At 66.4% G+C, this 55,886-nt stretch carries 57 protein-coding genes and 1 pseudogene (1 of these 58 running past the window's edge); 22 read left to right on the top strand and 36 right to left on the bottom strand.

Annotation, left to right across the window (positions count from 1 at the left end; genetic code table 11):
- The 12 genes from JZ791_RS15355 to JZ791_RS15300 all read right to left on the bottom strand — a co-directional run.
- Window positions 1-386, bottom strand: partial view of a class I adenylate-forming enzyme family protein gene (locus JZ791_RS15355; RefSeq protein ID WP_216895344.1) — the 5' end (the start) only. Its footprint begins 1,285 nt before the window's first position; 386 of the gene's 1,671 nt are visible here — the first part of the coding sequence; it begins with the start codon at window positions 384-386; its stop codon lies beyond the left edge, outside the window.
- A 53-nt stretch (window positions 387-439) separates the two neighbouring features.
- On the bottom strand, window positions 440-748 hold the full coding sequence (locus JZ791_RS15350; RefSeq protein WP_308162938.1) for an SDR family oxidoreductase: 309 nt from the start codon (window positions 746-748) through the stop codon (window positions 440-442).
- 75 nt (window positions 749-823) lie between these two features.
- On the bottom strand, window positions 824-1,966 hold the full coding sequence (locus JZ791_RS15345) for a hypothetical protein (protein WP_216895340.1): 1,143 nt from the start codon (window positions 1,964-1,966) through the stop codon (window positions 824-826).
- A gap of 357 nt (window positions 1,967-2,323) precedes the next feature.
- A complete protein-coding gene (locus JZ791_RS15340) occupies window positions 2,324-3,802 on the bottom strand; it encodes an aldehyde dehydrogenase (protein WP_216895338.1) in 1,479 nt (492 codons plus the stop codon).
- Window positions 3,803-3,944: 142 nt separating this feature from the next.
- A complete protein-coding gene (locus tag JZ791_RS15335) occupies window positions 3,945-4,931 on the bottom strand; it encodes a glycine betaine ABC transporter substrate-binding protein (RefSeq protein ID WP_216895336.1) in 987 nt (328 codons plus the stop codon).
- A complete protein-coding gene (locus JZ791_RS15330) occupies window positions 4,928-5,665 on the bottom strand; it encodes an ABC transporter permease (protein WP_216895334.1) in 738 nt (245 codons plus the stop codon). Before JZ791_RS15330 ends, JZ791_RS15335 begins: the two co-directional genes overlap by 4 nt.
- Window positions 5,662-6,933 (bottom strand): ATP-binding cassette domain-containing protein, encoded by a 1,272-nt coding sequence (locus tag JZ791_RS15325; RefSeq protein WP_216895332.1) that lies wholly within the window; start codon window positions 6,931-6,933, stop codon window positions 5,662-5,664. The genes JZ791_RS15330 and JZ791_RS15325 overlap by 4 nt, the downstream gene beginning before the upstream one ends.
- The gene (locus JZ791_RS15320) at window positions 6,930-7,577 is read right to left on the bottom strand and encodes an ABC transporter permease (RefSeq protein WP_216895330.1); all 648 of its coding nucleotides are present in this window, start codon (window positions 7,575-7,577) and stop codon (window positions 6,930-6,932) included. Before JZ791_RS15320 ends, JZ791_RS15325 begins: the two co-directional genes overlap by 4 nt.
- 387 nt (window positions 7,578-7,964) lie before the next feature.
- A complete protein-coding gene (locus tag JZ791_RS15315) occupies window positions 7,965-9,200 on the bottom strand; it encodes an RNA polymerase sigma factor (RefSeq protein WP_216895328.1) in 1,236 nt (411 codons plus the stop codon).
- Entirely contained in the window at window positions 9,201-9,560 is a 360-nt protein-coding gene (locus tag JZ791_RS15310) for a YciI family protein (protein ID WP_438804523.1), read from the bottom strand.
- A gap of 136 nt (window positions 9,561-9,696) precedes the next feature.
- On the bottom strand, window positions 9,697-10,542 hold the full coding sequence (locus JZ791_RS15305) for an SMP-30/gluconolactonase/LRE family protein (protein WP_216895326.1): 846 nt from the start codon (window positions 10,540-10,542) through the stop codon (window positions 9,697-9,699).
- Window positions 10,543-10,623: 81 nt separating this feature from the next.
- Window positions 10,624-11,259, bottom strand: coding sequence for a TetR/AcrR family transcriptional regulator (locus JZ791_RS15300; protein ID WP_216895324.1), 636 nt, complete (start codon window positions 11,257-11,259; stop codon window positions 10,624-10,626).
- A 109-nt stretch (window positions 11,260-11,368) separates the two neighbouring features.
- Here JZ791_RS15300 and JZ791_RS15295 point away from each other — a divergent pair, with 109 nt between their 5' ends.
- Window positions 11,369-12,589 (top strand): cytochrome P450, encoded by a 1,221-nt coding sequence (locus tag JZ791_RS15295; RefSeq protein WP_216895322.1) that lies wholly within the window; start codon window positions 11,369-11,371, stop codon window positions 12,587-12,589.
- A 19-nt stretch (window positions 12,590-12,608) separates the two neighbouring features.
- Window positions 12,609-12,800 (top strand): ferredoxin, encoded by a 192-nt coding sequence (locus JZ791_RS15290; RefSeq protein ID WP_216895320.1) that lies wholly within the window; start codon window positions 12,609-12,611, stop codon window positions 12,798-12,800.
- A 186-nt stretch (window positions 12,801-12,986) separates the two neighbouring features.
- On the opposite strand, the gene JZ791_RS15285 is transcribed toward JZ791_RS15290, so the two are convergent.
- Both JZ791_RS15285 and JZ791_RS15280 read right to left on the bottom strand, forming a co-directional pair.
- On the bottom strand, window positions 12,987-14,294 hold the full coding sequence (locus JZ791_RS15285) for a carotenoid oxygenase family protein (RefSeq protein ID WP_216895384.1): 1,308 nt from the start codon (window positions 14,292-14,294) through the stop codon (window positions 12,987-12,989).
- Window positions 14,295-14,337: 43 nt separating this feature from the next.
- Window positions 14,338-14,901 carry a DUF3159 domain-containing protein gene (locus JZ791_RS15280; RefSeq protein WP_216895318.1) on the bottom strand — a complete coding sequence of 188 codons (564 nt, stop codon included), beginning with the start codon at window positions 14,899-14,901 and terminating at the stop codon, window positions 14,338-14,340.
- 125 nt (window positions 14,902-15,026) lie between these two features.
- Here JZ791_RS15280 and JZ791_RS15275 point away from each other — a divergent pair, with 125 nt between their 5' ends.
- Window positions 15,027-15,560, top strand: coding sequence for a PadR family transcriptional regulator (locus JZ791_RS15275; RefSeq protein ID WP_216895316.1), 534 nt, complete (start codon window positions 15,027-15,029; stop codon window positions 15,558-15,560).
- 6 nt (window positions 15,561-15,566) lie between these two features.
- Here JZ791_RS15275 and JZ791_RS15270 read toward each other — a convergent pair whose 3' ends face one another.
- The 3 genes from JZ791_RS15270 to JZ791_RS15260 all read right to left on the bottom strand — a co-directional run bounded on the left by JZ791_RS15270 (window position 15,567) and on the right by JZ791_RS15260 (window position 19,105).
- Complete coding sequence (locus JZ791_RS15270; protein ID WP_216895314.1) at window positions 15,567-17,102, bottom strand: acyl-CoA synthetase; 1,536 nt, start codon at window positions 17,100-17,102, stop codon at window positions 15,567-15,569.
- Window positions 17,103-17,180: 78 nt separating this feature from the next.
- Window positions 17,181-18,299: a DUF5938 domain-containing protein gene (locus JZ791_RS15265; RefSeq protein WP_216895312.1), complete on the bottom strand. Its 1,119-nt coding sequence runs from the start codon at window positions 18,297-18,299 to the stop codon at window positions 17,181-17,183.
- Window positions 18,300-18,301: 2 nt separating this feature from the next.
- Window positions 18,302-19,105, bottom strand: a complete 804-nt coding sequence (locus JZ791_RS15260; RefSeq protein ID WP_216895310.1) for an SDR family NAD(P)-dependent oxidoreductase — start codon at window positions 19,103-19,105, stop codon at window positions 18,302-18,304.
- A 259-nt stretch (window positions 19,106-19,364) separates the two neighbouring features.
- On the opposite strand from JZ791_RS15260, the gene JZ791_RS15255 reads away from it, so the two are divergent.
- Together JZ791_RS15255 and JZ791_RS15250 are read left to right on the top strand one after the other, a co-directional pair.
- Window positions 19,365-20,018: a TetR family transcriptional regulator gene (locus JZ791_RS15255; RefSeq protein WP_438804524.1), complete on the top strand. Its 654-nt coding sequence runs from the start codon at window positions 19,365-19,367 to the stop codon at window positions 20,016-20,018.
- Window positions 20,019-20,159: 141 nt separating this feature from the next.
- Window positions 20,160-21,623 (top strand): AAA family ATPase, encoded by a 1,464-nt coding sequence (locus JZ791_RS15250; RefSeq protein WP_216895308.1) that lies wholly within the window; start codon window positions 20,160-20,162, stop codon window positions 21,621-21,623.
- A 19-nt stretch (window positions 21,624-21,642) separates the two neighbouring features.
- Here JZ791_RS15250 and JZ791_RS15245 read toward each other — a convergent pair whose 3' ends face one another.
- The 5 genes from JZ791_RS15245 to JZ791_RS46495 form a co-directional block, all read right to left on the bottom strand.
- Window positions 21,643-22,317, bottom strand: a complete 675-nt coding sequence (locus tag JZ791_RS15245) for a response regulator (protein WP_308162937.1) — start codon at window positions 22,315-22,317, stop codon at window positions 21,643-21,645.
- Window positions 22,314-23,627, bottom strand: coding sequence for a sensor histidine kinase (locus JZ791_RS15240; protein ID WP_254205760.1), 1,314 nt, complete (start codon window positions 23,625-23,627; stop codon window positions 22,314-22,316). The genes JZ791_RS15245 and JZ791_RS15240 overlap by 4 nt, the downstream gene beginning before the upstream one ends.
- 97 nt (window positions 23,628-23,724) lie before the next feature.
- Window positions 23,725-24,570 carry an ABC-2 transporter permease family protein gene (locus JZ791_RS15235; RefSeq protein WP_216895306.1) on the bottom strand — a complete coding sequence of 282 codons (846 nt, stop codon included), beginning with the start codon at window positions 24,568-24,570 and terminating at the stop codon, window positions 23,725-23,727.
- Complete coding sequence (locus tag JZ791_RS15230; protein WP_216895305.1) at window positions 24,567-25,502, bottom strand: ABC transporter ATP-binding protein; 936 nt, start codon at window positions 25,500-25,502, stop codon at window positions 24,567-24,569. Before JZ791_RS15230 ends, JZ791_RS15235 begins: the two co-directional genes overlap by 4 nt.
- Window positions 25,503-25,796: 294 nt before the next feature.
- On the bottom strand, window positions 25,797-26,945 hold the full coding sequence (locus JZ791_RS46495; protein WP_216895303.1) for a TetR/AcrR family transcriptional regulator: 1,149 nt from the start codon (window positions 26,943-26,945) through the stop codon (window positions 25,797-25,799).
- Window positions 26,946-27,233: 288 nt separating this feature from the next.
- On the opposite strand from JZ791_RS46495, the gene JZ791_RS15220 reads away from it, so the two are divergent.
- The 5 genes from JZ791_RS15220 (at window position 27,234) to JZ791_RS15200 (ending at window position 32,610) form a co-directional block, all read left to right on the top strand.
- Entirely contained in the window at window positions 27,234-28,190 is a 957-nt protein-coding gene (locus JZ791_RS15220; RefSeq protein WP_216895301.1) for a PDR/VanB family oxidoreductase, read from the top strand.
- Window positions 28,191-28,240: 50 nt separating this feature from the next.
- Window positions 28,241-29,458 (top strand): Rieske 2Fe-2S domain-containing protein, encoded by a 1,218-nt coding sequence (locus tag JZ791_RS15215; RefSeq protein ID WP_216895299.1) that lies wholly within the window; start codon window positions 28,241-28,243, stop codon window positions 29,456-29,458.
- Window positions 29,459-30,083: 625 nt separating this feature from the next.
- Window positions 30,084-30,815: an alpha/beta fold hydrolase gene (locus JZ791_RS15210; protein WP_254205753.1), complete on the top strand. Its 732-nt coding sequence runs from the start codon at window positions 30,084-30,086 to the stop codon at window positions 30,813-30,815.
- 9 nt (window positions 30,816-30,824) lie between these two features.
- Window positions 30,825-31,949 (top strand): AAA family ATPase, encoded by a 1,125-nt coding sequence (locus JZ791_RS15205; RefSeq protein WP_216895295.1) that lies wholly within the window; start codon window positions 30,825-30,827, stop codon window positions 31,947-31,949.
- A complete protein-coding gene (locus JZ791_RS15200) occupies window positions 31,942-32,610 on the top strand; it encodes a DUF4276 family protein (protein WP_216895293.1) in 669 nt (222 codons plus the stop codon). Before JZ791_RS15205 ends, JZ791_RS15200 begins: the two co-directional genes overlap by 8 nt.
- A 46-nt stretch (window positions 32,611-32,656) precedes the next feature.
- On the opposite strand, the gene JZ791_RS15195 is transcribed toward JZ791_RS15200, so the two are convergent.
- Window positions 32,657-33,052: a YybH family protein gene (locus JZ791_RS15195; RefSeq protein WP_216895291.1), complete on the bottom strand. Its 396-nt coding sequence runs from the start codon at window positions 33,050-33,052 to the stop codon at window positions 32,657-32,659.
- A 124-nt stretch (window positions 33,053-33,176) separates the two neighbouring features.
- Here JZ791_RS15195 and JZ791_RS15190 point away from each other — a divergent pair, with 124 nt between their 5' ends.
- Window positions 33,177-33,383 (top strand): hypothetical protein, encoded by a 207-nt coding sequence (locus tag JZ791_RS15190; protein WP_216895289.1) that lies wholly within the window; start codon window positions 33,177-33,179, stop codon window positions 33,381-33,383.
- 81 nt (window positions 33,384-33,464) lie between these two features.
- On the opposite strand, the gene JZ791_RS15185 is transcribed toward JZ791_RS15190, so the two are convergent.
- Complete coding sequence (locus JZ791_RS15185) at window positions 33,465-33,872, bottom strand: hypothetical protein (protein ID WP_216895287.1); 408 nt, start codon at window positions 33,870-33,872, stop codon at window positions 33,465-33,467.
- 473 nt (window positions 33,873-34,345) lie between these two features.
- Here JZ791_RS15185 and JZ791_RS15180 point away from each other — a divergent pair, with 473 nt between their 5' ends.
- Together JZ791_RS15180 and JZ791_RS15175 are read left to right on the top strand one after the other, a co-directional pair.
- Window positions 34,346-35,851, top strand: a complete 1,506-nt coding sequence (locus tag JZ791_RS15180) for an SDR family oxidoreductase (RefSeq protein ID WP_254205752.1) — start codon at window positions 34,346-34,348, stop codon at window positions 35,849-35,851.
- Window positions 35,852-35,888: 37 nt separating this feature from the next.
- Window positions 35,889-36,197: a nuclear transport factor 2 family protein gene (locus tag JZ791_RS15175; protein WP_308162936.1), complete on the top strand. Its 309-nt coding sequence runs from the start codon at window positions 35,889-35,891 to the stop codon at window positions 36,195-36,197.
- Window positions 36,198-36,230: 33 nt separating this feature from the next.
- Here the strand turns inward: JZ791_RS15175 and JZ791_RS15170 are convergent, their stop codons facing one another.
- From JZ791_RS15170 to JZ791_RS15160, 3 genes are all read right to left on the bottom strand, one after another.
- The gene (locus JZ791_RS15170; RefSeq protein WP_216895286.1) at window positions 36,231-37,010 is read right to left on the bottom strand and encodes a maleate cis-trans isomerase family protein; all 780 of its coding nucleotides are present in this window, start codon (window positions 37,008-37,010) and stop codon (window positions 36,231-36,233) included.
- A gap of 156 nt (window positions 37,011-37,166) precedes the next feature.
- Window positions 37,167-38,267 carry a fatty acid desaturase family protein gene (locus JZ791_RS15165; RefSeq protein ID WP_254205756.1) on the bottom strand — a complete coding sequence of 367 codons (1,101 nt, stop codon included), beginning with the start codon at window positions 38,265-38,267 and terminating at the stop codon, window positions 37,167-37,169.
- Between the two features lie 451 nt (window positions 38,268-38,718).
- Window positions 38,719-39,657 (bottom strand): helix-turn-helix transcriptional regulator, encoded by a 939-nt coding sequence (locus JZ791_RS15160; protein WP_216895284.1) that lies wholly within the window; start codon window positions 39,655-39,657, stop codon window positions 38,719-38,721.
- Window positions 39,658-39,858: 201 nt separating this feature from the next.
- Between JZ791_RS15160 and JZ791_RS15155 the strand changes: the two genes are divergently transcribed.
- Window positions 39,859-40,689: an SDR family NAD(P)-dependent oxidoreductase gene (locus tag JZ791_RS15155; RefSeq protein WP_216895283.1), complete on the top strand. Its 831-nt coding sequence runs from the start codon at window positions 39,859-39,861 to the stop codon at window positions 40,687-40,689.
- Window positions 40,690-40,694: 5 nt separating this feature from the next.
- Here the strand turns inward: JZ791_RS15155 and JZ791_RS15150 are convergent, their stop codons facing one another.
- The gene (locus JZ791_RS15150) at window positions 40,695-41,633 is read right to left on the bottom strand and encodes a hypothetical protein (protein WP_216895282.1); all 939 of its coding nucleotides are present in this window, start codon (window positions 41,631-41,633) and stop codon (window positions 40,695-40,697) included.
- Between the two features lie 372 nt (window positions 41,634-42,005).
- Here JZ791_RS15150 and JZ791_RS15145 point away from each other — a divergent pair, with 372 nt between their 5' ends.
- The 7 genes and pseudogenes from JZ791_RS15145 to JZ791_RS15120 all read left to right on the top strand — a co-directional run bounded on the left by JZ791_RS15145 (window position 42,006) and on the right by JZ791_RS15120 (window position 47,147).
- On the top strand, window positions 42,006-43,634 hold the full coding sequence (locus tag JZ791_RS15145) for a purine-cytosine permease family protein (RefSeq protein ID WP_254205751.1): 1,629 nt from the start codon (window positions 42,006-42,008) through the stop codon (window positions 43,632-43,634).
- A complete protein-coding gene (locus JZ791_RS15140; protein WP_216895280.1) occupies window positions 43,634-44,251 on the top strand; it encodes a cysteine hydrolase family protein in 618 nt (205 codons plus the stop codon). The genes JZ791_RS15145 and JZ791_RS15140 overlap by 1 nt, the downstream gene beginning before the upstream one ends.
- A 74-nt stretch (window positions 44,252-44,325) precedes the next feature.
- Window positions 44,326-45,066 carry a GntR family transcriptional regulator gene (locus tag JZ791_RS15135; RefSeq protein WP_254205750.1) on the top strand — a complete coding sequence of 247 codons (741 nt, stop codon included), beginning with the start codon at window positions 44,326-44,328 and terminating at the stop codon, window positions 45,064-45,066.
- Window positions 45,063-46,484 (top strand): amidase, encoded by a 1,422-nt coding sequence (locus tag JZ791_RS15130; protein WP_216895278.1) that lies wholly within the window; start codon window positions 45,063-45,065, stop codon window positions 46,482-46,484. Before JZ791_RS15135 ends, JZ791_RS15130 begins: the two co-directional genes overlap by 4 nt.
- Window positions 46,481-46,675 (top strand): hypothetical protein, encoded by a 195-nt coding sequence (locus JZ791_RS15125; RefSeq protein WP_216895276.1) that lies wholly within the window; start codon window positions 46,481-46,483, stop codon window positions 46,673-46,675. The genes JZ791_RS15130 and JZ791_RS15125 overlap by 4 nt, the downstream gene beginning before the upstream one ends.
- Before the next feature lie 52 nt (window positions 46,676-46,727).
- Window positions 46,728-46,790, top strand: a pseudogene (locus JZ791_RS46810) (TetR family transcriptional regulator); the annotation flags it as partial.
- Window positions 46,791-47,147, top strand: coding sequence for a hypothetical protein (locus JZ791_RS15120; protein WP_254205749.1), 357 nt, complete (start codon window positions 46,791-46,793; stop codon window positions 47,145-47,147).
- Between the two features lie 9 nt (window positions 47,148-47,156).
- Here the strand turns inward: JZ791_RS15120 and JZ791_RS15115 are convergent, their stop codons facing one another.
- Together JZ791_RS15115 and JZ791_RS15110 are read right to left on the bottom strand one after the other, a co-directional pair.
- The gene (locus tag JZ791_RS15115) at window positions 47,157-49,121 is read right to left on the bottom strand and encodes a hypothetical protein (protein ID WP_308162935.1); all 1,965 of its coding nucleotides are present in this window, start codon (window positions 49,119-49,121) and stop codon (window positions 47,157-47,159) included.
- A gap of 68 nt (window positions 49,122-49,189) precedes the next feature.
- Window positions 49,190-50,230: an ATP-grasp domain-containing protein gene (locus tag JZ791_RS15110; protein WP_254205748.1), complete on the bottom strand. Its 1,041-nt coding sequence runs from the start codon at window positions 50,228-50,230 to the stop codon at window positions 49,190-49,192.
- A gap of 594 nt (window positions 50,231-50,824) precedes the next feature.
- Here JZ791_RS15110 and JZ791_RS15105 point away from each other — a divergent pair.
- Complete coding sequence (locus JZ791_RS15105) at window positions 50,825-51,313, top strand: GNAT family N-acetyltransferase (protein WP_216895270.1); 489 nt, start codon at window positions 50,825-50,827, stop codon at window positions 51,311-51,313.
- Here JZ791_RS15105 and JZ791_RS15100 read toward each other — a convergent pair.
- From JZ791_RS15100 to JZ791_RS15075, 6 genes are all read right to left on the bottom strand, one after another.
- Complete coding sequence (locus JZ791_RS15100; RefSeq protein WP_216895268.1) at window positions 51,265-52,305, bottom strand: LysR family transcriptional regulator; 1,041 nt, start codon at window positions 52,303-52,305, stop codon at window positions 51,265-51,267. The genes JZ791_RS15105 and JZ791_RS15100 overlap by 49 nt on opposite strands.
- 107 nt (window positions 52,306-52,412) lie before the next feature.
- The gene (locus tag JZ791_RS15095; RefSeq protein WP_216895265.1) at window positions 52,413-53,051 is read right to left on the bottom strand and encodes an HD domain-containing protein; all 639 of its coding nucleotides are present in this window, start codon (window positions 53,049-53,051) and stop codon (window positions 52,413-52,415) included.
- 115 nt (window positions 53,052-53,166) lie between these two features.
- The gene (locus tag JZ791_RS15090; RefSeq protein ID WP_254205747.1) at window positions 53,167-53,901 is read right to left on the bottom strand and encodes a class II glutamine amidotransferase; all 735 of its coding nucleotides are present in this window, start codon (window positions 53,899-53,901) and stop codon (window positions 53,167-53,169) included.
- 55 nt (window positions 53,902-53,956) lie between these two features.
- Entirely contained in the window at window positions 53,957-54,808 is an 852-nt protein-coding gene (locus tag JZ791_RS15085; protein ID WP_216895261.1) for an amino acid ABC transporter permease, read from the bottom strand.
- A complete protein-coding gene (locus tag JZ791_RS15080; RefSeq protein ID WP_216895259.1) occupies window positions 54,805-55,434 on the bottom strand; it encodes an amino acid ABC transporter permease in 630 nt (209 codons plus the stop codon). The genes JZ791_RS15085 and JZ791_RS15080 overlap by 4 nt, the downstream gene beginning before the upstream one ends.
- Window positions 55,435-55,583: 149 nt before the next feature.
- The coding region (locus JZ791_RS15075; RefSeq protein WP_216895257.1) for a type 2 periplasmic-binding domain-containing protein at window positions 55,584-55,886 on the bottom strand (303 nt) is incomplete at its 5' end.

Genomic DNA, 55,886 nt, shown 5'->3' with positions numbered 1-55,886 from the left:
GCGAACCGCACGCCGACGTGCTCGATCACCCAGGCCAGCACATCCGGGGCGAGATTCGGGTTGACCGGCACGGCGATGAGCCCCGCCTTGGCGATCCCGAACAGCAGCACAACGGCTTCGATCGAGTTCTCGCAGTACAGCAGCACACGGTCCCCGCGCTCGAGTCCCTCGGCCCGCAGGGCGTGGGCGACCCGGTTGGCGGCCGCATCGGCGTCGCGGTAGCTGAGTCGCTCGAATTCCGGGCTCGCGAAGGCCCCGGCCCAGCCGACCAACGCGGTCCGATCCGGCTCGCTCCAGGTCAATCGCTCCATGATGTCGCCCACGACCATGCGGTTGAACCGCTGGTCGGCCCGGCGGCCATGCAGTGTCGTGACGTCGAAGACCATCGGGGCTCCTCCTCGGTGCAACTCACGAGCGCGCTGTCGCACTTATGAGACGATCATTCGTAATGATAATACTGTTGGACCAAATAAGACGGCAGGGTTTTGCCGCACATTCCGGCCGACGCGGCATCAGCGACCTTGTCGGAAGGGAGCCCGAGCCGTCCGCGTGGACTGTGCTGGCTCGCCGCGGCAATGGATTCCGGGGTCTCCGCGCTGCGGTAGAAATCATCGTCGACGGGCCCGGGTGCGACGGCGTTGACTGTTATGCCACGGTCGCCGAGTTCCTTCGCGGCGGCGATCACCATCCGCTCGACAGCGGCCTTCGATCCGGAGTACAGGCCGTAGGTGCCGGTCATGATCGACACCAGGGTCGTGGCCACCTCAGCCGATCCTGAACGCCGGCCTCCTGCGGGTCCGTCCCGCTCGCCCGCGGGCAAGGCTCAGGTGGCGCGGGTAAAGGCGTGGAACAGGGACTCGGTGTGTTGTGTGTGGTTGTCGAACGCGCTGACTGTTTCATCTGTGTGTGCTGACAGCATCTGCACTGCACTGGTCCGGTCGTCGCAACCCTGTTGGGCTTTGGGCAGGGCATCGGCCAGTACGAGCAGCGCGTTGATGGTCGATTCGGATCCGGTGCCGGCGGTTGCCAGCAGCCGCTGCGCCTCGAGCAGTTGGTCGTGCCCGCGGCGGTCCAGATTCTGTGCCGCTTGCATCCCGTCGGCCCAGGCGGACAGGCTGGGAGCGCCGCCAGGAGTGTCGCCGGCGGGATCGGCGGCGTGATAGGTGAGTGCCTGCACCACGTGGCTGACGTTCGGGGTCGGCCACACGGTCCAATGCGCGGGCAGGTTCTGCTGTCCGGCCGTCATCAGGTTCATGAATCGGTCCACGATGTTCCGGCCCGCCGTGGAATCCGCGGTGGCTCGCTCTCGCAGCGACGCGGGCGGGCTCGGGAGCACGGCGGGCGCCAGCGCCTGTGTGATCCCGAGGGCGAGAACCGTTCGCGCGGACAGCGGATGCTGGAGTGCGCTGTCGATCAGGTCCGCGGCCTCGTGGAGCTTCGCGGTTCTGTCTTGCAGCGGATCCTCGGCCGGCGACGTCGACACGACCCGGGAGTCAGGGTTTTTCGTGATGCCGGGTCGCATCGCGCTCGAAGGATGACTGTCCTGCGCGGCCTCATTCTGCGACAAGGCCTGCGTGCTCGCCGACCGGGGCGGGGCGCTCACGGCCTTGGAATGCTCCAGAGGCGCGGGTTCCGTCTGCACGTCCTGCGCGCTCGGCACACCCGGTCGCGGCGGCGCGGTGGTCACGCCCGGCTGCGGTGACATCGTGGTCACGACAGGCTGTGATGACGTGGTGGTCACCCCGGGCTGCGATGAGACGGTAGTTACGCCGGGCTGTGATGACACGGTGGTGACGCCGGGCTGCGGCGACACGCTGATTGCGCCGGGCTGGTAGGGAATGGGCGACACCTCCGGCCGATCCGGCGCGCTGGACACCCCTGGCTGCTGCGCTCCACTACCGATCAGGCCTTCGCCCTGATATACCCGGACGAGCCCATCCGGCAACGGATCCCAGCTCTTCGTCATCCGGCGCCCTCACCTCCTCTCCGCCCCGGAGATCAGTGAGCCGAGACGCAACCGTCGCTGGCTGAATGATCCAACGAGCCGCAGCGTGTTCAGTATCGGCACTTCCCGGTGTGGGAAACAGTGAGAGCGGGTATGCAGCTAGGTCGCTCCGGACGGAACGACAGGGCGGGCTATCCCGGAAAGCCGGCAATGCCGCATCGATATGTGGCATCCCAGGGAACGGCCACATACATGCGATGCCGGCGGGCGGTTTTCGCGTTCAGGCCGATGGTTTCGTGGCGGGAGGGGGCGAGGGCGGAAGGAGCGAACGTTGGCGTGGCTCGCCGGGTGGGTTCCGGTCGAGCTGCCAATCGCCACTCACCGGATGACGAACGGATTGCCTACGGGTGCATCGGTGTTGATCCAGACGGTCTTGGTTTCGAGGTAGTCGTTGATGGCCTCCATGCCGTTCTCACGACCCAGCCCGGAGTCCTTGTAGCCGCCGAAGGGCGCCATGTAGCTGACCGCGCGGTAGGTGTTGACCCAGACTGTGCCGGAGCGGATTCGGTCGGCCATACGGAAGGCGCGGGGGAGGTTCTGGGTCCAGACGCCGGCGGCCAGGCCGAAGCGGATGTCGTTGGCCAGGGTGATGGCCTCGGCTTCGTCGCGGAAGGGGATGACCACCAGGACCGGCCCGAAGACCTCCTCCTGGGCGATGCGCATGGAGTTCTCGACGCCGGTGAAGATGGTGGGTTCGACGAACCAGCCTGTGCCGCATTCGGGGCGGGTCGCGGCGGCGCCACCCAGGGCCGCGGTCGCGCCCTCTTTGGTGGCGATCTCGATGTAGTCCAGGACCTTTCGGTATTGCGGTGGCGTGGTGACCGGGCCCACCTGGGTGTGCGCGTCCATCGGGTCGCCCATGCGGGCCGAGCGGGCCAGATCCACCACGCGGGAGACGAATTCGTCGTGGATCTCCTGCTGGACCAGCAAACGGGAACCGGCCAGGCAGGTTTGGCCGGTGGCGGCGAAGATGCCGGAGACCACGCCGTTGACCGCGGCGTCCAGGTCGGCGTCGGCGAAGACGATATTCGGTGACTTACCGCCCAATTCGAGGCCGACGTGTTTGAGTTCGCGCGCGGCGGCGGCGCCGATGGCCCGGCCGGTGCCGTCGGATCCGGTGAAGCCGATGCGGCGGACCAGGGGATGGCTCACCAGCGCGGCGCCGACGGGATCGCCGAATCCGGTGACCACGTTGAAGACTCCGTCGGGCAGCCCGGCGGCGTGGAACAGCCGCGCCAATTCGATCGTCGAGGCGCAGGTGTACTCCGAGGGCTTCGCCACCACCGTGCATCCGGCGGCCAGCGCGGGGGCCAGCTTCCAGATCAGCAGCATCAGCGGCGAATTCCACGGGGTGATGATCCCGACGACGCCGATCGGCTCCTTGCGGGTGTAGGAGAAATAGCCCTTCTTGTCCAGCGGCAGCACCGCCCCCTGGATCTTGTCGGCCAGCCCGCCGTAGTAGTAGAACCACTGCGGCAGATAGCTCACCTGCGCGTGCATCTCGGCGAACAGCTTGCCGTTGTCGCGGACCTCGAGTTCGGCGAGTTCTGTTGCGTGCTCGGCCACTACGTCCCCGAGGCGGCGCAGCAGCGCACCGCGCTCGGCGGCGGTGAATTCCGCCCACGGACCGGTCGTCCCGGCGCGATCCGCGGCCCGCACGGCCAGATCCACGTCATCCGCGTCACCCCGGGCGACCTCGGCCCACGGCTGACCCAGATAAGGGTTGTCGGTCGGGAACCAGGCGTCCGCGTGCGGCGCGTGATCGGACCCATCGATGAACATCGGATAGCGCTGCATAACACCCGTCTCCCACAACACGTTCCGATCGCGGAACGGCACTCTCAACCGATACTGCCCCGGTACGTCGCGCTGGAGAAGGGAAATAGCGAACTGTCATGGCCCCATACCCGCCGCGCATACTCGCGCGGGGGAGGGGCGACTACTCGATCAGCTTCTGGCTCTTCAACCAGTCGTACGCGACGTCGGAGGGATCCTGTCCATCGATGTCGACCCGGCCGTTGAGATCCTGCATCAGATCGTTGGTCAGCCGCCCGGAAATCGTGGCGATCAGCGGCCGCAACTGCGGATAGCGGTCGAGGATCGCACCGCGCACGACCGCCGTGCCGCTGTAGGGCAGGAAGAACTTCTTGTCGTCGTCCAGCACGACCAGGTGCAGATTCTTCACCCGCCCATCGGTCGTGTAGATCATGCCGAAATTGCAGGGCGAACTCTTGGCCGTCGCGGTGTAGACGACACCGGCGTCCATCCGCGTGACGTTCGCGGCCGGGACCCCGTTCGGATCGTTGTAGAGGATACCGTATTTCTTCAGCATCGGCAGGAAACCGTCGGAGCGGCTGAAGAATTCGTCGTCGACGCAGAAGGTCCGATCGCGCACCGGCAGTGCGGCCACGTCGGACAGGGACTTGACCTTCAGGCGTTCGGCGGTCGGTGTCGACGCGCCGAAGGCGTACGTGTCGTTGAAGTTGGCCGGTGGCAACCAGATCAGGTTGTGGTCGCGCTTCTCGACGTCGTGGACGCGCTGCCAGAGCACCTGCGGGTCCGAGATCGTCTCGGTCTCGTTGTGGTAGTCGACCCACCCGGTGCCGGTGTACTCCCAGAGAATGTCGGCGTCGCCGTTGAGCTGTGCCTGCCGGGACGATGCCGAGCCCGGGGCCCCGGTCAGGTCCGTGACGTCGGCGCCCGCGGCCGCCAGATAGGTCGCGGTGATCTTGCCCAGCAGCACACCCTCGGTGAAGCTCTTCGAGGTGACGGTCAGCTTCGCACCGGCCAGCGGGCGCGCACCGCCCGGCAGCTTCGCGCTGTGGAAGGTCCCGGACGAGCTCACCAGCCCGCATCCGGTGATCGTCGATAGCGTCACGGCGAATGCCGCCAGCAGCGTAATCAATGGCGCACGTGAGGATCTCATGCGACACCTCGCGGGGTGGCGGCCAGTTCCACGAGTCGGCCGAGCCAGTCGATGATCAACGCCAGCAGTCCGACCAGGATCGCCCCGGAGATGAGCAGCCTGGGCAGGAACAGCGTCACGCCCGTCGTGATCAGCGTGCCGAGGCTGGTCGCGCCGATGAACGTGCTCAGCGTCGCGGTGCCGACGAGAATGACCAGCGCCGTGCGCACACCGTTCAGGATGACCGGCACCGCGAGCGGCAGCTCGACCTGGAACAGCGTCCGCGCCGCCGAGAAGCCGATACCGCGCGAGGCCTCGATGGTCCGCTGATCTACTTGCCGCAGCCCGATGATCGTGTTCTGCAAGATCGGCAGGATCGCGTAGACGACCAGACCGGTTATCGCCGTGCGGAATCCGGTGCCCAGCCAGAAGGTGAACAGGACGAGCAGACCGACCGCGGGTGCGGCCTGACCGACGTTGGCGATGTTGACCGCGATGGGTTCGAACCGCTTCAACGACGGCCGGGTCAGCGCGATGCCCAACGGAATCGCGATCACCACCACGATCAGCGTGGCCACCACGGTCAGCTTGATGTGCTGCAGGATGGTGTTCTGCAGGGTGGCCCAGCCCAGCGACGCTTGTTCGGTCGTGGTCAGCGTCACCGACCCGTACCAGGCGAAGTATCCGACACCGACGACCAGGATGATGAGCGGTTCGAACCAGACATCGATCGGCATGCGGCGCAGGCGATTCATGACTGCCCGACCGATTCGGCCTCGTCCTCGGCCGCGACGACCGGCGTCGGCGCCGGGTCGCTTCCGTCGACATATGTCTCGTAGGAGGACTCCTCGTCCGCGGAGCGCACGTCGGCGAGCTTGGCCTGGATGGTCTCGGTCACCGAGCCGATGCTCAGCGAGCCGACGACCGCGCCCCGGCCGTCGGTGATGAGCGCGGCGCCCTGGCTGGCCGCGAGCATGGCATCGAGTGCGTCGTTCAGGGTCGAGGATCGCGCCACGACCGGCAGCCGCCGGTCGAGATAGTCGGAGACCTCGGGTTTCGAGGCCACCTCGGTCAGCGTGGGCCACGAGCGCGGGCGCCCGGCCGCGTCGACCACCACGACCCACGACTGCCCGGCGGCCTTCGCGCGTTCGATCACCGCCTGCGAGGATTCGCCGATCTTCGCGGTGATCACCTCGTCGTAGGCGACATCCCGCACCCGCTGCACGGTCAGATACGCGAGCTTCGCACCCGACCCGATGAACTCCTCCACGAACGGCGTGGCCGGATCGGTCAGGATCTCCTCCGGGCGCGCGTACTGCTCGATATGGCCGCCCTCGGACAGGATCAGCACCTTGTCGCCGAGCTTGGTGGCCTCCTCGAAGTCGTGCGTGACGACCACGATGGTCTTGCCGAGTTCGTGCTGAATCGCGATCAGGCTGTCCTGCAAGCGAACCCGGGTGATCGGGTCGACCGCGCCGAACGGCTCGTCCATGAGCAGCACCGGCGGATCCGCCGCGAGCGCGCGCGCGACGCCGACCCGCTGCTGCTGACCTCCGGACATGTCCTTGGGTAGCCGGTCGGCGAAGGTGCCCGGGTCCAGGCCGACCAGATCGAGCAGGTATTCGGTGCGCTCGGCGATCCGCTTCTTGTCCCAGCCGAGTACGCGCGGGATGGCGCCGACGTTCCGGGCGACCGTCCAGTGCGGGAACAGGCCACCGGACTGGATGACATATCCGATCGACTGCCGCAGCTTGTCGGGATTCTCCCGGGTGACGTCGCGCCCGCCGATGAGTATGCGCCCCTCGGTGGGCTCGATCAGCCGGTTGATCATCTTGAGCGTGGTCGTCTTGCCGCACCCGGAGGGTCCGACGAACGCCACGATATGGCCCGCCTCGATCTCCAGGTCGAGGCTCTCGACCGCCGGTTTGTCCTGGCCCCGATAGCGTTTCACCACCGAATCCAGGGTGATGGATACGCCGGTCACGTTGCGCTCCGGCACTCCGGTCACGTCGGCAGCGGTCATGAGGAGAGTCCCTTCGCGATCGTGAGGCGTCCGAGCAGGACGAGCAGTCCGTCGAGCACCAGCGCGATGATGACGATGAGGATGGTGCCGGTCAGGGCCATTTCCAGGGCGTTCGCGCCGCCGAGCCGGGACAGGCCGTTGAATATCAGCGAGCCGAGGCCGGGGCCGAGAACGTAGGCGACGATGGCGGCGACGCCCACGATCATCTGCGTGGACACCCTGATCCCGGTGAGGATCACCGGCCAGGCGATCGGGAATTCGACGGTCAGCAGAATGCGCAGCCGGGAAAAGCCGATGCCCTTGGCGGATTCGACGACCGAGCCCGGTACCGACCGCAGGCCCACGATCGCGTTGCCGATCACCGGCAGCGCCGCGAAGAAGGCCAGCATGATGAACGAGGGCACCACGCCGAGCCCGAACGGCACCAGCAGCAGCGCCAGCAAAGCGAGCGACGGAATCGTCAACGCGACCCGGCTCGATGTCAGCGAGAGCGCGGACACCAGCGGGAACCGATACACGGCCATCGCGATCAGAATGCCGATGACCGTCCCGACCAGGACCGTCTGAAAGGCCAGGGACGCATGCTGATACGTGAGATACGCCAGCGTGCCCTCCCGTCCCCGGACGTAGTTCCACAAATTCACGGGACTCCCATAGTCAGCCGGTATGTTTCTGTGTCGCCGGACACGCGAGCCGTCACAGAGTAAACGATGTCGTGCCTGCGATTCCGGAGGGCGCGCGGCATACCGGCCGCAGGGCCGGGCGGTCGCTTCCGCCGCTACCTGCGCTCGGCCGGGTCCGCGGCCGGCATTCCTGGAATTTCGCTCACGATGAGTCCAATCTACGACGCGGGCTCATCCATCCACGGACTCGCCGATGCCGCCTTTCTGAACGGGGAGTGGGGTTATCTACTGCTGGTGAACGAGGGCGGCTCGGGCACTCGGCCGGGTCCAACGGTGTGGGCGATCCAGACCGGTGCGGGGACGGTGCGGCGATCCATACCGGGACGGGCAGTCAGGTGTCCTGGGTGATCAGCCGTGGCCGGCGAGCGCGTCACGGCGGTGGGAGAGGTATTCGCGTTCGGCCGTGTTGCTGGTGTGTGCGAGTGCGGCGTCGAAAGCCGCTGTGGCATCGGCAGTGCGCCCGAGCCGGGCGAGTAGTTCGCCCCGGATGGCGTGGTGCAGGTGGTAATTCGGCAGGGCGAGATCGTCCACCAGGGCGAGAGCGGTTGCCGGACCATCGATCTCGGCGATCGCGACCGCGCGGTTCAGCGCGACGACGGGGCTGGGCGCGATCGTCAGCAGGTGGTCGTAGAGCTGGACGATCTGGCGCCAGTCGGTGTCGGCGGGCGCGCGGGCGTCGGCGTGCACGGCGTTGATCGCCGCTTGGATCTGATACGGGCCTGGTCTGTTGCGCCGCAGGCATTTTCGTACCAGTTGCTGTCCCTCGTCGCGCAGCGCCGGATCCCAGAGGCGGCGATCCTGCTGCGTCAGCGGCACCAGGGCCCCGGCGGCGTCCGTGCGGGCCGGGCGGCGGGACTCGGACAGGAGCATCAACGCCAGTAGCCCGTCGGCCTCCGGCTCGTCGGGCATGAGCTCGACCAGGATCCGGCCCAGCCGGATGGCCTCGGTGCACAGGTCCGCGCGGACCAGATGCGCGCCCGCCGTGGCGGTATGACCTTCGGTGAAGATCAGGTAGATCACGGCCAGGACCGCACGCAGGCGAGCCGGTAGTTCGGCGTCGTCCGGCACCCGATACGGAATGCGCGCGTCGCGGATCTTGCTCTTGGCGCGCGAGAGTCGTTGTGCCATGGTCGATTCCGAGGCCAGGAACGCGTGCGCGATCTCGGCGGTCGTCAGCCCGCCGAGCAACCGGAGGGTCAGCGCCACCTGGGCGTTCGCGGACAGTGTGGGATGGCAGCAGGTGAAGATCAGCCGCAGGCGGTCGTCGCGCACCGCGCTCACCTCGATCGGTTCGTCCTGCGCGTGCAGCATCGCCGCCTGCGCGTATTTGTCCGGGCGCGCCGCCTCGCGCCGCAACCGGTCGATGGCGCGGTTGCGGGCGGTGGTGATGATCCAGCCGGGCGGGCTGGGCGGCACACCGTCCACGGTCCAGCGCTGTATCGCCGCGGTGAAGGCGTCCTGGACCGCGTCCTCGGCGATGTCGATATCGCCGAAGACGCGGATCAGGCTGGCGACAGCCCGGCCATAGTGTTCGGCGAACACCGCGTCGATCGCCGGAACATCGCATCCTGCACGGGAATTCATCTATTCGTCCACGGTGGGCCTGACCTCGACCGGCAGGCCGCGCAGGATGGTGGCCAACCTGGAACCCCAGCGCAGCGCCTCATCGAGATCTTGGGCGCGAATCAGAGTGAACCCGGCGATGTATTCCTTGCTCTCGACGTACGGGCCGTCGGTGATCAGCACGCCGTCCCCCTTGGCCTGCGCGACTGTGGCGGAACTGGGCGCATGCAGCCCGGCCGAGAACACCCACGCACCGGCCGCGCGCATGTCGTCGTTGAGGGTCGCTATCTCGTCCATGATCTCGGCGAGATTGTCCGGCGGTTCACCGGCCTCGGGCTGGTAGATATTGAGCAGGTAATGCTTCATCGTGCCCTCCTGCATGCTCACTCCTCTGCTGCGGCCCGCCTGTCGCCGGCCTCCTACCCCCTAGACGAACGCGCGAGCTCACATTCGACACCGTGCCCGAAACTACCCGAGACGAATGCCGATTCAGGGACGTTCCGCGAGGTGAGGCGAGTCAGGGCCGCCCGGCGCGCGCGACGGCGACCTCGGTCGTCAGCATCTGCCCGGTGTGCAGCCCGAACAGCTCACCCATCCGCTCCACCCCCTGCCACCGAGCGACGGCGAGGAACAGTGTCGTACCGTGCGGACCGCCGAGCATGCAGGCGAAACATGCGGCAGGCAGCTCGAACCGGTCGAGGACCTCGCCACCCTCACGCACCCGCAGCACCACCGGGCCGTCCTCGACCACCGCCGATGCCCAGATCGCACCCTCGGCGTCCATGGTGATGCCGTCGCCGCCGACATTCGCCCACACCCTCCGATTGGTCAATCCGCCGTCGGGCTCGATGTCGAACGCCGTGAGACGGCTCGCCCAGCTCTCGGCAACGACCAGCGTGGAGTTGTCCGGCGTGACGACCATGCCGTTGGGGAACCAGATGTCCTCGGCGACCCGCCGTGCCGCTCCGTCGGGTGTGACCAGCTCGATCGCGCCCGGCCGGAAATCCTCTTGGCCGAAGGCGAATTCGACACTGTTGAGATAGATGTTGCCGCGACCGTCCACGACGATCTCGTTGATCCCACTGGCTACCCCGCTCAGATCCGCGTGCGTGACCAGCGATCCGTCCGCCTCCATCCACAGCAACCGGTCGTCGCCGGTGACCAGCAGCCGCCCGTCGGGTAGCCAGTCGAGAGAGAATCCGGCGGATTTGGGGCCTCGCGCGATCACCTCGACGTTCCCGTCCGGTTCGGCGGCGACGATTTCTTGTGCGACACCCCAGTTGGCGAACCAGAGCCGATCGTCGTGCCACCGCGGTGACTCGGGCACGACCAGGTCGCTGATCAGCGTGTTCAGTTCGTTCATGACTACTCCTCGGATTCGGGCACGGCCTGCGTTCGCTAACTGAACGAACGGCGGCGTGGCGAATCGACAAGGAGGCGCGAATCACTCCGAGCCGCGCGCGGTGGCCGGGCGCAGGACCAGCGGCAGGTACACGTCGTCGACGATCTCGATGATGACCTCGTCGTCGATGGGTATGCCGTACAGCAGGAACTGGTTGCGCAGCAGGTCGGTCGCGACCGTGGCCCGGCGGGAGCCCAGGATGGTCGGGTCGACCTCGCCGCGTTCGACGGCCCGCCGCAGAATCTCCTCGATCGATCCGGGCCCGCTCGTGTGCACCCGCTCCCGGATGAGCCGGCCGAATTCGGGATCGCGCGTCATCTCCGAGAGCAGGCCGCGCAGGATGCCACCGAATGGCGTCGCCATGTTCGCCGCCATCTGGCGCAGCACGGCGATCATGTCCGTGCGGAGCGAGCCGGTATCGAGAAGATCGACATCGGGGATACCGCGAAATTTGCAGGCGTCGATGACGAGCTCGGCGCGACCGGACCATCGGCGGTAGAGCACGGCCTTGCTGGTGTGCGCCCGCAGCGCGACCCGTTCCATGGTCAGGGCGGCATAGCCCACGTCGGCGAGTTCGTCCAGCGTCGCGGTCAGGATGGCGTGCTCCAGCTCCTCGCCACGTCGGCGCGGACTCTTGCGATGGTCGACCGTCGCACCGGCGGATTGCTCGGCGTTCACTGCCAGCGAGTCTCCTGACGTGTCATCTAGAGAACGTTGCGTTCCCTACGGGCGGCATTTAACCTGAAATTAGAGTACCGATAGTATCTTATGATCTTGAGGGGACCGCATGACCGAGACTGTTTCGTCGCTTCAGACCGAGAACGCTCCCGCATTTCCCAGCGATCGCACCTGTCCCTATCACCTACCCGAGCAGTACTCCCAGCTTCGCGACGCGCAAGGCGCCTTGCACAAGGTGGCCCTGTTCGACGGCCGCCCGGCCTGGGTGGTCACCAAGCACGAGACGGCCCGCGCGCTGCTGGCCGATCCTCGCCTGTCGTCCGACCGGACCCACCCCGACTTTCCGGCCACGTCGCCGCGCTTCACCGCCACCCGGCAGCGGCGCCCGGCCTTCATCTCCCTCGACCCGCCGGAGCACGGTCCCAAGCGGCGGATGCTGATCAGCGAATTCACGGTGAAGCGCGTGAAAGGTATGCGCGGCGATATCGAGCAGATCGTGCACGGTTTCATCGACGACATGCTCGCCGCCGGTCCACCCGCCGATCTGGTCAGCCAGTTCGCGCTGCCCGTCCCGTCCTTGGTGATCTGCCGGCTGCTCGGTGTGCCGTACGAGGATCACGATTTCTTCCAGGACGCGAGCCGGCGTCTGGTTCAGTCGACGACCGCGGCCGGCACGCTGGCCGCGCGCGACGACCTCAATGCCTACCTGGACGGGCTGATCACCGCGGTAGAGGCGAAACCGCGGGCCGGCCTGCTGTCGACCCTGGTCGCCGAGCAATTGGCGAATGGTGAGATCGACCGGGAGGAACTGATCGCGACCGCGGTGCTCCTGCTGGTAGCCGGTCACGAGACGACCGCGTCCATGACTTCGCTGTCCGTGATCACCCTGCTGGAACATCCGGATCAGCATGCCGCACTGCGTGCCGATCGGAGCCTCATTCCGGGCGCGGTCGAAGAGTTGCTGCGCTACCTGGCCATCGCCGATATCGCGGGCGGTCGAGTCGCGAAGGCCGACATCGAGATCGATGGACAGGTGATCAAGGCGGGCGAGGGCGTGATCGTCACGAACTCCATTGCCAATCGCGACGGTTCGGTGTTCGATGAGCCGGACGCCTTCGACGTGCATCGCTCGGCCCGGCACCACATCGCGTTCGGCTACGGGGTGCATCAGTGCCTCGGGCAGAACCTGGCCCGCCTGGAACTGGAGATAATCCTCGAGGCGTTGTTCGACCGCGTTCCGACGCTGCGGCTGGCCGTACCGACCGAGCAACTGACCCTGCGGCCCGGTTCGACGATCCAGGGCGTCAACGAACTTCCGGTCACCTGGTGACCGGGGGAAAGGACTGACCATGCGGGTGACCGCCGACCGAAACGTCTGCATCGGCGCTGGACTCTGTGCGCTGACCGCACCCGATGTTTTCGACCAGGACGATGACGGCCTGGTCGCGGTGCTGAACCCTGATCCGGGCGTCGATGTCCAAGGCGCCGCCAGGGAGGCGGCCAACATCTGCCCGTCCGGCGCCGTCAAGGTCACCGAGTAGCCAGGGCCACGACCGCAGACGTTGAGACCTCCGGTAATCATCACCGGAGGTCTCAACGTCTATCTGGCTCTGGGCCAACAGGACTCGTCTGTGTGTACCGTTCGGCCCGGCCCATTCGGCCGGGAGGCGGTACCGGACTTGCGCTGCCCGACTCCGGCAAGTTGGAGCCGGGCAGCGCGCATGCACTCAATGGTCGGCCAGCCAATTGCCGTGGAAGCCGAAGGGGACTCGGCTGGGCAGATGAATCCTGGCGACCGGCGGGGCGGCCAGGTCGGTGCCGTCCAGGATGGCGAGATCACTGCGATCGGTGTCGGTGTCGTAGACGTAGGTCATGAGATATCCCGCGCCACCGGCATTCTCGTCGGCGGCCGCGAAGGACGCCTCGCCCGGGATGTGGCCGGCGCCGAACTCGTGGGACGTACTGCTTCCGGTGTGCAGGTCGTAGCGGACCAGCGCACCACCGGACGGGTCGGTCACCGCGATATGTCCGTAGCGGGAATTCGAACCGGTGAGCCGGTCGTCGACGCGGGGGAATTCCCCGGCGCGATCGTCGAGCTGTTCCTCGGTGACCTGACCGGTGGTCAGGTCGAGGGTCCAGCGCCACAGGGTGGCCTTGTCGAAACCCTTCGAGTCCCTTCGCCACAGCTCCGGGTAACGCATCACGTACAGCACGATTCGGCCCGGCTCGTCGTGCGCGTTCAGCGGGTGGAAGACGTAGCACGGATCGATCGGGAACCAGCGGATCGGGCCGTGCGGATCGTCGCGCCGCAGCACCCCGAGCCGCGCCTGGTAGCTGTCGCTCCACCGGAACGGCATTCCCTCACCGGCCTGCGCGGCCGCACGGTCGAAAAGCACTGGGAGGTCCATGAATACGACATGCTCGGCGGTCAGGTTGAAGTCGTGGTGCATGGTGGGTGCGGGCACGTCGACAGGACGGCTCAGCACCAGATTGCCCTCGGCATCGGCGCGGTGATAGGTCAGATAGGGCGCCTCGGTGAGGGCGTAACCGAAGAAATGCAGTTCGCCGGTGATCGGGCAGATCTTCGGGTGGGCGGTCATCGCGGTGTGCAGCTTGCCGTCGAAGTCGTAGGGGCCCACGGTATCCAGATCGCAGGTCAGCTCGTACGGGTAGGACGACTCGACCAGTGCCAGCGTCCGCCCGGCGTGCCGGATGACGTGGGTGTTGGCCGATCCCGCGGTGAGATCGCGGTGTCCCTGCGAGTCATAGCTGGGAATGTCGGCGGTGAACGTCGCGGTACGAACCCAGCGGTTGCGATAGGACACCGCGCGGCCGTGCTCGATCCGCACGCCGTGCACCATGCCGTCGCCGACGAACCAGTGCTTGGAGGCGGCGGCGTGCGGGTTGGGGCCGTTGCGCAGATACCAGCCGGTCAGCTCGGGGGGAATGCTGCCGGTGACCTGTAGGTCGAAGGCGGTGAGTTCCTCGGTGACCGGGGCGTAGTTGCCGGTCAGGTATGGGACGGGGGTAGTCATCATGAGGGCAACCGATCTGGTGGAAGTTGTTGGTGCGGTGTGATCAGGAGGCGGCGGCTTGGCCGCCGAGTGCCCGCGCCTTCGCCTTGATGTGGGCGGCGTAGCGAACGGTGAACGTGGCCGGAAGCGCGAAGGCGAGCACCTGCACGACGATGCGGGGAGTGCTGTCGTGCGCCAGGGCGATCATCAGTACGCAGCCGATCACGAAGCTCGCGAACCATGCGGAGGTGAGGATGTAGCCGGTCCGGACGAACAGCGGGCTGCTCCACTGTTCTTGCGGGACTTCCTGTTTGGCGATGGCCAGGGTGAACGGCTCGCGCACGGCGATCGAGACGCCTGCGATCAGCGCGAGGATTCCCGAGGAGATGGCCGGGGCGTAGGGATGCAGGGCGGTGTGCGGGTCGGTGAAGCCCCAGATGGTCATTCCCGCGAAGAAGAGCGCGGAACCGATATCGATCAGCTGGGCATCGGCCGGTCGGCCGTCCCGGACGTTTCGGGCGATGCCGACGAGGGAGACGATCAGGGCGGCCAGTGCCGCCCACATCCAATACCGGTCGGGGACAACGGCGTAGATGATCCAGGGGGCGAAGGTGCGCAAGTACGACATCGCGGGGAGCTCCTAGGCTCGGTGCTGAATATTCCAGTTGTGACATGTCGAAGATAGAGGATGCTTTTTCGACATGTCAATACTGGAATGTAGGATGAGTTCATGAACAACAGTGAGGTGACGACATGAGCTTGCGATACGGGATGCTCGGCCTCATCGCCGACCGTCCATCCAGCGGTTATGACCTGCTACAACGCTTCAAGAAATCGCTGGCCAACGTCTGGCCGGCCACGCAGAGCCAGATCTACACCGAGCTCACCAAGCTCGCCGCCGCCGGCCTGCTGGCCGTGACGGACGAGGGTCCGCGAGGGCGCAAGGAGTACTCGATCACCGAGGAGGGGCGGGCCGAGCTACGGCAGTGGCTCGCCGGCGCCCTGCCCCGCCCGCCGCGCAACGAAATGCTGCTGCGAGTCTTCTTCCTCGGCGCCATCGCCCCGGAGCAGGCCCGCGAGTACATGGCCGCGCTCGAGACCCGATCCGAGAAGAGTCTCGCCGAGCTCTTGGACCTGAAGGCGGCCGTGGACTGGGACGACGACGACTTCTCGACCTACGGTCGCATCGCGATGGAGTGGGGCGAACGCTATTTCGCCATGAACCAGGAGTGGGCGCGGTGGGCGCTGAAGGAAATGGCTCAGCGCGACAACGAACGTGGGCGCTGAAGGACTTCAGGGCGTTCGCAGCATGCGTTCGCGGATGTCGGGCTTGAGCACCTTGCCGAGCTTGGAGCGGGGCAGATCGGCCCAGATCTCGATCTGCTTGGGTGTTTTCACGCCGCTGAGCCGGTCGCGGGCGAAGGCGCGCAGGTCCTCGGGGGAGAGGGTGGCGCCGCGGTGCAATTCCACGACGGCGGTGACGCGTTCGCCCCATTTCGGGTCGGGCAGGCCGATCACCGCGCAGTCCTGGACCGCGGGATGTTCGAGCAGGGCCTGTTCGACCTCGGCGGAATAGACGTTGAAGCCGCCGGTGATGATCATGTCCTTGGCGCGGTCCACGACGTACAGGAAATTGTCGGTGTCGAGGTAGCCGATATCGCCGGTGTGATGCCAGCCGTGCCGCCTGGCCTCGGCGGTGGCCTCCGGATTCTTGTGATAACCGGCCATGACCAGCGGACCTCGCGCCACGATCTCGCCGCGCTCACCGGCGGGGAGCAACCCTCCGGCGGCGTCCATGACGGCGACCTGGGTGAGCGGGGTGGGCCGCCCGGCCGAGGCGAATCGTTCGCGCGCGAGCGTGCCGTCGGGGTGGAAGTGATCCCGCGGAGCCATGGTGGAGATCATCATCGGCGCCTCGGACTGACCGTAGAGTTGGCCCATGACCGGTCCGATGCGGTCCAGCGCCTGTTCCAGGCGGGCGGGCGACATCGGCGCCGCGCCGTACCAGAGGCATTGCAGCGAAATGAGATTCGTCTGCGAAAGGGCGGGATGGTCGAGCAGCATGTAGATGAGGGTGGGCGGCAGGAAGCTGTGGGTGATGTGGTGTCGTTCGATCGCGGCCAGGAAATCGCCCAGGTCGGGCTTCGGAAGGACGACGATCTCGCCGCCGAGCGCCAGGATCGGGAAGCACAGCACACCCGCGGCGTGGGTGAGCGGGGCCAGGGCCAGATATCGGGGGCGCGGCTCGAACGGGTAGCTCATCAGGGTGAGCGCGGTCATCGTCTCGATGTTGTGTCCGGTGAGCCGAACTCCCTTGGGGCGTCCGGTGGTTCCGCCGGTGCCGACGAGCAGCGCGAGATCGTCCGGCGGCTCGGCCGTCCATGGCTCCTCGCCACAGTCCTGCACCCATTCATCGAAAGACACCGCGCCGTCCGCGCTTTCGTCCAGGCAAACCAGTGTCTTCAGCTTCGGTAGCTCGGCTGCGATGGCTGTCACCAGAGGTGCGAAGGACGCCTGGAAGATCAGGCAGGTGCAGTCGAAAAGGTCCAGCAGGTCCCGGTTCTCGGCGGCCTCGTTGCGCGGATTGATCGGGCACCACACCGCCCCGGCCCGCGCGATGCCGAATACGCATCCGAATGCCAGTGCGTCGTTGGCGGACAGGATCGCCACGCTCTGGCCCGGGCGGACGCCTGAGCGGTCCAGCGCCCGCGCGATGCGCCACGACAACCGTTGTACCGCATCGTAAGTGCGAGTGCTCCCGCCCATCGTCAGGCAGGGCGCGCCGGGGCCGAGAGATGCCCCCTTGTCGAGAAAGTCTGTCAACCGCATCCGAGCGTCCTCGCGAATAGTGGTGGCGGGGTGCCGGATCACCGGGCACGGCGCTGTGCCCGGCGATCCGGCGCGTGATCAACGGTGCACGGTCAGGACCGGCTCGGATACCAGTCCGAATCCGCGCAGTACGCCGAGCAACTCACGATGACCGAATGCCTGACAGGCCGAGGCGAACCCGGCCCGTTTCGGCGGCGTCTGCAGAAGTGCGTTCGCGGCGTACGCCTGCAGAAGCCCGGTCTGTTTGTAGTTGCAGTTTCCGTAGATCACGCAGTGTGCGCGCCCGAGCGGGCCGGACGCATGGACCGAATCCAGCGAGGTGTTGACGCGCGGGTTCTCCCGCGGCGGCATCTCGCTGCGGACGCCGGCCGCCTGTTCGGCCAGCACCCGGTACTTCTCTTCCAGGGGAAGGTCTTTCACCTGCTCGACGACCGCCGCCACGATCTGCGGGACGCCCTGCATCAACGGCCGGTCGACCACGCCGCCGAGCACCTTGACGTTGGCGACGCGCGGATCGCGCCGGAACCACACCGGATGCGAGGTGCCGCCCCAGGGCAGCGCCAGGCCGAGTTCGTGCTGGCCGGGTACCACCAGCTCGTACACACCGGTGTCGGCGGGCCATTCGACGTACTTGTTCTGTTCGAGGTAGTACGCCGAGGACAGGGCGGCGTTGACCAGGATGGTCAGCGTGGAGGCGACGGTGGGGTAGCCCTTCCAGAACACCGCGATGTCGAGGGTGTCCAAACCCGGTGTCTCCAAACAGATATCGGCCGCGATCTCGCCGATCGTGTACATCTGCGCGATGCCGGGAGACAACAGCAGCCCCCGCTCAGCCATCCGCGGTCCGTACTGCTCGTCGCAGGTGATGAGCCAGTCCTGTTCACCGGTGGTGTCGAGGTAGTGGGTGCCACTGGCCAGACATGCCTCCACGACCTCGGGGCCGTACTGGGCGAACGGGCCGACCGTGTTGCATACCACGCTCGCACTGTCGAACAGCTCGGTGAGCGGGCCGACTTCGTGTGCCACCTCGACGATGTCGTACTCGACGGTGTCGATGCCGGGGACATGGTCCATCGCCTCCTGGAGGCGAGCCTTGTCCCGGCCCGCGGCCACGAAGGGAATGGTGAACTCGCGCAGGTATTCACAGATCAGCCGCCCGGTGTAGCCGGAAGCGCCGTATACGACAACAGGTTTCATGATCACATCCCCATTCCGCCGTCGACCGGCAGGCCGGCCCCGGTGATGAAGCGAGCGGCATCGGAGGCCAGGAACACCACCGCGTCGGCCATATCGGCCACCTCTCCGAGCCGGCCGATCGGGGTCTGCTCGATGACGCCCGCGACCGCGGCTTCCTGACTGGCGAACAGGCCCAGGTCGGCCACGTCCTGGGCGAGTTTGGCGCCCATCTCGGTCGGCACCAGGCCCGGGTACACGCAGTTGACCCGCACGCCGTAGCCGAGCTTGCCGGACTCCATCGCCGCGACCCGGGTGAGCCGGTCGACCGCCGACTTGGTCGCCGAGTAGATCGAAATCGACGGCCACGCAATGGTTGCCGCGACCGAGGAGGTGTTCACGATCGCGCCGCCACGGCCCGCCGCGCCACCCGGCCGCATGGCCCGGAAGGCGTGCTTGATGCCCAGCGCTGTGCCCAGCACGTTCACATCGAGCATCCGCCGGACCGCGGCGGGATCCAGATCCACGATCAGGCCGGTGATTTCGACACCGGCGTTGTTGACCAGGATGTCGAGGCCGTCGAGGGCGGCCACGGTGTCGGCGACGGCATGTTCCCACTGGGCGTCGTCGGTGATGTCGAGCGTGACGAATTCCGCGGTCGCGCCCGAATCTCGCAGCGCCTCAACGGTTTGCTTGCCCCGATCCTCGTTGATGTCGGCGATGGCGACGGCGGCTCCCGCTCGGGCGAGGGCCTGGGTCATCCCCGCCCCCAGCCCTTGTGCGCCGCCGGTCACCAGCGCCTTACGTCCGGTCAGCTCGAACACGCTCATGCCGCCGCCTCGCTGGTGTCCGCTGGTGTCACGAGTGTGAGGACAGCTGTGTGTATCGGCCGCTCGCTCATTTCGACGTCTCCTGATCCTGCGACGGTTCCAGAGAACCGACTGTGAAAATGCGATCTGGGTCACAGTCTCGACGTTGTTTGGACGGTCGTCAAGCCTTTCCTTGACGACCGTCAAGAAATCTTCTGACGATCGTGCACGCGCTCGCGTTACACTGGGGCCAACTCACAGAGGCGGAGGTATGCCGACAGTGACCGAAATACTCGCCACGAAGTCCAGCCGCATCGCGCGGCGGCAGGTCGACAAATTCGGTGAGCGCCGCGCAGAGCTCGCCTACGCCGCGCTGCACGCGCTGGCCGAATTGGGATATGCCCGCACCAGCCTGCGCGAGATCGCGCAGAAGTCCGAATTCACCCACGGGGTGCTGCACTACTACTTCAGCGACAAGGTCGAACTGATCACCCAGGCGGTGCGCCAGTACGAGGCGATCTGCGTCACGCGCTACGACGAGATCGTCGACGCCGCGACCACGGCCACCGAACTACGCGAGCAGTTCTCCGTAGCGATGGCCGCCACCCTGGAGGCCGACGCCTACCTGCACCGTCTCTGGTACGACCTGCGCAACCAGAGCCTGTTCGAGGAGTCCTTCCGCGCCGACGTGGTCGAAATCGATCAGCGCCGCGAACGAATGATCGGCAACGTCGTAGAACGCTACGCCGCCCTCTCCGGCGCCCCCCTGCTCATGTCCTCGGGCGCCGTATACGCCGTCTTCGACGGCCTGTTCCAACGAGCCCTCCTGCACAAACTCGCCGGCCGCCCGGACGCGGCCCGCTGCCTCCGCGACGAGGTAGCCCGCCTGCTCGACGTCCTCACCGCCGCGAACGTGAGCGTCCGCAGCCGCTGACAGCGGGTGAGTGTTGTCGGGCCGGTGAGATCGGGGGTCTGGAATCTCCCGTACCCATTCGGTCCAAGCTGCTTGTCGCCGCATCTACAGTTTGTAGGGGTACAGTTCTATAAACTGTACCCCTATAAACTGGGAGGCCGTGTGCGCAAGCCCACTGACATGTTCGACCGAGACTACGAGTGGGCGGCGCTGGAACGATTCGTCTCGGATGAGCAGCCGGGCGCGACGCTGGGTGTGGTGTCCGGTCGACGTCGGCAGGGCAAGACGTTCTTGCTCGAGTCCGTGTGCGCGGCGACGGGTGGGTTCTATTTCGGTGCCACGGAGGCGACCGACGCCGAGTCGCTGCGGCGAGTGAGCGCGGCGTTGACCGCTCACCTCGGTCCGGTGAGCCCGTTCCATTTCCACGGGTGGGCCGAGGTGATCGATACCTTGTTGAGCCTGGGTACGGATCAGCCGGTTCCGGTGGTGATCGATGAATTCCCGTATCTGGCGAAGGCGAATCCGGAATTGCCGTCGATCATCCAGGAGGCGTTGCGGCCACGCCGGGCACAGCGAACGAATTCTCGAACTCGGTTGCTGCTGTGCGGATCCGCGTTGTCGTTCATGGGACGGATCTTGTCCGGCAACGCCCCTCTCCGGGGTCGTGCCGGCCTGGAGTTGCTGGTTCGCCCGCTGGACTACCGGCTCGCGGCCGAGTTCTGGGATATCACCGATCCGCGTCTCGCGCTACAGGTCAATTCGATAGTGGGTGGTACTCCGGCCTACCGCAGGGAGTTCGCGCGAGGTGACACCCCTAGCGGCCCCGAGGATTTCGATGCATGGGTGGTTCGTACGGTGATGAATCCGGAGACGCCGCTGTTTCGGGAGCCGCGATATCTGCTGGCCGAGGAACCCGAATTGCGCGATACGGCACTGTATTTGTCCGTTCTGAGCGCTGTCGCGGATGGGAACGCGACTCGCGGCGGTATCGCGGGCTACCTCGAGCGCAAGGCGCCGGATATCAGTCACCCCATTGCGGTGCTGGAAGACGTCGGATTGTTGCATCGCGATGCGGATGTGTTCCGGGACAACAGGTCCACATATCGGATAGCCGAGCCGCTCATCCGGTTCTATCACGCCATCATGCGGCCGGTCTGGGATCAGTTGGAGCGTCCGGGCAGCGCGGATCGGGTGTGGCGGGCCAGCCGACGTCGATTCGTGAGCAACGTGCTCGGACCGCATTTCGAGCAGACGTGCCGGGACTGGGTGCTTTACCACGCGGATCCCGAACTGTTCGAGGAGCTTCCGGCCAAGGTCGGGCACGGGGTAGTCCACGATACCGCTACCCGGACCAGTCATGAGATCGATGTCGCCGTGATCGGCATGGCCGACGGCGGCAAGCCACCGCTTTTGGCGATCGGGGAGGCGAAATGGAACGACACGATGGGTGAGGGGCATCTGGATCGGCTGCGCCACATCCGGGATGTGATCACCCGCAACGGCAAGTACGACACCAGCCGGACGAAACTGTTGTGCTTCAGCGGCGCGGGTTTCAACCACAAGGCGCAGACCGCGGCGCAGTCGGAACAGGTCGCGCTGATCGATCTCCCGATGCTGTACGGATGAGGCTCGGGCCCAACCGATGTCAGGGTGTGTTGGGATGGGTCAGGCCCAGGTCGTAGGCGAGGATCACCGCCTGGATTCGGTCGCGGGCGCCGAGTTTGGACAGCACGCGGCCGACGTGGGTTTTGACGGTGGATTCGGAGAGCACCAGGCGTTCGGCGATCTCGCCGTTGGTCCAGCCCTGGGCGATGGCCGTGAGGATTTCCCGTTCGCGGTCGGTGAGGGCCAGCCAGCGCGGGTCGTTGCCGCCGGGCGGTGCGGGCGGGCCCGCGGGGAGGCGCTGAGCGTAGGTGTCGAGCAGGCGGCGGGTGAGGGTGGGGGCGATGACGGCGTCACCGCCGGCGACCGCGCGGATTCCGGCCAGGAGTTCCTCGGGGTGCGCGTCCTTGAGCAGGAACCCGCTGGCCCCGGCGCGCAGCGCGGCGTACGCGTATTCGTCGAGGTCGAAGGTGGTCATCACGAGGATGCGGGAGCGTCCCCCGGCGGCGACGATCTGCCGGGTGGCCTCGATACCGTCCATGCCGGGCATCCGGATGTCCATGAGCACGACGTCGGGTCGTAATTCCGCCGCGGAGCGGACGGCCTCGGAACCGTTCGCGGCCTCGCCGACCACCCCGGTCTCTGCCGCGGCCTCCAGCAGCATGCGCAGGCCGTAGCGTTGCAGCGGCTGGTCGTCGACGATCAGGACGGTGATCACGGTTGTCCGCCTACGGAATTCGGGAGTGGGGCGACGTCGAGAACAGCCTCCACGGTCCAGCCCCCACCGGAAGCTGGTCCGGCGGTGACGGTTCCGTCGTACAGCGCCGCGCGCTCGCGCATCCCGGCCAGCCCATGGCCCTCCCCAGGGGCGTCGGGCCGGGTGGCGCCGTCACGTCTTCCGGTGTCGTGCACGCGGATTCGCAACCGGGCGCCATCGGTGTCGATGGACACGTCGGCCCGGCTGCCGGGACCGACGTGCTTGAGGGTGTTGGTCAGCGCCTCCTGCACGATGCGATAGGCCATCAACTGCACGCCGCGATCGAGCCGGTCCAACTCGCCGCCGGTGTGGTAGACGACTTCCGTTCCGGCCGCCCGCACCCGCGCGTACAGCCCCTCCAGGTCGGCGATACCCGGTTGCGGCTCGAGCTCGGGGACATGCTGCGGGCCGCGCTCGCGCAGGACACCGAGCATGCGGCGCAGTTCGCCCAGTGCCTGTCGTCCGGCGTCACCGATCAGCAGCAGCGCCTCCCTGCCCCGCGCCGGATCGGCCTCGGCGGCGTAGGCCCCGCCGTCCGCGACCGTGATGATGACCGACAGGTTGTGGCCGATGATGTCGTGCATCTCCCGGGCCACCCGGGTGCGTTCGGTGGCGGCGGCCAGCCTGCTGCGCTGGTCACGCTCGATCTCCAGCCGGGCCGCGCGCTCGCGCAGGGCGGCGAGCTGCGCCCGGCGCGCCCGCACCGTCAGCCCCAGCGCGACGGCCGCCGTCACGGCGCTGAGCAGGAAGAACAGCACCTCCCACCGCAGGGCTCCGCTGGCGACCCGGATCGCGACCGGCACCATGACCGCGGCCGCCACGGTGCAGATCCAGGGCAGATGTGCCGGGCGTGCGCGCAGGGCCACGCTGTACAGCGCGATCAAGAGGGCGACATCCGCCCGTAGACCCGCACCCGACAACCACTGCACCAGGAATACCGCCGCGATCACCCCGAACGCCACCGACGGCGCGCGCCGCCGCCAGAACAGCGGCGCCAGCAGGCCGATCTGCAGCACGACGATCACGGGTGCGGACAGTTGGGTCAGCACGATCTGCGGATCGCGCGGACCGCCGGAGTGCGCGGGCCGCACGAAGTCCGGCCCGCCGAACAGCACGAAAACCAGCACGGTGACCGCGGCGTCGAGGATCCACGGATGCGCCCGGTCCACCTGCCGCAGGCGCTGACGAAGCCGGGCGAGCCGCGCGATCAGCGGTGCGGCGAATCCCGGGAACGGCCAGGCGGCAATCCCCTCTGCGGCGTCGGTGCCCATCGGTGTCACCCGTCCATCGTGTACGAGAATCGCGTCTACGAGAAACCGCCCACGCGGCACCGGGCACAGGCTCGATGCCGCGTGGGCAGATGACCTCTCACGCGTCGGTGCGCGCCAGCCGGTAGGCGGCCCCGCCCAGCGCGAGGACCGTCCAGCCGAGGAAGACCAGGAGTCCGGCCGTCGGAGACAGGCTGTTCGCGGTGTGGTGCAGGGTGAACATCGCCTGCCCGGCATTGCTGGGCAGATATTCGGTGACGTGATTCTGCCAGCTGTGCGGCAGCAGCAGGACCAGGGTGGGTACCAGCAGCAACACGCCGATCAGCACCGCGACACTGCCCGCCACCGACCGCATCAGCACACCCAGGGCGGCGCCGATGACGCCGATGATCGCCAGGTACAGCCCCGCGCCGAACAGGCTGCGCAGCACACCCGCGTCCGTGATCGACTGCGCCGCCGGGGTACCGGCGAGGATGTAGTGGTCGATCAGGTATGTGGCGAAGGCGCCGACAGTGCCGACGACCAGCGCGACCACGCCGTAGACGGCCGCCTTGGACCACAGCACCGGCAGTCGTCGCGGGACCGCGGCCAGGGTCGAGCGAATCATGCCGGTCGAATACTCACCCGCGACGACCAGCACACCGAGCACTCCCAGTGCCAATTCCGCGAAGTTGGTGCCGAACAGCGACAGACTCAGTGTGGTCGAGCCGACCCACTGCGCGTCGAGCATCTGCCCGGAGTGCAGTTTGGACTTGTACTGGATGGCGGCGATGACGCCGAAGCCCACCAGGAACAGCAGCCCGATGCCGAGCGTGATCCAGGTGGAGCGCAGCGACCACAGTTTCGTCCACTCCGACCGCAGCACCCGCGCCGCTGTCACCCGGTAGACGGGCCGGGTGGACTGCGCCTGGGCGGGCGCCGGTTCTGTCGTGATGGTGGTCGTCATGCCGCCCTCCCGAGGGTGTCGATATCGGTGCTGCCGTGGTATTCGACGGCGTCCCGTGTCAGGTCCATGAAGGCCTGCTCCAGCGAGACGGTCCGCGCGGTCAGTTCGTACAGTGCGATGCCGTGTTCGGCGGCCTTGAATCCGATTGCGCGCGCGGACAATCCGGCCACCTGCAAGGTTTCCGAACCGCTCCGCCCGGTGATCTCCACGTCGGGCCCGGCCAGAATCTCCCGCAGCCGCACCGGATCCGCGCTGGCGACGGTGACCGTGTTTCCGCCGGCCTCGCGCACCAGATCGGCCACCGTCGTGTCGGCGAGCAGCCTGCCGCGCCCGACGATGATGAGATGCTCTGCGACCAAAGCCATTTCGCTCATCAGATGCGAGGACACGAAGACCGTGCGCCCCTCAGCGGCGAGCGCCGTGAGCAGATTGCGAATCCACAGCACCCCTTCGGGATCCAGTCCGTTCACCGGCTCGTCGAGCATGACGGTCGCCGGATCGCCCAGCAGCGCCGCCGCGATCCCCAACCGCTGCCCCATGCCGAGCGAGAACCCGCCGGCCCGCTTCCTGGCCACCGCCTCCAGCCCGGTCATCTCGATCACCTCGTCCACCCGCCGCCGCGGAATCCCCTGCGTCTGCGCCTGTGCCAGAAGATGATTGAAGGCCGACCGCCCAGGATGAATCGACCGGGCCTCGAGCAGCGCACCGACCTCCTGCAACGGCGCCGAATGCTCGGCATACCGGCGCCCGTTCACCGTGACCGACCCGTCGCTGGGCGCGTCGAGCCCCACGATCATCCGCATGGTGGTCGATTTCCCGGCCCCGTTCGGCCCCAGAAACCCGGTCACCACACCCGGCCGGACTGTGAAGTCCAACCCATCCACCGCCGTCTTCTCCCCATACCGTTTGGTAAGCCGATGCGCCTCGATCATTACTCGTCCCTGCGTCCAAGCGCTCCGGCCGCTCCGGCTCGCCTCCATGTTCGAAGGTATGAGAACGGGAGAGCAGTTCCGTCGTACCGCGGCAGGAACTATCGGAACGGGAGTGGTACCGCGGTACGACGCGGACTCAGGGTGCCACCCGACTCACACCGGTGTCTCTCCTCTTTCGAGCCGCCTCTGGCACCAGTTGTCATGCGGTCGGGACCCGCACGTTGCCTCTGCTCAGCACGCATGGCGGGTCCCAATGCTTTTTGGAATACATCAACGGCTTTCGAGCGGAGATGATCAGCCCGTCATCGCTGCTTTGCGCTGCGCGGAAGCCTCCAACGAGCGTTCCAGGCGGGCGAGCAGCGCGGCGAGTCGGTTGCGTTCGGCTGGTACCAGTTCGGCGAGCATGTCCAGTTCGTTGGCGAAGTGTTCCTCGACCAGGTCGTTGATCAAGGCCAGGCCGGTGTCGGTCAGTCGCAGGTAGACGATGCGGCGGTCGTTCTCGTCGCGTTCGCGCAGGATCAGGCCCGCCTCCTCGAGCTTTCCGGCGCGCAGGGTCGTCCCGCCCGTGCTGACCAGGCTGGCGGCGGCCAGGTCGCCGGCGGTGCGGCGGTAAGGGGGGCCGACGCGGCGCAGGGCGGTCAGTACGTCGAGTGCGGCGAAGCTGATGTTTCGCTGTTCCACGACTCGGCCGACTTGCGCCTGGTAGCGCAGGAAGCATCGGTGCAGCCGGCCGAAGACCGCCAGTGCCGAGACGTCGATGTCGGGGAGTTCGGTCCGCCAGTCCGTCAGGATGCGTGTCACGGCGTCGGCGCCCGGGCCCTCGGCGTCGGACGTCGGCATGTCTTGTAACGCGACCGCCAGGACGGCCGCCAGCGCGGGTTCCAGGTCCGCGGTCGGGACGGAGCGGGCGGGCTCGTGGGCGAACAGGTAGCGCTCCATGATCACGCCGAACAGGATGCTGCGCACCAGCGCGGCGCTCGCTTCGGCGGTGGGGGAGCCGTCGAGCAGGCGCGTCAGGGGGGCGCTCACCTGCTGCTCCAGTACCTCGCGGAGCATGTCCGCGCTCGGCGGATGGGTGAGCGCGGAGCGGATCAGGGCGGGCCAGGGGTCGTCGGGCGGCAGACGGTCCCAGCGCTCCAGGTAGGCGTGGGCCAGGGCCTGCGCGAGCTGTTCCGGTCCGTCGTCGGCCCGGGCGGTCACGCCGGTGCTTATGCCGGCACCGCCGCCGACCACCTCGCGGAACAGCGCGTCCTTGGTGCCGAAGTACGACATCACCAGTCCCGCCGTCACCCCTGCCTCCGCGGCGATGGCCCTGATGCTCACGGCGTCGTAACCCTGCGCGGCGAACAACTGTCGCGCCGCGGACAGCACGGCCTGGCGGTTGCGCTCCGGATCGCGTGTGTTCTGCCGACCCACTGCCTGCTGCTCAACCTGCGAGGTCATGGGCACAACTTTAACGGGTGTTCAAAACAGTCGAGCTTAATTAAACGGTCGTTCAAGATATCGCTCACTTCGCGGAGCTAGCCACGTGGTTTCGCGGCAGTGGGTCTACCTCGGAAGACTGCGTATGACAGGGGTGTTTCGGTGTCGTTGCCGCTCAGGTGAAGCTCGGTGCCCCCTCTTGCGCGGTGAGGCTCTGTGGTCTTAAATACCTTAAGACTAAGATACATTTCATCCCAAGTGTGAAGGTCTCGACGGCGACGTCGGCCAGCGCACTGGAAGGGGCCATCGATGGGCAACAGCACTCGAGCCCTGCGAGTTCAGCAGAAGTCGTGGGAGGCCGAAGGCGTCACCGCCATCACGCTGGTCGATCCCGCCGGAGCGGATCTGCCCGGCTGGGAGCCCGGCGCGCACCTCGCCCTGCACCTCCCGAACGGGATGGTGCGCGAGTACTCCCTGTGCTCCGATCCGGCGGACGCACGACGCTGGACCGTCGCCGTGCTTCGCAAGCCGGATTCGCGGGGCGGCAGCAGCCACATCCACGACGCGCTGCCGGTCGGTGCGCTGATCGACGTCGACGGTCCGCGAAACGCCTTTTCGTTGGAACAGGATGCGGCCGAACACATTCTGGTGGCGGGCGGCATCGGGATCACCCCGATCATCTCGATGGTGCGCTGCCTCGAGCGGCAGGGGCGCCGGTGGCGGCTGCTCTACACGGGACGATCCCGCTCGACCATGGCATTCCTCGACGAGATCACCGAGCTTCCCGCGGACCGGGTCACCGTTCACGCCGATGACGAGGCGGACGGCGCATACCCCGATATCGCGGGACTGCTGGCACATCTGCCGCCGACCGCGCTCGTCTACTGCTGCGGCCCGGAACCGCTGATGACCGCGTGCGGCGCGGCGCTGACCGACCCGACCCGAATACGGCTCGAACGCTTCAAGGCGCCCGAGTCGGCCACCGCCACGGAGATGAACGCCGAGTTCGACGTGGTGATCGCCACCACCGGACAGCGCGTGCACGTCGACGCCTCGACCTCCGTACTCGATGCGCTGGAAGCCGCCGGAATCCCGATGGCCTCGTCATGCACCGAGGGAATCTGCGGCACCTGCGAGGTCGCGGTGGTCAGGGGCGATATCGACCATCGCGACTTCGTGCTCGGTTCCGGCGAACAGGCGAGCGGAACCACGATGCTGCCGTGCGTCTCCCGATGCCGGTCCGCCGAACTGGTCCTCGACCTCTGAGACGCCTCGACCTCTCCAGACACAGCCCAGCCCCCTCGAAAGGAATAACAGTGCTCGGGATTGCCGACAACGCGCACATCTCCCACACCGGTCCGCAAACGCCGATGGGGACATATCTGAGGAACTTCTGGATGCCGGTGGCGCGCAGCGCCGCGGTTGCGCCGGGCGCGGATCCGGTGCGCGCGAAGGCACTTGACGTGCCCATGGTCATCTATCGGCTCGACGACGGTTCGCTCGGCTGCCTCGACGAGCAGTGCCCGCACCGCCGCGCGTCGCTGGCCCTGGGATACAACTCCGGTTCCAGCCTGACCTGTATATACCACGGCTGGGAGTTCGGCAGCGGCGGTCGTTGCGTCGCGGTGCCGACCGAGCCGGAACGCCGGCGGGACCGGTTCCGGGAGATCCTGCCGGTGAATTCGCATCCGGTGCGCGAAGCGGCCGGGATGATCTGGGTGTACCTGGGCGACGGCGACGAACCGCCGTTCCCCGCTATGGATTTCATGGGTCTGGACGACGATCACTGCCGGGCCGTGGTCGGTGTGACCCGGTGTGGCTGGGTCCAGTGCCTGGAGGGGCTGGTCGACACCGCGCACCTCGGCCAGCTGCACAAGACGCAGTTCCCGGGGCAGGACAAGGTGGCCTACGAGGCCGCGCCGTCGATCATCGTCCGGGACCGCCCGTACGGCATGCAGATCTACGCCGACCGCCCTCGGCCGAACGGCGGGCACTACTACCGTGTCACCGAGTACGTCGCGCCGTTCTGGTGCTTCGTGCCGCAGAACGACGAGCGCGCGGCATTCGGAATCGTGCCGATCGACGACACGCACACCATGCAGTGGGTGGTCTGGTACGACAAGAACGATCCGCTCGACGCCGCAAAGCCGCTGGGACGACATGCCGCTCCACTGACTCGGCGCCCCGACGATTTCACCGCGGAGATGCGCGGCAAGCAGCGCTGGGGTCAGGACCGTGACACCCTCGGTCGCGACCACTTCTCCGGCCTCGACAACCTGTTCTTCGAGGACCTGGCCGTTCAGGAGAGCCAGGGCGCGATCATGGACCGGGAGAACGAGCACCTCGGTTCCAGCGATGTCGGCATCGTGCGCCTGCGCAAGATCCTGCGCGACGCCGCGACCTCGGCCGCCGCGGACGCGCCGACCATCTTCAATCGACCCGGCGACCACGACCTGAAACCGGTGCGCGGTTCCTCGTTCGAGAGCGACGACGATCTGGCAGCCATCCTCTCCACCGCCGAGAACGGAGCGTAAGGGATGCATCCCGAAAGCATCCGCGCCCCCGCCACCGAGGCCGCAGACGTCTCGATCGCGGAATACGACTCGATTCATTTCCCCGGTACCGGCTGGATCAGAATCCGCCAATTCCGCCGAGATCCGCAGGGAGCGTTCTTCGTCTCAGGATTCGACAGCGAGGGCAACTGGACAGAGAACATCCCACTCCCCCCGGGAGTCCCGTTCCGCGTACGCTCAACTTTCCGGCCGGTCGTTATCCCCAGCGTGGGATTCCCCGGACACCGCTGGATCTCTCGGCGGATGCGTAAACAGCTTGCTGTTCGACCGGCCCGTTGAAATTTGTTGTCGCGGAGCCTGAGTGGGCCCGCGCCACGTGCTCGCAGGGTCGGCGGCAGCGAGTCCCGCTTCGTCGATCGCGAAAACCATTCCTGCAACACCTGGTTCACCGCTCGATTGCACCAGAACCGGGTGCGCCGCAGTACTACTGGCCGCGATGACCGCCGGGTCGGTGATGGTGAGTGGCAGTTCAGCGGAACTGGGCGGATCCTCCGGTCAGGAGATAATGCCTTCCGGTGATCCTGTTCTTTCGGGGACGAGTAGGGGTGGAATGCAATCAATGGTGATCCGGGCCGATGATGGGACCTTGCTGCACGTCGGTGCCACAGGACGTGGTCCAGATGTCGTCGTCTTGTCCGGCGGACCGGGCTGCGTCCATTACCTCGAGCATGACGAGCTGGCGCCTCGTGGGATGCGGGCCTGGTTTCCGGAACCCAGGGGCGTTGGACGCTCCGAGGGCGGCCCCCATGATCTGGGCCAGGCAATCGCCGATCTCGAGGCAGTTCGACGGGCCGCAGGCGCCGACAGCTGGACGGTACTGGGCCATTCCTGGGGCTCGGACCTGGCAGTACGCTATGCGCTGGACCATCCCGATCGCGTTCGCTCCGTCATCGGTATCGCCGGGCACGGATTGCACAAGGACCGCACTTGGTCCCGGATCTACGAGTCCGCGCGGCATCTGGAAGCCGACCTCGGGATCCCTTGGGAAACAGACGTTCACGCGGCACTGAACGAGTCGTTCATCGCCTGGATCCACGAACCCGATCTCCTGCGGCGCCTCGCCGACACGACCGTCCCTATGAGATTCATTGCCGCGCAGCACGACATCCGCCCCGCATGGCCGCTGCGGCAACTCGCCGCACTGGTCCCGCAGGGCACGTTCGAGGAACTACCCGCTGTTGCCCACAATCTGTGGGCGACCGACCCACATGTGTGGGTCGAACTCGTCACTGCAGCATGCACGGCACCGAGCACGGACGCAGTGCAACCATGGCGCGGAACAGCCCGGCAACGCTGGAACGCCGGTGGTTCACCGTAGAGTGATGCCATGCCAGGTCAGCCGTTGAAACAGATCCAGATCGAGGGCTTCACCTCCATCAGGTCCGCCACGGTCGATCTCGGCCGAGTGAATATTCTGGTCGGTGCCAACGGCGCGGGTAAGAGTAACTTCGTTCAAGCTCTGGCGATGCTGGGGCGCATCGTCGACGGGGAGTTGGGCCTGTTCGTCGGCTTGAACGGTGGTGGATCCGCGCTGCTGACCCACGGCAGCGCCACCTCTCGTATTCGGCTGGAGCTCGACGCCGATCCGAATTCGTATGAGGCCGTACTGGTTCCCGGTGCCAATGACGAGTTGATCTTCGACAGTGAGGTTGTTCGCCACCACGAATCAAGTCGTCGGGAACCTTCCGACCAGCTACTCGGCCGAGGGCACAGAGAAACGCTGCTGAGCACGCCGACGGCCGAACCGGGCGGTGGCACAGCCGGTCATGTTCTGGATCTGCTTCGCGGCTGCAAGGTCTATCACTTCCACGACACCACTGCCGACGCGCCGGTGAAGCGAATGGTTCCGACCGCAGACAACCTGCGGCTCAGTCCGGATGCGGGCAACCTCGCGGCGTACCTGTACAGGCTCGGGTCCAGCAGCGATGTGGCCGATCAGGCCGCCTACCGTCGAATCGTGGGCGCGATTGCACTGGTCGCGCCATTCTTCCGCGACTTCGTGCTGCAGCCGGAGGGCAACGATCGCATTCGGTTACGTTGGCAACAGCAGGGCACCGACGGCGTCTTCTCCGCCAACCAAATGTCCGATGGCACACTCCGGTTCGTCTGTCTTGCCACACTATTGCTGCAGCCGGACCTGCCCGCCCTGGTGGTTCTCGACGAACCTGAACTCGGTCTGCATCCTTTCGCGATCGTGCAACTCGCCAGCCTGCTACGCCAAGCATCGACGCGTAGCCAGGTGCTCATCGCCACCCAGTCGGTCACCCTCATGAATCAGTTCGAGGTCTCCGACCTGATCGTCGTCGAGCGAAAAGACGGCGCCTCGAGCTTTTCCCGCCCCGATCCCGATGCGCTCGAGGCATGGCTCACCGAATATTCACTCGGTGAACTCTGGGAAAAGAATCTGCTGGGCGGTCGACCCACGCACGAGGAATCGGCCACTGATGACTGAGTATCGCCGCCTTCATCTGCTGGTGGAAGGGCAGACCGAGGAAATCGTCGTGTCCAACGTCCTCCGGCCGTATCTCGCCGCGCGCGGCTGGAGCGTCAGCCATTCGGTCCTTACCACGAAACGGCCGGCCGGCGGCCCCAACCACCGTGGTGGTGTGAGCAGTTGGGGGAAGATCGAGCGTGAGATCAAGCTGCTCCTGAGCGATACGAGCCTGACTGTCCTAACGACCCTGTTCGACTACTACGCCTTCCCCTCCGATGCCCCTGGGATGGCTGACCTTGCTGCCGGGCGGTCCCCTCATGAACGAGTTGAGTGTCTCGAACATGTTCTCGCGACAACGATCCCCGATCGGCGTTTTCTTCCAAATCTCATTCTGCATGAGCTGGAGACGTGGGTTTTCGCAGCGGCAGAGCAGATCGGATATCTGCTGCCCGGACTCGCCGAGCAGTTGCTGGCCGATGTCCGGACTGCCGGCGGCCCTGAGTTCGTCAACGACGGCACCGAGACCGCGCCGTCCAAGCGGCTGGTGAACTATTGCCCGCAGTACTCCAAGACGAATGATGGGCCGTTGGCGATCGCCGATCTCGGAATCGGTGCACTCCGTAAACAGTGTTCGCATCTCGACGCATGGTTGAACATATTGGATGAGCGCATGATCTGAGGGTGGGCCAGTGGCCGGGGTTATATTGTGAGGCAATATCTTCCGGTTACGTTGGTATGGGGGTTCCCTGGGCTGATGCCAGTAGCAGGGTGTCTGAGGTGGATGTGTAGACGTGGGTGTAGCGGCTGGCGGTGGTTGTTCGGGGGTTGTCGGGGGAGTTGAATTCCATTGTGGTGCGGCCTATGACGATGGTTGTTGTTCCGAATCGGCGGACTACTGTCTCGTCGGGGAAGGGGGTGATGCGGGTGAATTGGACGGCGTGGGCGCTGACGAAGTTCAGGAATTCTGTTCTGGCCGTTACGTTGCCGGCTGCTACATCGACTATGAGGAAATCGGGGGCGAGCATTGTGTCGAGTGTGGTGTGGTCGGCTGTCAGCAGTGCTTCGAAGAAGCGCAGGTCGGCTGCGACGGCGGGATCTGTTGGGGGAGTGGGTTTGCTCATGGGTGAGCCTCTCGGTCGGATCGTATCTCGTCCCGGACGCTAAACCTTGCCGTCGAAGTCAGGTCAACTCGACGGCAGGCGTTCCCCTGGGGGGTGCTCGGCTCGTTTGTGGTAGTCGCTAACCGTGGTGGCCGCCACCACTGAACCCGCCATCACCGTGGTGGCCCCCACCGCCGGTGTGATGACCACCGTTGTGGTGATGTCCGCCGAGGTGGTGATTGTGGTGCTGAGTCGTATCCTGCGTCCAGACCCCCACGTCGCCCGGGTCGGAGCCGCGCCACTGGGATCTCCTGCGGCCTTTGGCAATTCTGCTGAGGACGATCACCGCTAACACGACGAGCATTATCAATATGAGAGACATAGCGTGCACGCTCCTTGCCTTTCCGATCTCTGTGACGTTTCCGGCCGCAATTCATCCCATGGCGTCCAACGCGCGGGACATCGCCAGCGAGGAGACTACGAGCCCGCCCATGAACGTGGCCGTCGACATCGCGATAGCCGGACCGAACCGAACCGATCGGCGTAGCAGCAGATAGAGCGCTGCGGCGACGAAGAAGGCAAAATACGCGAAGACGAAGCCGAACCACGTGCCCACGCCCAGCAGGATCACGCACCCCACCGTGGCCAATGCCGCACCCCGGCTGCCGAAGTCGCGCCGCGTCAGCAAGTAGGTCACTGTACCGGGCAGTGCGGTCATCGCGACAAGCCACGACAAGACCTGAAGGATCGCCGGGCGCTCTACGACCTCGACTCCGATAACTCCGAGAACTGTGACGCCGAGCGCCAGCGCCAGCGGTGCCACCATTGTCCGATTGATCATGTGCCGATGTCCTGTTCCCCGTATCGAGGCAACCACTGCCGCTCAGTGCCGATCCTCATCCGGTCAATGTACAGCCCGGCACGAAATCCATTGCTGCGAAGATGATTTCGTTCAGGAGATCTTCAGCGTGCCGACGGCGCGACTACTCCGGCGAATATCCGGTCACGCCGATGAGCGGTCGTATCAACAGCAAGTCCGGCTGTTGCGGCAATCGCCCGGCAGCGGGGTGGTCCGGAGGGAGATCGCCCTGCTCCAGCGCCGTTGGGCGACAACCGAATCCGATCGCTCTGTCCCGTGACGGAGTTGATGTCGCTGATACGGTCACCGCCGTTTGGCCGCGAGGGTGTTATCGAGTATCCGCAATGACCGACTGAGGAACACCCGTCTCGAGCCCTGGGGTCGTAACCGAGGCATGGGCCCGCGAACTCGCAGCAATTCCACGTGGCAGGATGGTCGGGTACGGGTACCTGGTCATGGATCGATATCGAGCCGATGCGGGAGAGATTCCGGAGGTCAGGAACGGTATGCGCTGTGTGGTGTTCGGGGCGACGGGCTATATCGGGGGCAGGCTGGTGCCGGAATTGCTGGGCGCGGGTTATCGTGTCCGGGTCATGGCACGTAATACGGGGAAACTGGCCGAGGCGCCGTGGCGCGAGAAGGTCGAGGTGGTGCGTGGCGACGTGACGCGCGCTCAGGACGTGGCCACCGCCCTGACCGGCGCGGACGTGCTGTATTACCTTGTGCACTCGCTGACTCGTACCGACTTCGACGAGGTCGATCGGCGGGCCGCCGAGGTGGTGGCCGGCGAGGCGGCGCGGGCGGGTGTGCGCCGGATCGTCTATCTCGGCGGCATCACCCCGCCCGGTCAGCAGTTGTCGCGGCATCTGGCCTCCCGCGCGGAGGTCGGCCGGATCCTGCTCGCCGGATCGGTTCCCGCGATCGCGCTGCAGGCCGCGGTGATCATCGGGTCGGGTTCGGCCAGTTTCGAAATGCTGCGCTATCTCACCGAGCGACTGCCGGTGATGGTGACTCCGCGGTGGGTGCGCAACCGCATCCAGCCGATCGCCGTGCGCGACGTGTTGTACTACCTGACCGGGGCGGCGGAACTGCCCGATGAGGTTGTCGGCACATTCGATATCGGCGGACCCGATGTGCTCAGCTACACGCGAATGATGCACGAGTACGCGTCCGTGGCCGGGTTGCCGCCACGGGTGATCATCCCGGTCCCGGTGCTGACTCCGTGGCTGTCGGCGCAATGGGTCAACCTGGTCACGCCGGTGCCCAAGGCGATCGCGGTGCCGTTGATGGAGTCCCTCGTCAACGACGTGGTCTGCGCCGATCACGCGATAGCTCAACACATTCCGGATCCGCCGAACGGCTTGATCGGTTACCGGCACGCGGTGGAACTGGCGCTGGCGAAGATCCGGAATCTGGATGTGCCGACCCGCTGGTCGGATGCCGACCAGTTCGGTACCGAGCCGTCCGCGCCGCTGCTCACCGACCCGGAATGGTCGGGCGGTTCCCTCTACACCGACCAGCGCGAACGACGCAGTTCCGCCGATCCCGCCGGGCTCTGGGCGGTGATCGAAGCCATCGGCGGTGATCACGGCTGGTACTCGTTTCCGCTGGCATGGTCGCTGCGGGGCTGGATCGACCGGCTGACCGGCGGGGTGGGGCTTCGCCGCGGCCGCCGGGATCCGCACCGGCTACGTGCCGGGGAGGCATTGGATTGGTGGCGGGTCGAGCGCATCGAACGTCCGCACGTGCTGCTGCTGCGCGCGGAGATGCGCCTGCCCGGCCGCGCCTGGCTGGAATTGCGCGTGGACCAGGACGAGGACGGCACCATATACCGCCAGCGCGCGCTGTTCGAACCGCGTGGGCTGGCGGGCCACCTCTACTGGAAGGCGATCTCTCCGTTCCACGCGATAGTGTTCGGAGGCATGACGCGCAACATCACCGGCGCGGCCGAAGCGGCATAGACCTCGCGCAGTACCCACCATCCCGGAGGAGTTCACTGTGAATCAGATCGACCCCGTGGTAGCCGAGTTCGTCGAGGTCCTCAACGCCGGCGATAGCAACGGTTTCTTCGGTCTGCTCACTCCGGACGCCACGATGTCCGACGACGGCGCCGACCGCGATCTGCGAGACTGGGTGCAGAGCGAGGTCTTCGGCAGCAACGGCCGGATGGACATCGAATCTGTCGCCGACAACGGCAGTGCCCTGGTCGCCAACTACACGAACGACCGCTGGGGCGCGATGCGTACGGCGTGGCGGTTCACCGTTTCGGACGGGAAGATCAGCCGTTTCGAGACCGGTCAGGCGTAGGCGACCTGCGAGACCGGCTGGCACCTGGGCCGGTCACGATCTCGCGGTCGGATCATCGGTTTGTTCGAACAGTGGCCCAGCCTCGGCGGCGACGGTCGGCTTGCCTGTCAATCGGGTTGCGGCCCAGAGGGTTACCTGTGTCGCCGTGAGGACCGGACAGCCCGCGGCCTGTTCCAGTTCTGTGGTCAGGTGACTGGCGTGCAGGGCCGTCTCCGGGAGTAGTACCGCTTGCGCCCCTGGGTGCGCGCTCCTCTTTACGAGATCGACGATCTGTTCCGGAGCCCATTTCGCGAGTTCCCGATCCGAGCGCGCCGAGGCGTCGACACGGTTGACCACCTCGGCGCCGGCTTCCCGCACCCGCGCGACGAAATGCTCGGACACCTCGGCGTGATACACCGAAGCGAGGGCGACCCTGCTCAACGCCAAGTGACGAATCGCCTGCTGGAACGCGAAGGTCGTACTGGTGGCCGGACATCCGACAACGCGCTCGATGGCGCGCAGCTGTCGTTCGACACCGCCGGGCCCGTCCAAGAAACTGGCGCTGGTCACCGCGAAGGCGACCGCGTCGAGACGCCGCTCGCCGACCGCATCGGGCAGAACCCGCTCCAGATGCTGTGCCGAGCCCAGCCGACGCAGCGCATCGATAACCCGTCCGATATCCATCGCGGCCAAGTCGTCCACGTCGTCGGGCCACGGAAAGTAGACGACCTCGAGATCCAGCGCGGGGCGAAGCACCGCGGCCAGATCCAGAAAATCGTCCTCACCGGCATTCGGGGTGGGATACAACAAGCCGACCCGCGGACCTCCAACCATGGACCCGCATGCTATTACCTTTGTCGGGTTCCGGCAGGCGGTGGATCGATGCCGGGGCAGCCGATCGGGCCTCGAGCGTCCCGCTACCGCGTCCCGCCGATGGGTGCACATCGACGCCGTCCGGCGCAGCACAGCCGAACGGTGTCGATCGTCCGGTCAGTTGGCCGATTCAGGCCGGGGATCATGCGACGTCGCGGAGGTGGCGAAACCTATCGGTGCAGAAGCCGAGGCAGCCTCGGTCGCGATCTCGACCGGTTCGGGGGTTCGGGTTACGGAGTGCAGGTGGCGGAGGGCTTGGGAGTAGGAGCCGAGGAGGGTGGTTTCGCAGTAGGGGAGGTCGAGTTCCGCGCAGAACTGTTCGACCAGTGGTTGGGCTTGTCGCAGGTTGGGGCGGGGCATCGAGGGGAACAGGTGGTGTTCGATCTGGTAGTTCAGGCCGCCCATCGCCGTATCGATGAACGGACCGCCGCGCACGTTGCGGGAGGTGAGTACCTGACGGCGCAGGAAGTCGGTGGCGTCGTCGGCTGAAAGGACCGCCATCCCTTTGTGGTTCGGTGCGAATGTGGAGCCCATGTAGAGGCCGAACAGGCCTTGTTGCACGGCGATGAAGACGATCGCCTTGGCGGGGGACAGGATCAGGAACACCGCGCAGAGATATCCGACGGCGTGCGCGGCCAGCAGCGTCGCCTCCAGGGCGCGATTCGGGATCGGCCATCGGATCGCCGCTTTGGCGCTCTGGATGTGCAGGCTGCCGGCTTCCAGTAACAGCATGGGGAAGAACAACCAGGCCTGGTATCGGAAGATCAGGCCCCGGATGCCCCGGCCGGCGCGGGCGCGCTCGCTGGAATGGGCCAGCACCCCCTCGATGTCGGGGTCCTCGCCCTCGGTGTTGGGGTGGGCGTGATGCCGGTTGTGGTTGCTGGTCCACCAGCCGATGCTCACCCCGATGGCGAGGTTGCCGAAGATCGCGCCGTACAGGTAGTTGGCCTGCCTGGTGCCGAAGATCTGCCGGTGTCCGGCGTCGTGCCCGAGAAACGCGAACTGCGGGAAGACCACTCCCAGGAACACCGCGACAGCGAGCTGCCACCAGGAGTCGCCGACCACGACGAACGCGATCCATCCGATCACCCACGCCGCGGCGGTCAGCGCACTACGCCAGAGGTAATAGCGCAACCGCCGATTCAACAACCCGGCCGAGCGCACCCGCCGCAACAACACGGCATACTCGCTGCCACGCCTAGACGCAGCACTCTCCATCACCACGGGCCGCATCCGCCTGCCTCACTACCGTCGGGGTTTCACCATCGTCTGTCGAACCGAATCCGACCAGGCATCATCTCAGCGGCCGGACGGACAACAACCAGGATGCGGCTATCAGACCGACACCCGGTGAACAGGCGTGCCGGTCGGTCATACATCTGCGTGACGAATCGGCTCGCGGCGAGCCGATGGACACCCCCATATACTGCCATGCCGACGAGCGAGCGTTTACCCGGTTGTCCGCTCTGGGGTGTTGGGCAGGTCAGAGCTTCGCCCGGTGGGCGGCTGTGATGAGTCCGTGCTCACGAGTATCGGCACGGTCCGCGTCGACTCCGTCTCGAGGCGCCGCACGAGATCGGCGCACTCGGGTGTTCACCTCAGTGGTGGCCGGCTACCGATCGTTCTGTTCCTGACGCGGGCTGTCGAGAGCGTATAGACACGTCGCGATTCACTGGTCGATAGGGTCTCGGCTGGTGCTGCGGGGGTGTTTGCCGGAGAAACGGCCGGTCGAGCCGGTTGCGATGTCGTCTGCCAGGGGCGGTAGTGCGATCGGCCCGGTCCGGAGCAGGCCGTCGAGCCGCGTCGAGGTGCTCTCGTCGGCCGGTAGGTAGACGGTCAGCTGCAGGTTGTCGGTGTCGGGGAGAATCAGCGTCTCGAACGCGAGGCGTAGTTCGCCGGCGTCCGGGTGGCGCAGTGATTCGACACCGGTCCGTGCCGGTGGGGACGGCGAGGCGTTCGCGCGATCGGTGAATGTGGTCGCGGCGAGCGTGGTCAGCTCGTCGACCAAGCGGCCGGCGTGCGGGTCGGTGCGGTGTGAGAGCCCGAGGGACGCGACCCTGGCGTCGGCGATCGCTTCCCAGTCCGGATAAGCGGTACGGGCGCGAGGATCGGTGAGTGCGAAGTGGACGAGGTTGGCGGGGGTCCGGTCGAGCAGGCCGATCGGCGCCATGAGCCGTGCGAACCCCTCGGTGTGCGCGAGCACGTCGGTCAGCCGGTTGACCACGACGGCCGGTGTGGGTTCGAGTCGGTTCAGCAGCGTCCGGATGGTCGGGCGGATCTCGGTACTCGGAGGTTCGGCGGCCGTGCACTGTTCGGCGGGCAATTGTATGCCGCGGGCGGCCTTCACGAGTCGGCGGAGTTCATGCTGATCGTTCGGCGACAGGCGCAGCGCCTCCGCGAGCGCGCCGATGACCTGACGCGAGGGATGCTGGTCCCTGCCTTGTTCCAGGCGGGCCAGATACTCCATGCTGACTCCCGCCAGCGTCGCGAGCTCGCTTCGGCGCAGGCCGGGGGTGCGGCGTCGGTTGCCCGGCGGCAATCCGACGTCGTCGGGGCGCAGGGCCTCGCGGCGGGAGCGCAGGAAAGCGCCGAGCTCGTTATCGCTCACAACTTCGAGCCTAGTGCCGGGGAGCGGCTTATCGCCGCCCTCCGATTACCGGAATCTCCACTACCATCCGGTTGAGCGCCTGGGCCGATTCCGCAAAATGCCTCCCGCACCTACTCATTGAGGTCGAACCCGCCCTCGACGAGAGATGAAACCGCGGATCGCCCCAGCGGCCCCGATCCCGAATCGACCAGGAGACGAACGATGAATTCCCGACGGACTGTCGTGATAACCGGTGCCAGCGACGGCATCGGCGCGGAAACCGCGCGCGCTCTGGCCGCGCCCGATGTCGACCTGATCATCACCGGCAGGTCGGCGGGAAAACTCGCCGCGGTGGCGGAGGAGACCGGCGCCACGGCATTCACCGCCGATTTCGCCGTTCTGGACGAGGTGCGCGCGCTCGCCGGACAGATCGCCGAGCAGGCGGGCACGATCGATGTGCTGATCAACAATGCGGGCGGCATGTTCGAGCCGGCGCGGCACACCGTCGACGGGCACGAGCCCAACTTCCAGATCAATCATCTCGCCCCCTTTCTGCTCACCACCGCGCTGCACGACCGGCTCGCCGCGGCCAAGGGCGCTCTGGTGCTGAACACCTCGAGTGCCGGCAACCGTGCCGGCCGCGTAGACCTGTCCGATCTCGACCTCCAGCGCCGCCGCGCGTTCCAAATGCGCGCGTACGGGACGAGCAAGTTGATGAACATCCTGTTCACCCGCGGTATCGCCGAGCGTTGGTCGGACGACGGAATCGTCTCCGCAGCAGTGCATCCCGGCCCGGTCGCGTCGAGTTTCGGCAGGGACTCCTTCGCGGTCGGTCTGCTCTATCGCACTCCGTTGCGCCATCTCGGGACGATCACACCCGCCAAGGGAGCCACGCCGCTGATCGCGTTGGCCCGCCGCGGCGCCGACCCCGAGATCAACGGTGTCTATTTCGACCGTCACCGCGCGCAGGGGCGCGAGGCGCCGCAAGCCCACGATCGCGCGATCATCGACGGGCTGTGGGCCGCCTCCGCGGATCTCGTCGCCCCGCACTGACCGCGTCAGGACAGGGCGACACGGCGCAGTACATCCACCCGGAATCCCATGTACTGCTCGCGCAATGCTTGATGACCGGTGTGCCACCCCGCGGTCGGCAGCAGCTCCAGCGCGGTATCGATCGCGTCCAGCGCGGCGCGGTGGTCACCGGTCATCGTGTATCCGAACGCCAGCCAGTACCGCATCGCGTGGTAGGCCGGATACAGCCCCACCGCCTCGTTCGCGTACCGCATCAGCATCTTGCCCTGCCCGGGGAACGGACGGCCGACACACAGCGCGTTCGTCACCAATTCCACCGTCGAGCGGCCGCGATCCGGCGCCGCCCACGCCTGGGCGAGCAGCTCGCAGCCCTGCTGGTACATGAACGCGCGGCTGCCCAGCGCGGCGAATCCGCGCAGTGCGAGGAAGATCGCCGACCCACGATGCGGCCCTGCGAGTTTCACCAAATCAGAGTCCAGGAAACGATACATGTCGTAGAAATTCCAGTTCGCCCGCAATCGGCCGGCATGGAACAGCGCGGTGAACGCCGCGCGGCTCTCCCCGTCCCGCTGCGCGCCGATCTCGGGCGCCGCCGCGGTGACCTCCTTCAGGGACTCCACCCGATCCCGGCACGCCAGCCCGAAACTCAGACCCCACCGGGCGGAAAGCTCGTCACGCATATGCCAGTCCACATGATCGGCGATCCAGGCGGCGCACTGCGCGGCGGTGCTCACCCGCGGGCTCTCGACCAGCGTCAGGCGCCAGAAACGTTCGGCCACAGTAAGTCTGGGGCCGAAGGAAGCCATGCTGGTGACCGAGAACTGCGGCTCCACCCCATGCTGCACGTACTCCCGCGCAATCACCTCACAGGTATAACCGTGCTCCAGCCCAGGACGATCGGTATCGATACGATCGATCCGCTCGATGAGCTCGTCATGATCCAGCACGCCGCTGTCCCACAGCATCGGCTTCCCTCCGTCTCACGTCAGCCACCGCAAAGATCACAGTAGACGTGTGGACCATGATGTGAAGCGGCAGCTCACCGGCCGCCGCACTGCCCATGAATCGCCGGCGGCGGACCACCGTCAGCTGAGTTTCGGGCTGCCGTCGAGCCCCGATGACGGTGTTTCGTTTCTCGCCGGTGGCGCAGCACCCGGTGAATTCGGCGGAATACATTTCGATTTCCGCATAACGGGAGTTCCGAGGCGTTCCGCGCCCGCCCGACCCGGCGTAACCAGGCGAAACGAAATCAGACACCCGGGCGAAATACGCCGCTGTCACCGTCGACCTCACCGTAGTGAAGGGATCGGCACATGGGCTTTACCGACAATCCGAAAATGGAGGACTATTCACTCCGATATACGCCGGCGGCGTTTCGCCGGTGGTCTCCCTGGATGGTGTTCCTGTCCTGTCTGGTCGGGATCTCCGCGATGGCGGGCTATGCGCTGGACGCGGCGTTCGTGGACGCGTTCGGATTCGCCAACGCGCTGATCGGTTTCGGCGTTGCCGCGCTGGCGACGTTGCCGCTGACGCTCGTCATCGCGTTCACCATCGCGCGCCGCCACGTCGACATCGATCTGCTCACGCGCGGTTCGGGTTTCGGCTATCTGGGCTCCACGGTGACCTCGCTGGTCTACGCCACGTACACGCTGATCTTCCTCGCCTACGAGGGCGCGATCATGGCGCAGGCGCTGACGGCCTTGACGCACTTGGACATTCACGCCTCCTACGTCGTGGTGTCGGCGGTGATGATTCCGCTGACGCTCTACGGCATGTCGTTCAGCGCCAAGTTCCAGGCGTGGACCTGGCCGCTGTGGATCGTGCTGATCGGGCTCGCGCTGGGCTCGGCGGCGACGGCGCCGCATGCCGGGCGCCATATGGTGCATCCGGCGAGTGTGGCGCCCGGCGGGGCCGTGGGGGTGACGGTGCTGGCGGTGTTCGCGATCGCCGCCGCGCAGTTGTCGCTGGCCGCTCAGGTCGGTGAGCAGGGCGACTACCTGCGGCTGATGCCCGATCCCGAGGACGGCAAGCGAGGCCGGTGGCGGCTGGCGGTGATCTTCGGCGGGCCCGGGTTCGCGCTGTTCGCCATGGGGATCTTCTTCGCCTCCACGCTGCTGGTCGGCTATGCCTCCACGACGCTGGACGCGAGCCGGGTCGGCGTGCCGGTGGACCTGTTCACCGCGGTGTATCAGCGTGTCACCGGCAATCACACGGCGGCGCTGATCCTGGCGGGCGCGCTGGTGCTGCTCTCCCAAATCAAGATCAACATCATGAACACCTATTCGGGTTCGCTGTCCTGGTCGAACTTCTTCTCCCGGGTGCTGCACCGCCATCCCGGGCGCGCCGCGTGGGTGTTCCTCCAAGTGGGGCTCGCGCTGGTGCTGATGGAGATCAACATCTTCGAGCACATCGTCCAGGTGCTGGCCTGGTACTCCAACATCGGCATCGCGTGGATCGCGGCCATGGTGTCGGATCTTGTGATCAACAAGCGATGGCTGAAACTCGCGCCGCCGCAACTGGTCTTCCATCGGGCGCATCTGTACAACGTCAATCCGGTCGGCTTCGGATCGATGATCATCGCCGGCGTCGTGTCGATGGTCGCCTACTATCGCGTCTTCGGCAGCACCGCGGCGGCGCTGTCCCCGTTCGTCGCGCTCGTCATCGCACTGGTCCTGCCGCCGGTGATCGCCTGGGCGACCCGGGGCCGCTGGTACGTCGCGCGGGTCTCCCAACTGCCGCAGGACGCGGGCGAACTGCCGTGCTCGGTGTGCGCGGGCAGTTACGACGTCGTCGACATGGCCACCTGCCCCTTCCACGGCGGCACCGTGTGCTCGCTGTGCTGCTCGACCGAGGGCGCCTGCAAGGACGCCTGCAAACCGAATGCCTGGCGGCCACCGAGGGGTTCGGTCGTGCTCGGCATGCCCGCCATACCCCGAACCGAACAACCCGAACTGGAGGTCGCGTGATGAAAGCGCTGCTGGTGATCGATATGCAGAACGGTTTCTGCCATCCCGAGGGCTCGCTGCCGCGGCTGGGCATGGGCCTGGCCGGGAACGATGCGGCGGTCGCTGCCGCCGCGACGGCCGTGGCGCATGCTCGCCGGATCGGCATGCCGGTGGTCTTCACACGGCACGTGTACCGGCCGGGCTATGCGGACCAGGGACCCTGGCTGGCCGAACGCACCCCGGACATCGCCGCCGCGGGAGGCCTGCGGGCCGGCAGCTGGGACGGCGACGTGCTCGACGAACTCGGTTGCGGGCCCGATGATCTCGTGGTCGACAAGGCCCGGCTCGATGCCTTCCAGTGGACCTCGCTGGATCCGCTGCTGCGCGGTATGGGCGTGACCGAACTGGTCGCGTGCGGTGTGGTGACCAACTTCTGTGTCGAGACCACCGTGCGGTCGGCGATCATGCGCGACCTGCCGGTCACGCTGCTGCACGACTGCTGCGCCGCCCAGACGCCCCGGTTGCACGAGATCGGGATCGAGGTCATGCGCGATTGCGGGTTCGCGGAGGTGATCGGGGTCGCGGAGTTCGCGGGGAGCGATACGGCCGCCGGGGTCCTACAGGAAGCACTTCTATGATCACGCTCACCCGTAACACCGGAGTCATCGGCGAGAGATCCATCAGCAACGCCGGATGCTTACCGTCCGAGGATATGAGGACTGCCCCGGGGCGGCAACGGGCCCACGAGGTGCGCCGGTTGCGCGATATTCTGCGTGCCACCGTGCGCGGCGGCCGGTATGCGCACGGCCAGCTGCCGAGCGAGGCCGAGCTGATGACCTCCTACCGGGCGTCGCGGGCCACCGTGCGGGCCGCGCTGGCGTTGCTGCGCACCGAGGGCCTGATCGAACGGACGCAAGGTGTCGGCACCCACGCCGTGCTCGAGCCGGTGACCACCCCGCTGCCCGAGGCGCACGGGGTGATCAAACCCACCCGCGACAGCATGTTCAACCACCGGATGCGGCCGCGCGAACTGGACAGGTCGGTGGTGCCCGCGCCGGGCGCGGTGGCCGAACGGCTGGAGATCGCGCCCGGGACGCCGTGTCTGCGACTGGAATACGTGGCGCTGCACAACGAGGAGCCCGTCGCGATCGCGACCAACTATGTGCGCTATCCCCAGGCCGGCGAGCTACGCGACACCCCGTTCGTCTCCGACTGGTACCAGCTGCTCGCGGACGCCGGTGTGGCACTGTCGGATTCGGAATTCATCATCGACTGCGAGCTGGCCGACGCGCCGCTGGCCGCGGCCTTGGGCATCAGCGAGGGCGCCCCGCTGATCTCGATGGAACAGATCATCTACGACCTCGACGGCAGGCCGTTCGACGTCGCCTTCATCCATACCCGCGGCGAGCGTTTCCGATTCGTCTCGCGCGGCAGCAGTAAGGGATTGTCATGACAGATATTTCGCTCACCCTCACCGACGCGGCCGAGGGGCTGCGCGCGGGCACCGTGACCTCCGTGGATCTCACCCGGGCCGCGATCGCCGCGGCCGATCAGCTGGACGACGCCGTGGGCTGCTATCTCGCTCGGTTCGACGAGTACGCGCTGGAGCGTGCCGCCGCCGCGGACGCGGAACTCGCCGCCGGGCGCGATCGTGGTCCGCTCCACGGAATTCCCTTCGGTGTCAAGGACATCATCGCCATGGCGGAGGGGCCGACGACCGCGCAGAGTCTCATCCTCGACCCCGCGTGGGGCGCGGGCAAGGACGCACCGGTGGTGGCGCGGCTGAAGGCCGCGGGTGCCGTGATCACCGGCAAGACGACCACGATGGAATTCGCCTGTGGCATGCCCGACGCCACGAAACCCTTTCCCGTGCCGCGCAATCCGTGGAATCCCGAGACCTGGCCCGGCGGATCGAGTTCGGGCACCGGGATCGGCGTCGCCTCCGGTATGTTCCTGGCCGGGCTCGGGACCGACACCGCGGGCAGCATCCGGATTCCCGCCGCGTTCTGCGGGGTGAGCGGGCTGATGCCGACGTTCGGCCGGGTGCCCAAATCGGGTTGTGTGCCTTTGGGATACAGCCTCGATCATATCGGCCCGCTGGCGCGCAGCGCGCGGGACTGCGCGGTCGTGCTGGAGGTGATCGCCGGTCTGCACGCCAGCGATCCGGACTGTGTGGACGCGCCGTTCGCCGTTCCGGAGTGGACCGAGGATCTCAGCGGCGTGCGGATCGGGGTGGTGCGTGAGGGGCACTTTCCCGAGCAGAGCGATCCGGCGCTGGCCGGTGCGTTCGATGCCGCGCTCGCGGTCCTGACCGGCGCCGGCGCCACCATCACCGAGGTGACGCTGCCGTACCGGCAGGAGATGATCACCGCCGACATGATCACCATGGGGTGTGAGGCGCTGGCCTATCACCGCACCGACCTGTCCACGCGCTGGGACGACTACTTCCTGGCCACCCGGGCGATGGTGGCGATCGGCGCGCAGGTCTCCGGCGCCGATTACGTTCAGGCCCAACGGGTCCGCCGGGTCGCGCAGGACGCCGTCGCGCGCCTCTTCGACACCGTCGACGTGATCGTCTGCCCGACCGCCGCCGTCGGCGCACCGACCTTCGAGTCGATCACTGGTCCCGGCGGCCAACCGGACATCGGCACGCTGTTCAGCCTGATCCACACCCCGTACTGGGATACGGTCGGCAACCCGGTCATGGCCGTGCCCATGGGATTCACCGCCGCCGGTCTGCCGCTGTCGCTCCAGCTGGCGGGTCCCGCCTTCGCCGAGGCCGAAATCCTGCGTGTCGCAGACGTTTTCCAGCAGTCCACCGAATGGCACCGACAAGCACCTCAACCCCTCACCCAAGGAGCGGCCGCATGAACGACGTAATGAAAACCCTGCTGGACCTCGCGAGCCTCCCCGCCTCCGACGCCGAAACAGCCGCCTACGCTTCCGGTTTCGCCATCCAGCGGGCCGCGGTGGACGCCCTCTACGCCGTTCCGGAGGCTCGCTACGCAGACCCCGCTCTCCGTTTCCAAGCCAGGGGACGGATCACCGACTGGGCACAGTAGTTCCGGCCGAACGAACCAACGCTCCCCGGACAGTCCGGGGAGCGTTGGTGAGGTCGCGGCACAGGCGGGGATCTCGCGGCCCACCCTGTACAAGGCGTATTCCTCGAAGGACGAGTTGCTGACAGCCTTCGGCGAGTTCGAAGTACAGCTGATTCGCGAGGGGCTCGGCCGGGCGATCGAGGGGCTTACGGGTCGTGAACGGGTGCAGGCCCTGTTGCGGTTTCTCGCGGACTTCTACCGCTCGTACGAGATGCGCGGGCTCGTCGAGATCGAACCCGGGCTGGTGCTCGAGCAGATGGGCCGGGCGCTACCGACGCTGGTCGAGCTGATGACGCCCGTGCTCGAGGGGCAGGTGCCCGATCCAGAGGTGGTGGCCATGACCCTGGTCAGGCTGTCGCTGTGCCACTACCTCGTTCCCGGCTACGACGAGCGTTTCCTGGATCAGCTTCGTGTCGCGACACATCTGCGGTGACGAAGGGGGCTACGCCGCCGACATCCGGTCCGCCCCCCAGCTGCGCCGCATGTAGCCGACGACCCGATCGAGTTCGTCGGCGGCGACCGCCGCCAGTTCACCGGATTCGAGGGGGTCGTGGTGGAAGATGTACAGGCGTGAGGCGAACTGCTCGAAGGGCAGCGACGCTTCACCGAATCGTTCACCGCGCCCGGCGGTGCCGACGACCACGCCGTCGCCCCAGTCCTGGCCGCTGTCGTTGTTGGGGTTGTAGAAGTAGACCCGCATTGTTCCTTCGGGGTCCAGACTGACTCGCAGCACGGTGATCGCGTGCCAGCCGACGAAGCGGGCAGCGCTGTCGGTGGCGGCGATACCGGCCGGTTGCGGGTGAATCAGCGGTTGGTTGCCGTTGTAGAGAGGGTGATAGCAGGCATAGAAGTGCCTGATGAACTCGTCGAGCCCGATCAGTTGCCCGGTCGCCACGTCGACGTTGATACGGAACCCCCGTCCGGACCACCAGCCGTGGAACTCGGGATTGACCCAGCGGTGCGGGTCGCCCTCGCGACCGATGCATCGTCGTCCCATCTCCGCGTAGATCCGGTCCAGGTGCGGGACAACGAGCATCGAGACCGGATCCAGATCGTTCGGCAGTGCGACGGCGACACCCGCGTCGAGGTCCCGGGACGAGATGCTCTGCCCCTCGAAATGCATGACGATCTCGTCGTCCCGTGCCGCCCAGGCCAGCGTCTGCAGGAGATAGTCGGGATCGTTGTACGCCCACATCGACAACGCCCGGGCCGACTGGCACGTCGGATTGTCCCCCTGACCGACGCCCAACGGCAGACCCAGCATCGAGAGCATGCCCGACAGCAGCCGGGTGTGCGGATCGGGGACCGGGCCGAACACCGCGGTCAACCGCTCCCGTGCGTGCTGCGACAGGTGAAGTGACAGTTGTCGCCACAGGGCGGGGGCAACCGGCGGCTGGTAGAGAATGCCGCGTTCCAGCATGAGCGCGAGCCCGTAGATGCCCTGCGCCGTCTCGACCTGCACGGCCGCATCGATCAGCGCGTGCACCAACTCGTGGTAGCACAGCAGGCAGTCACGTCCAGTGCTGGACAGGCCCATCGCCTCGGAGAGCAGGTAGTCGCTCTTGTCCGCGAGCAAGCGCAGCAGGACAGCGTGGTACGGCGAAACCAGGCCCGTATCGTGCATCGAGCGCGCGAATCCCGTTGCCTCGGACTGCAGTGCGCTGTCGTCCATCGATTCCAGCCGGCCCCGGTAGACATCGACGCCCGGATCCTCCCGGCAGGCCTCGGTGGTGCTGTAGAGGCTGCTGATGAGCCTGTCCGCACCCAGACCGCTGGCGCCGAGATCGATATCCGGATTGGTCCGGGCGACGGCGATCTGCGTGATCATCCGTTTGACCGAATCGACCTGGATGGGGCGCTGCCGCAGGATTCGCCAGATCTCGTCGACGAGGTTCTCGAGCACCTTCTCGTACCCGACCTCCTCGACGAGGTGGCCGAGTAGTTCGCGAGGCACGGTCGTCATCCTTCCCTGTTGTGCGCGCTGGGCTTCGGTCGGCGGTGAGAACAGCAGGGACAGGTTGATCGCCAGTACCTGCGTGAGGTGATTGCGGGCATGTTCGGCGGACACGTCCGGGTGCGTGTATTCGCCCTTGGCGACGGCCAGCAGGCGCAGGTCGCTCACCGTCTCCAGCACCATCGTGTCCACGTTGGGGCTGAGCAGGGAACCGGTGCTGAGCGCCGGAACGAGGATTTGCGGAGTTGCCCAGTCCGTACCGAGGAACAGACCGGCGGCGTCCAATCGGGCCGCTCGTGTCCGGACTGCCGCGCACCCCCCGGGGAGTACCAGCAACCGCCGCAGTGCACTGAAGACCCTGGCCAGCTTGAGTTGCTTGCCGAAATCGCTGGTATTCGCGAGAGACTCGATCGCGTCATCCAGCCCAGCAAGGCGTTTGTCCAGAGTTGTCACGTCTCCACCGGTGGGCTTCAATCCAATTCCCTCTCCCGCGCTGTCACCGCCGGAATTATCCAATCGTACTAGACGTAGAAGTCCAGCTCCTCCTGCCGTTTCAGCAAGTCCCGCAGAGTGTACGGGTCCTCACCGTAGAAGTACAGAAGTCCCCAGTGGGTTCCGAAGGCCGTCCGTTTGGTGACTTTTTCCACCATGGGTGCATTGAGTTCGTGCGATTCGAAGTAGTCATGGTCTTCCGTCTCGGCCGGTATGCTCAGCTGACTAACCACTCGCCGCCGCGGATAAACCCCGAAGCTGCCCGCGTGTCCCTTGGCGTCCACGACCTCCTTCGGGAAGAACGCGTCGATCTCCTCCTGGGTCGCCTTCGGGTCGAATGCCAGAACCAGTCCGTGATAGGCATTGAATCCGTAGGCCCGCTCCAGGAGTTCGAACACGTTGAACCCCGGTGGACGGTAGGCGACCTCACCGAAGTACATCTCACCGTCGCTGGTGACGAAATACTCGGGATGGACGAATCCGAATTCGATGTCGAACGTCTTTATCAGCTTTTCGATCTGCCTGGTGATCTCCGGCCGGTACTTCTCGAGTTCCGGCGTGGCGGGTACGAATACCGAATATCCGAGCGTCACGTACTCCGAGATGTTCAAGAAGCAGATCTTGCCGTTGTGTACCCAGGCCTCGACCGCGAACTCCCAGCCGTCCAGATGCGATTCCATCAGGACTGGGAACTCTTCGTCGGGTATCGAATCGATGTCGTCGGGGGTGCGGATCACCCGATGCCCGAGGCATCCGGCCTTGTCGAAGGCCTTGACGTGGATCGGATCGTTGGGGTCGCCGTCGAGCTTGAGCAGGGTCTGGTTGACCCGCTTCAGGAAGCGGATGACGTCTTCACGTTCGTGCGCCTCCTCGAAGATGCCCACTCGGATACCGCCGAGCTGCGCGCGACGTTTCATCAAGGATTTGTCGCGTAACAGCATCGCCTGGCCGAGCAGCCGGGGATTGCCGAGCAGCACCGAGTTGATCGCGCCTGCCCATTCGACGGTTTCCTCGAAGATCGGGATGGCGACGTCGACGCCCATCTCGTGCAGGGTCGTCGCAATCTCCATCGAACGATCGTTCAGACGCTCGAAATTCCACGAGATGTAGGGTATGTTGTGTTCTGCGCAGTAATCTTCCGCCCACTCGGGAGCCACGACGATATAGCGCCGGTCGAAACGGTCCACCGCTTCTATCGCGTTCAGGCTCCAGCCCAGTAGTGCAATATAACCTTTGTCCGGGTCTCGATTCTTCGATTCATTTGCTGAAATCGACAAATCTGCTCCCCTCCCATTTCTGGTCTCGGCTTCCGATCTCGAGTGCGGCTGGACAGCGGCGACCCGCGGGTGCGTGAGCATCCGCGAACGCCGTCATATCAATCGATAGCTGCGATGGTAACCGCCCTTCAGTAAACTCGTCCGCGCAGTCAGCAGTCATCGACCCGACACGAAATACGGCACATATGTCGTGATATATGGCCGGACCTCGCTGTCTCGGTCATTTATCGGTGATACCCGTATCGAGTCATTTCAAACACGTTACGATCATGGTGCCGAAGCGGTTCCGGGTTGTGGGTAGGGCGCGGAGCCTCATCGTGTCGAAGCTGAAATCATTGCGAGCCAAAGTCTTTCAGCTCGTTGCGGCTGGAAGTAGCATGAATATTCATGGGGCAGAAGGAAAGTCGACCGACGCTGCGGGTCGTCGATGTGGAGTGGGATCATCCGGATGCGATCCTGCTGCGTGGTGAGATGGACGCGGAGCTCGCTCCTCGCTACCGGGACGTCGAGATCGGCGATGGCGGACAGGCGCTTTCGGTGGATCCCCACACGGTTGTCGTGACCTATCTGGTTTACGAGCCGGATGCAGGGCCGCCGATCGGTCACGCGGCGCTGCGGGTCGGCAGCGTCGGGCTGGAGGTCAAGCGTATGTTCGTGCGCCCGGGTCATCGGGGTCGAGGCGTGGCCGGCAGTCTGCTGTCGGCGCTCGAGGCGGCGGCCAGGCAACGGCACGAGGCGAGGGTGATCCTGCAAACCGGGGAAAGGCAGCCCGAGGCGATCGGCCTCTACGAGCGAGCGGGGTACCGCCGCATTCCGATTTTCCCGCCCTATGAGGTGGTTCCTTTGTCCATCTGTTTCGAGAAACGGCTCGGTTGAATTTCCGCCGGCGATATTCGGTCGGCGGCCGTCGTCACGGCCGGTTCGCGGGCGGTGGGTGTTTCGTCCGGCAAGCCGGCCGAGGGCCAATGGCCCGCACGGACTTCCGCGCGCACCAGGCGGGTGAGTTGCTGGGCGACGACCTCGGAGGCCAGGGGTATGCGGCCCGGTCGCGGCACGCCGAGGACCAGCATTCGCCGGATCTCGGGCTCGCACAGCGGGGCGGCGCTGACCAGCCCTGCGGCTACCTCGGCGGCGATGCCGACGGCGGGCAGGATGGTCCAGCCGTGACCGGCGAGCATCAAACGCATCTGCTGGCGCATCGAATTGGTTTGGACGCTGATCTGGAAGGCGACTCCCCGGCGCCGGGCCGCGGCGTCGATGAGCACTCGCAGACCGTGCCCGGGTGTGGGCATCACCACCCGGTGGGCGGCGAACTCCCGCAGTGGCACCGGGCGGTCGGCGCGCAGGCCGGCGTCGGGGGGAGCGACCGCCCAGAGTTGTTCGCGGGCCAGGGGGGTCACGTTCAGCGAAGGCGTTCCGGTGAGGTTGTAGAGCAGGCTCAGGTCCACGTCGCCGTCGTCCAGCCAGCGTTGCAGATGTCCGGAATATCCCGTGACGATCCGCAATTCGATGCCCGGATGGCTCCGAACCATCGCGTCGACCAGGGCGTCGGTGAGCAGGTCGGCGGTGCTCTCCAGCAGTCCGACGCTGACGATGCCGCGCACCGCCTGCGGATCGGGCCGGATCTCGGCCTGGGCGCGTTCGAGTTCTCGCAGTGCGCGCGCTGCTCGTTCGGCCATCGTCGCCCCGGCCTCGGTGGGACGCATGCCGTATCGGGTGCGCTCGAACAACTCCACGCCGAGCTCGGTTTCCAGCGTGCGGATCTGGCGGGTCACCGCCGGTTGCACCAGGTGCAGCAGTTCCGCCGCGCGGGTCACGCTGCCGACCTCGGCGACCGTCACCAGTGCCTTGAGTTGTTTGAAGTCCATCACGCGCCTCCTGGCCATGCGATCCGAGCATGCTGATATCACAAGTCGTCATTTCATGCATGGCGTTATCAGATTCGATGATGGTAGCGCGGCGCCGGCCGTGCGCGTCACTCCGGCCAGGCGTTGCCCCGGATGACCTCGACGAAATCCTTGCGCTGGAACGTCGGATCGAAATGCGCCAGCACGTCGTCGTTCATCGTCCCGAAGGTGGTGTCGGGTCGGTCCGCCATGCCGTCGTAGAAGGCCCGCAGGATACGGTTCTTGAAATCCGGGCGCGGGTGGGCGGCAACGACTTCGGCACGCCGGCCGGCGGTGATCTCGTCCAGGTCCAGTCCGAGCACGTCGGTTTCCACACCCAGGGTCACCACGGCTACCTCCGGCGGAAGATGCAGTGGCACTTCGGGAGTGGTGTGCAGGGCGATGGCCAGCCAGACGTTCCGGGCGTCGGACTCCGAACGCCCGTGGCGCAGCAGGAATGAACGTGCGGCCTCGGCGCCGTCGAGTTCGAAGCGGCGGTCCTTACTGGCGTACTTCGCGGTCAGGCCCAGATCGTGGAACATCCCGCCCACATAGGCGAGTTCCGGGTCGACGTCCAGCCCGCGCGCGGCGGCTTTCAGTGAGCCCCACAGGAATACCCGGCGGGAATGGTTGAACAGCGTCTCGTCGGCCGCCTCGCGGACGAGCGCGGTCGCCTCCCGGACCAGATCGGTCTCCGGAATGCTCACTCCGGCAATGATTTCGGTCATGATGTGCTCCCTCTCCGTGGAATCGACTGACTCCAGTCTTGTCCTCGGGGCCGCTCCAGCACACTGCGGAGAACGACAACCATCCCACAGATCCGGACATGACCGTCCAGGGGGATCAGTGTATGGAAACGCGCAGGTCACCGCGCCGTATTTGCAGGACCCGGCCGTATGGGAGCAGTTGCCACCCATCCGTGGGGATTCCCTGGGACGCGACCATCGCCGCCGACGGTCCGACGCGGTAGTGCATGCGGAAGAATTGCGGGCCGCGGCGGCGACTCACCTCGGACTCCGGATCTTCCTCGGCGTACGCGTACAGCGCGTCCTCGGTCAGCAGCAGGCAGTTGAGGCTGCCGAAGGAGGCCCGGGCCCGGATGTCGGCCGCTGTCCGGGCGATGGCGTCCACCGGATCCCGGTCCTGGCCGCGCAGCCGGGTGAGCACCCGCAGGAAGTACCGCTCCGAATCGGTGTCGCCGACCGCCCCGGCGAGGATCTCCGGATCGATCAGGTCGTCCAGCGCCTCTCTGGGGGAGAAGAAGCCGTTGTGCGCAAAGGCCAAGGCGCCCATCGTGAATGGGTGTGTATTGCGCAACTCGACCGGTAGGCCGGGGGACGCCATGCGTATGTGCAGCAGGGCGGCGTCGCTGGGCGCGGCCAGCGCGGCGCGGTAGGCGAGGCTGGCGTGCGCGGGCTCGACGCCCCGGCTGACGACGGGCTCACCGCCGTGCCAGGCGGCGACGCCCCAGCCGTCGGCGTGCTCGCGAGACTGTGCGGTGAACGGCTCGAGCACATCGGAGAGGGTGTCGGTCAGCGGGCTGGGGGCTCGTGTGACCACGCCGAGTAGACGACACATGGCGGGGAGGACCTTTCCGAGCGGCAGATACAGGGATGCGGTGTCAGGGGAGCGATCAGATGCGGCGTTCGAGCCGGTCGGCGACGTTCCCCAGGCCGACGTTGACCACGACGAAGACTGCTGCGGCGACGAGGTAGGCGGACAGGACGGTGTGGTTGTATTCGCCGAGCACCTGGGCTCGGTGGAGTAGTTCGAGGTAGCTGACGACATAGCCGAGAGTGGAGTCCTTCAGCAGTCGCACGAGCTGGCTGACCAGTGCGGGGACCAGGCGTCGAATCGCCTGGGGGAGAACGACATAGCGCATCGACTGCCAGTGCGACAGGCCCAGGCTCGCCGCGGCTTCGCCCTGTCCGCGATCCAGTGCCGCCACGCCGGCGCGGACGAGTTCGGCGACCACGGCGGCGTTGGTCAGCGCGATGGGGACCACGAGCTGCCAGAACGGCGAGAGGGTCAGGCCGAGGCGGGGCAGGCCGAACAAGAACAGGTACAGCAGCAACAGCAGCGGCAACGCGCGGAACAGTTCGGTGTAGCCGCGGGCGAGGAATCGGGGTATTCGACTGCGGCCCAGTCGCATCAGGGCCAGGGCGGCGCCGAAGGGGAAGGCCAGCGCCGCGGCGACAACGGTGACCAGCAGGGTGCTTTCCGCGCCGCCGAGCAGATAGTTGTCAATCGGCCACAGTGTGTAGGAGCGCCACTGGCTGGCGTCGAGCTGGCCGTGTGCGGCGAACTGGCGTATCACGAAGGCGGCCAGTGCGGCGAGCGCCAGGAGTGAGAGCGCGGTGGCGATACGGATCCGGCGGCGGGCGCGCGGTCCGGGCAGGTCGAACAGAATATCTTGGGGGCGTGCGGGAGTCGCGCGAGCCTTGCCGCCGGGTCGTGGTCGTTGGTCGGTCGTGATGGTCGTCATCGCAGGATCGCCACCTTTCGTTCGACGCGCCCGGCGACCAGTCCCGCGGTGAGCGTGATCGCCACGTAGATCGCCGTGACCACCGCGAAGGCGGTCAGCGGCTGACCGCCGAGATTGGCCTGTTGCTGGTACCAGAAAGTGAGTTCGGTGACGCCCGCCGCGGCGGCCAGGGCGGTGCTGAGCGCCGAGCCGATGAAGATGTTGGCCAGGGGTTGGACCATGGATCGCAGCGCCTGGGGGAGTACCACCCGCGTGAGGGATTGGCCGAAAGTCAGGCCCAGGGCGCGGGCGGCTTCGATCTGGCCGCGCGGGACGGTACGCACGCCGCTGCGTACCACCTCGCAGATGAACGCGGCCCAGTAGAGGGCCATGGCGAGTGCGGCGTTGTAGAACAGGGGGATGAGCAGGCCCACGTTGGGCAGGCCGAAGGTGAACAGCACCAGCAGGACCAGCAGTGGCACGTTGCGGAAGATCGTGACGTAGGCGGTGGCCGCGGCGCGTAGTGGTGGTACCGGGCTGATCCGGAAGACCGCCAGCACGATGCCCAGTGCCAGCGCGCCGATATAGGTCAGCACGATCAGGCCGAGTGTGCGCTCGAGCGCCGAACCCAGGGCCGTCCAGCTCATTTGGGCACCTCTGTCATATTCCAACTCCTACTTCGTAAGCACCGCAGTGCTGTTGGTCGTCTCGTATCCGGCCGGCCCGGCGCACCCTTGCCGGAATCCCCTCATGAATTCCGGCAGGGACAGCACGAATCCCATTGCGAGATGGCGGATCAACTACCCGAGGCCGAACCGATGGCGGGTGGCGCGGGTGCGGCGCCCTGGAGCGTGGCGCCGACGGTGGCCTGCCAGAGCTCGGTCCACTCGCCGTCGGTTTCGATCTTCTTCAGCCAGTTGTCTACGAAGGTCTTCATTTCCGGGTGGTCGAGTGGGACGCCGATGCCGTAGAGCTCGGTGGTGAACGGCTGGCCGACTACTTTGACCTTGTCGGGTTCGCGGTATACATCGCCCAGTAGTAGTGCTTGGTCCAGGACGTAGGCGTCGGCGCGGCCCTGTTCGACGGCTTGGACGCATTC

This window comes from Nocardia alni, from assembly GCF_019038435.1.
Classification (GTDB): Bacteria; Actinomycetota; Actinomycetes; order Mycobacteriales; family Mycobacteriaceae; genus Nocardia; species Nocardia alni.
This window is presented reverse-complemented; position numbering and strand designations above follow the sequence as displayed.

Excerpts from the sequence above, each read along its gene's own strand:
- JZ791_RS15295 (WP_216895322.1), top strand. The coding sequence starts at position 11,369 with ATGACCGAGACTGTTTCGTCGCTTCAGACCGAGAACGCTCCCGCATTT.
- JZ791_RS15145 (WP_254205751.1), top strand. The coding sequence starts at position 42,006 with ATGGAGGACTATTCACTCCGATATACGCCGGCGGCGTTTCGCCGGTGG.
- JZ791_RS15335 (WP_216895336.1), bottom strand. The coding sequence starts at position 4,931 with ATGAGATCCTCACGTGCGCCATTGATTACGCTGCTGGCGGCATTCGCC.
- JZ791_RS15345 (WP_216895340.1), bottom strand. The coding sequence starts at position 1,966 with ATGACGAAGAGCTGGGATCCGTTGCCGGATGGGCTCGTCCGGGTATAT.
- JZ791_RS15220 (WP_216895301.1), top strand. The coding sequence starts at position 27,234 with ATGGGCAACAGCACTCGAGCCCTGCGAGTTCAGCAGAAGTCGTGGGAG.
- JZ791_RS15260 (WP_216895310.1), bottom strand. The coding sequence starts at position 19,105 with ATGAGCGTGTTCGAGCTGACCGGACGTAAGGCGCTGGTGACCGGCGGC.
- JZ791_RS15310 (WP_438804523.1), bottom strand. The coding sequence starts at position 9,560 with ATGCAGGAGGGCACGATGAAGCATTACCTGCTCAATATCTACCAGCCC.
- JZ791_RS15235 (WP_216895306.1), bottom strand. The coding sequence starts at position 24,570 with ATGACGACCACCATCACGACAGAACCGGCGCCCGCCCAGGCGCAGTCC.
- JZ791_RS15305 (WP_216895326.1), bottom strand. The coding sequence starts at position 10,542 with ATGAACGAACTGAACACGCTGATCAGCGACCTGGTCGTGCCCGAGTCA.
- JZ791_RS46495 (WP_216895303.1), bottom strand. The coding sequence starts at position 26,945 with ATGACCTCGCAGGTTGAGCAGCAGGCAGTGGGTCGGCAGAACACACGC.
- JZ791_RS15265 (WP_216895312.1), bottom strand. The coding sequence starts at position 18,299 with ATGAAACCTGTTGTCGTATACGGCGCTTCCGGCTACACCGGGCGGCTG.
- JZ791_RS15240 (WP_254205760.1), bottom strand. The coding sequence starts at position 23,627 with ATGGGCACCGACGCCGCAGAGGGGATTGCCGCCTGGCCGTTCCCGGGA.
- JZ791_RS15180 (WP_254205752.1), top strand. The coding sequence starts at position 34,346 with ATGGATCGATATCGAGCCGATGCGGGAGAGATTCCGGAGGTCAGGAAC.
- JZ791_RS15130 (WP_216895278.1), top strand. The coding sequence starts at position 45,063 with ATGACAGATATTTCGCTCACCCTCACCGACGCGGCCGAGGGGCTGCGC.
- JZ791_RS15105 (WP_216895270.1), top strand. The coding sequence starts at position 50,825 with ATGGGGCAGAAGGAAAGTCGACCGACGCTGCGGGTCGTCGATGTGGAG.
- JZ791_RS15325 (WP_216895332.1), bottom strand. The coding sequence starts at position 6,933 with ATGACCGCTGCCGACGTGACCGGAGTGCCGGAGCGCAACGTGACCGGC.
- JZ791_RS15185 (WP_216895287.1), bottom strand. The coding sequence starts at position 33,872 with ATGATCAATCGGACAATGGTGGCACCGCTGGCGCTGGCGCTCGGCGTC.
- JZ791_RS15080 (WP_216895259.1), bottom strand. The coding sequence starts at position 55,434 with ATGAGCTGGACGGCCCTGGGTTCGGCGCTCGAGCGCACACTCGGCCTG.
- JZ791_RS15140 (WP_216895280.1), top strand. The coding sequence starts at position 43,634 with ATGAAAGCGCTGCTGGTGATCGATATGCAGAACGGTTTCTGCCATCCC.
- JZ791_RS15110 (WP_254205748.1), bottom strand. The coding sequence starts at position 50,230 with ATGGAGATTGCGACGACCCTGCACGAGATGGGCGTCGACGTCGCCATC.
- JZ791_RS15315 (WP_216895328.1), bottom strand. The coding sequence starts at position 9,200 with ATGAATTCCCGTGCAGGATGCGATGTTCCGGCGATCGACGCGGTGTTC.
- JZ791_RS15195 (WP_216895291.1), bottom strand. The coding sequence starts at position 33,052 with ATGAGCAAACCCACTCCCCCAACAGATCCCGCCGTCGCAGCCGACCTG.
- JZ791_RS15100 (WP_216895268.1), bottom strand. The coding sequence starts at position 52,305 with ATGGACTTCAAACAACTCAAGGCACTGGTGACGGTCGCCGAGGTCGGC.
- JZ791_RS15285 (WP_216895384.1), bottom strand. The coding sequence starts at position 14,294 with ATGACTACCCCCGTCCCATACCTGACCGGCAACTACGCCCCGGTCACC.
- JZ791_RS15200 (WP_216895293.1), top strand. The coding sequence starts at position 31,942 with ATGACTGAGTATCGCCGCCTTCATCTGCTGGTGGAAGGGCAGACCGAG.
- JZ791_RS15135 (WP_254205750.1), top strand. The coding sequence starts at position 44,326 with ATGAGGACTGCCCCGGGGCGGCAACGGGCCCACGAGGTGCGCCGGTTG.
- JZ791_RS15280 (WP_216895318.1), bottom strand. The coding sequence starts at position 14,901 with ATGTCGTACTTGCGCACCTTCGCCCCCTGGATCATCTACGCCGTTGTC.
- JZ791_RS15205 (WP_216895295.1), top strand. The coding sequence starts at position 30,825 with ATGCCAGGTCAGCCGTTGAAACAGATCCAGATCGAGGGCTTCACCTCC.
- JZ791_RS15165 (WP_254205756.1), bottom strand. The coding sequence starts at position 38,267 with ATGGAGAGTGCTGCGTCTAGGCGTGGCAGCGAGTATGCCGTGTTGTTG.
- JZ791_RS15290 (WP_216895320.1), top strand. The coding sequence starts at position 12,609 with ATGCGGGTGACCGCCGACCGAAACGTCTGCATCGGCGCTGGACTCTGT.
- JZ791_RS15340 (WP_216895338.1), bottom strand. The coding sequence starts at position 3,802 with ATGCAGCGCTATCCGATGTTCATCGATGGGTCCGATCACGCGCCGCAC.
- JZ791_RS15155 (WP_216895283.1), top strand. The coding sequence starts at position 39,859 with ATGAATTCCCGACGGACTGTCGTGATAACCGGTGCCAGCGACGGCATC.
- JZ791_RS15170 (WP_216895286.1), bottom strand. The coding sequence starts at position 37,010 with ATGGTTGGAGGTCCGCGGGTCGGCTTGTTGTATCCCACCCCGAATGCC.
- JZ791_RS15095 (WP_216895265.1), bottom strand. The coding sequence starts at position 53,051 with ATGACCGAAATCATTGCCGGAGTGAGCATTCCGGAGACCGATCTGGTC.
- JZ791_RS15150 (WP_216895282.1), bottom strand. The coding sequence starts at position 41,633 with ATGCTGTGGGACAGCGGCGTGCTGGATCATGACGAGCTCATCGAGCGG.
- JZ791_RS15090 (WP_254205747.1), bottom strand. The coding sequence starts at position 53,901 with ATGTGTCGTCTACTCGGCGTGGTCACACGAGCCCCCAGCCCGCTGACC.
- JZ791_RS15270 (WP_216895314.1), bottom strand. The coding sequence starts at position 17,102 with ATGCGGTTGACAGACTTTCTCGACAAGGGGGCATCTCTCGGCCCCGGC.
- JZ791_RS15085 (WP_216895261.1), bottom strand. The coding sequence starts at position 54,808 with ATGACGACCATCACGACCGACCAACGACCACGACCCGGCGGCAAGGCT.
- JZ791_RS15275 (WP_216895316.1), top strand. The coding sequence starts at position 15,027 with ATGAGCTTGCGATACGGGATGCTCGGCCTCATCGCCGACCGTCCATCC.
- JZ791_RS15125 (WP_216895276.1), top strand. The coding sequence starts at position 46,481 with ATGAACGACGTAATGAAAACCCTGCTGGACCTCGCGAGCCTCCCCGCC.
- JZ791_RS15330 (WP_216895334.1), bottom strand. The coding sequence starts at position 5,665 with ATGAATCGCCTGCGCCGCATGCCGATCGATGTCTGGTTCGAACCGCTC.
- JZ791_RS15230 (WP_216895305.1), bottom strand. The coding sequence starts at position 25,502 with ATGATCGAGGCGCATCGGCTTACCAAACGGTATGGGGAGAAGACGGCG.